General features: G+C 70.4%; 60 protein-coding genes and 1 pseudogene (1 of these 61 running past the window's edge). 18 read left to right on the top strand and 43 right to left on the bottom strand.

The features are described 5' to 3' along the window. Positions 1–399: the 5' portion of a helix-turn-helix domain-containing protein gene (locus ABZU69_RS29840; RefSeq protein WP_354967638.1), read on the bottom strand. Its footprint begins 30 nt before the window's first position; the window shows 399 of its 429 coding nt (coding positions 1–399); its start codon is at positions 397–399; its stop codon lies beyond the left edge, outside the window. A 115-nt stretch (positions 400–514) separates the two neighbouring features. On the opposite strand from ABZU69_RS29840, the gene ABZU69_RS29835 reads away from it, so the two are divergent. Next, complete coding sequence (locus ABZU69_RS29835; protein WP_354967637.1) at positions 515–1234, top strand: DsbA family oxidoreductase; 720 nt, start codon at positions 515–517, stop codon at positions 1232–1234. Positions 1235–1342: 108 nt separating this feature from the next. Then, entirely contained in the window at positions 1343–1948 is a 606-nt protein-coding gene (locus tag ABZU69_RS29830; protein WP_074309497.1) for an isochorismatase family protein, read from the top strand. Positions 1949–2022: 74 nt separating this feature from the next. Here ABZU69_RS29830 and ABZU69_RS29825 read toward each other — a convergent pair whose 3' ends face one another. The 3 genes from ABZU69_RS29825 to ABZU69_RS29815 all read right to left on the bottom strand — a co-directional run bounded on the left by ABZU69_RS29825 (position 2023) and on the right by ABZU69_RS29815 (position 3611). Beyond that, positions 2023–2664 carry a TMEM175 family protein gene (locus ABZU69_RS29825; RefSeq protein ID WP_354967636.1) on the bottom strand — a complete coding sequence of 214 codons (642 nt, stop codon included), beginning with the start codon at positions 2662–2664 and terminating at the stop codon, positions 2023–2025. 57 nt (positions 2665–2721) lie between these two features. Beyond that, positions 2722–3117, bottom strand: coding sequence for a VOC family protein (locus tag ABZU69_RS29820; protein ID WP_354967635.1), 396 nt, complete (start codon positions 3115–3117; stop codon positions 2722–2724). Between the two features lie 110 nt (positions 3118–3227). Then, positions 3228–3611, bottom strand: coding sequence for a VOC family protein (locus ABZU69_RS29815; protein ID WP_354967634.1), 384 nt, complete (start codon positions 3609–3611; stop codon positions 3228–3230). Between the two features lie 138 nt (positions 3612–3749). Between ABZU69_RS29815 and ABZU69_RS29810 the strand changes: the two genes are divergently transcribed. Together ABZU69_RS29810 and ABZU69_RS29805 are read left to right on the top strand one after the other, a co-directional pair. Continuing rightward, on the top strand, positions 3750–4376 hold the full coding sequence (locus tag ABZU69_RS29810; RefSeq protein WP_354967633.1) for a hypothetical protein: 627 nt from the start codon (positions 3750–3752) through the stop codon (positions 4374–4376). Positions 4377–4439: 63 nt separating this feature from the next. Beyond that, entirely contained in the window at positions 4440–4865 is a 426-nt protein-coding gene (locus tag ABZU69_RS29805) for a hypothetical protein (protein WP_354967632.1), read from the top strand. Between the two features lie 72 nt (positions 4866–4937). Here the strand turns inward: ABZU69_RS29805 and ABZU69_RS29800 are convergent, their stop codons facing one another. The 3 genes from ABZU69_RS29800 to ABZU69_RS29790 form a co-directional block, all read right to left on the bottom strand. Then, on the bottom strand, positions 4938–6092 hold the full coding sequence (locus ABZU69_RS29800; protein ID WP_354967631.1) for a helix-turn-helix transcriptional regulator: 1155 nt from the start codon (positions 6090–6092) through the stop codon (positions 4938–4940). After that, the gene (locus ABZU69_RS29795) at positions 6079–6249 is read right to left on the bottom strand and encodes a hypothetical protein (protein WP_354967630.1); all 171 of its coding nucleotides are present in this window, start codon (positions 6247–6249) and stop codon (positions 6079–6081) included. Before ABZU69_RS29795 ends, ABZU69_RS29800 begins: the two co-directional genes overlap by 14 nt. A 130-nt stretch (positions 6250–6379) precedes the next feature. Beyond that, positions 6380–7570, bottom strand: coding sequence for a helix-turn-helix domain-containing protein (locus ABZU69_RS29790; RefSeq protein WP_354967707.1), 1191 nt, complete (start codon positions 7568–7570; stop codon positions 6380–6382). Between the two features lie 353 nt (positions 7571–7923). On the opposite strand from ABZU69_RS29790, the gene ABZU69_RS29785 reads away from it, so the two are divergent. Together ABZU69_RS29785 and ABZU69_RS29780 are read left to right on the top strand one after the other, a co-directional pair. Then, positions 7924–8817, top strand: coding sequence for an aminoglycoside phosphotransferase family protein (locus ABZU69_RS29785; protein WP_354967629.1), 894 nt, complete (start codon positions 7924–7926; stop codon positions 8815–8817). 106 nt (positions 8818–8923) lie between these two features. Then, positions 8924–9178, top strand: a complete 255-nt coding sequence (locus ABZU69_RS29780; RefSeq protein WP_354967628.1) for a hypothetical protein — start codon at positions 8924–8926, stop codon at positions 9176–9178. A gap of 75 nt (positions 9179–9253) precedes the next feature. On the opposite strand, the gene treZ is transcribed toward ABZU69_RS29780, so the two are convergent. The 3 genes from treZ to glgX are packed head-to-tail and all read right to left on the bottom strand — an operon-like array spanning position 9254 to position 15421. Beyond that, a complete protein-coding gene (gene treZ / locus ABZU69_RS29775; RefSeq protein WP_354967627.1) occupies positions 9254–10978 on the bottom strand; it encodes a malto-oligosyltrehalose trehalohydrolase in 1725 nt (574 codons plus the stop codon). Next, a complete protein-coding gene (gene treY / locus ABZU69_RS29770) occupies positions 10978–13302 on the bottom strand; it encodes a malto-oligosyltrehalose synthase (protein ID WP_354967626.1) in 2325 nt (774 codons plus the stop codon). The genes treZ and treY overlap by 1 nt, the downstream gene beginning before the upstream one ends. Position 13303: 1 nt before the next feature. Next, positions 13304–15421, bottom strand: a complete 2118-nt coding sequence (gene glgX, locus ABZU69_RS29765; protein WP_354967625.1) for a glycogen debranching protein GlgX — start codon at positions 15419–15421, stop codon at positions 13304–13306. 327 nt (positions 15422–15748) lie between these two features. On the opposite strand from glgX, the gene ABZU69_RS29760 reads away from it, so the two are divergent. Further along, complete coding sequence (locus ABZU69_RS29760; RefSeq protein ID WP_354967624.1) at positions 15749–17152, top strand: glycosyltransferase family 4 protein; 1404 nt, start codon at positions 15749–15751, stop codon at positions 17150–17152. Positions 17153–17333: 181 nt separating this feature from the next. Here the strand turns inward: ABZU69_RS29760 and ABZU69_RS29755 are convergent, their stop codons facing one another. The 7 genes from ABZU69_RS29755 to ABZU69_RS29725 form a co-directional block, all read right to left on the bottom strand. Then, on the bottom strand, positions 17334–18617 hold the full coding sequence (locus tag ABZU69_RS29755; protein ID WP_354967623.1) for a citrate synthase: 1284 nt from the start codon (positions 18615–18617) through the stop codon (positions 17334–17336). A 164-nt stretch (positions 18618–18781) separates the two neighbouring features. Then, positions 18782–20782, bottom strand: a complete 2001-nt coding sequence (locus tag ABZU69_RS29750) for a sulfatase-like hydrolase/transferase (RefSeq protein WP_354967706.1) — start codon at positions 20780–20782, stop codon at positions 18782–18784. 43 nt (positions 20783–20825) lie between these two features. After that, positions 20826–22256, bottom strand: a complete 1431-nt coding sequence (locus ABZU69_RS29745; RefSeq protein ID WP_354967705.1) for a class I SAM-dependent methyltransferase — start codon at positions 22254–22256, stop codon at positions 20826–20828. 17 nt (positions 22257–22273) lie between these two features. Then, positions 22274–22423: a hypothetical protein gene (locus ABZU69_RS29740; protein ID WP_007459587.1), complete on the bottom strand. Its 150-nt coding sequence runs from the start codon at positions 22421–22423 to the stop codon at positions 22274–22276. 154 nt (positions 22424–22577) lie between these two features. Continuing rightward, positions 22578–24023, bottom strand: a complete 1446-nt coding sequence (locus tag ABZU69_RS29735; protein ID WP_354967704.1) for a HAMP domain-containing sensor histidine kinase — start codon at positions 24021–24023, stop codon at positions 22578–22580. A 49-nt stretch (positions 24024–24072) separates the two neighbouring features. Further along, a complete protein-coding gene (locus ABZU69_RS29730) occupies positions 24073–24819 on the bottom strand; it encodes a response regulator transcription factor (RefSeq protein WP_354967622.1) in 747 nt (248 codons plus the stop codon). 113 nt (positions 24820–24932) lie between these two features. Further along, complete coding sequence (locus tag ABZU69_RS29725; protein ID WP_354967621.1) at positions 24933–25223, bottom strand: hypothetical protein; 291 nt, start codon at positions 25221–25223, stop codon at positions 24933–24935. Between the two features lie 139 nt (positions 25224–25362). Here ABZU69_RS29725 and ABZU69_RS29720 point away from each other — a divergent pair, with 139 nt between their 5' ends. The 3 genes from ABZU69_RS29720 (at position 25363) to ABZU69_RS29710 (ending at position 27949) form a co-directional block, all read left to right on the top strand. Next, on the top strand, positions 25363–26313 hold the full coding sequence (locus ABZU69_RS29720; protein ID WP_354967620.1) for a serine/threonine-protein kinase: 951 nt from the start codon (positions 25363–25365) through the stop codon (positions 26311–26313). Positions 26314–26376: 63 nt separating this feature from the next. After that, positions 26377–26802 carry an OsmC family protein gene (locus ABZU69_RS29715; protein WP_121657400.1) on the top strand — a complete coding sequence of 142 codons (426 nt, stop codon included), beginning with the start codon at positions 26377–26379 and terminating at the stop codon, positions 26800–26802. A gap of 298 nt (positions 26803–27100) precedes the next feature. Next, entirely contained in the window at positions 27101–27949 is an 849-nt protein-coding gene (locus ABZU69_RS29710) for a hypothetical protein (RefSeq protein ID WP_354967619.1), read from the top strand. A gap of 49 nt (positions 27950–27998) precedes the next feature. On the opposite strand, the gene ABZU69_RS29705 is transcribed toward ABZU69_RS29710, so the two are convergent. The 7 genes from ABZU69_RS29705 to ABZU69_RS29675 all read right to left on the bottom strand — a co-directional run bounded on the left by ABZU69_RS29705 (position 27999) and on the right by ABZU69_RS29675 (position 31473). Next, positions 27999–28541, bottom strand: coding sequence for an ATPase (locus ABZU69_RS29705; protein WP_354967618.1), 543 nt, complete (start codon positions 28539–28541; stop codon positions 27999–28001). A 128-nt stretch (positions 28542–28669) separates the two neighbouring features. Next, on the bottom strand, positions 28670–29116 hold the full coding sequence (locus ABZU69_RS29700) for a response regulator (protein ID WP_354967617.1): 447 nt from the start codon (positions 29114–29116) through the stop codon (positions 28670–28672). Between the two features lie 68 nt (positions 29117–29184). Further along, complete coding sequence (locus ABZU69_RS29695; RefSeq protein WP_354967616.1) at positions 29185–29532, bottom strand: STAS domain-containing protein; 348 nt, start codon at positions 29530–29532, stop codon at positions 29185–29187. 247 nt (positions 29533–29779) lie between these two features. Beyond that, positions 29780–30175 carry a hypothetical protein gene (locus ABZU69_RS29690; RefSeq protein WP_354967615.1) on the bottom strand — a complete coding sequence of 132 codons (396 nt, stop codon included), beginning with the start codon at positions 30173–30175 and terminating at the stop codon, positions 29780–29782. Positions 30176–30256: 81 nt separating this feature from the next. Next, the gene (locus tag ABZU69_RS29685) at positions 30257–30520 is read right to left on the bottom strand and encodes a cobalamin B12-binding domain-containing protein (protein WP_354967614.1); all 264 of its coding nucleotides are present in this window, start codon (positions 30518–30520) and stop codon (positions 30257–30259) included. Then, complete coding sequence (locus tag ABZU69_RS29680; protein ID WP_354967613.1) at positions 30448–31107, bottom strand: PP2C family protein-serine/threonine phosphatase; 660 nt, start codon at positions 31105–31107, stop codon at positions 30448–30450. Before ABZU69_RS29680 ends, ABZU69_RS29685 begins: the two co-directional genes overlap by 73 nt. 51 nt (positions 31108–31158) lie before the next feature. Beyond that, positions 31159–31473, bottom strand: coding sequence for a hypothetical protein (locus ABZU69_RS29675; RefSeq protein WP_354967612.1), 315 nt, complete (start codon positions 31471–31473; stop codon positions 31159–31161). A gap of 200 nt (positions 31474–31673) precedes the next feature. On the opposite strand from ABZU69_RS29675, the gene ABZU69_RS29670 reads away from it, so the two are divergent. From ABZU69_RS29670 to ABZU69_RS29660, 3 genes are all read left to right on the top strand, one after another. After that, positions 31674–32651 carry a DUF2267 domain-containing protein gene (locus tag ABZU69_RS29670; protein ID WP_354967611.1) on the top strand — a complete coding sequence of 326 codons (978 nt, stop codon included), beginning with the start codon at positions 31674–31676 and terminating at the stop codon, positions 32649–32651. Positions 32652–32754: 103 nt separating this feature from the next. Beyond that, the gene (locus ABZU69_RS29665; protein WP_354967610.1) at positions 32755–33549 is read left to right on the top strand and encodes a fused MFS/spermidine synthase; all 795 of its coding nucleotides are present in this window, start codon (positions 32755–32757) and stop codon (positions 33547–33549) included. 66 nt (positions 33550–33615) lie between these two features. Continuing rightward, positions 33616–34719, top strand: a complete 1104-nt coding sequence (locus ABZU69_RS29660) for an AI-2E family transporter (RefSeq protein ID WP_354967609.1) — start codon at positions 33616–33618, stop codon at positions 34717–34719. Here ABZU69_RS29660 and ABZU69_RS29655 read toward each other — a convergent pair. Then, positions 34690–35991 carry an NAD(P)/FAD-dependent oxidoreductase gene (locus ABZU69_RS29655; protein WP_354967608.1) on the bottom strand — a complete coding sequence of 434 codons (1302 nt, stop codon included), beginning with the start codon at positions 35989–35991 and terminating at the stop codon, positions 34690–34692. The two genes, ABZU69_RS29660 and ABZU69_RS29655, sit on opposite strands and share 30 nt — an antisense overlap. 93 nt (positions 35992–36084) lie before the next feature. Continuing rightward, positions 36085–36297, bottom strand: a pseudogene (locus ABZU69_RS29650) (hypothetical protein); the annotation flags it as partial. Between the two features lie 132 nt (positions 36298–36429). On the opposite strand from ABZU69_RS29650, the gene ABZU69_RS29645 reads away from it, so the two are divergent. Next, positions 36430–37878 carry a M20/M25/M40 family metallo-hydrolase gene (locus ABZU69_RS29645; protein WP_354967607.1) on the top strand — a complete coding sequence of 483 codons (1449 nt, stop codon included), beginning with the start codon at positions 36430–36432 and terminating at the stop codon, positions 37876–37878. A 69-nt stretch (positions 37879–37947) separates the two neighbouring features. On the opposite strand, the gene ABZU69_RS29640 is transcribed toward ABZU69_RS29645, so the two are convergent. Both ABZU69_RS29640 and ABZU69_RS29635 read right to left on the bottom strand, forming a co-directional pair. Then, complete coding sequence (locus ABZU69_RS29640; protein WP_354967606.1) at positions 37948–38475, bottom strand: GNAT family protein; 528 nt, start codon at positions 38473–38475, stop codon at positions 37948–37950. Between the two features lie 46 nt (positions 38476–38521). After that, positions 38522–39517, bottom strand: coding sequence for a LacI family DNA-binding transcriptional regulator (locus tag ABZU69_RS29635; protein ID WP_354967605.1), 996 nt, complete (start codon positions 39515–39517; stop codon positions 38522–38524). A 122-nt stretch (positions 39518–39639) separates the two neighbouring features. Between ABZU69_RS29635 and ABZU69_RS29630 the strand changes: the two genes are divergently transcribed. Next, positions 39640–40218, top strand: coding sequence for a CGNR zinc finger domain-containing protein (locus ABZU69_RS29630; protein ID WP_354967604.1), 579 nt, complete (start codon positions 39640–39642; stop codon positions 40216–40218). 66 nt (positions 40219–40284) lie between these two features. On the opposite strand, the gene ABZU69_RS29625 is transcribed toward ABZU69_RS29630, so the two are convergent. The 8 genes from ABZU69_RS29625 to ABZU69_RS29590 form a co-directional block, all read right to left on the bottom strand. Next, positions 40285–40716: a hypothetical protein gene (locus ABZU69_RS29625; protein ID WP_354967603.1), complete on the bottom strand. Its 432-nt coding sequence runs from the start codon at positions 40714–40716 to the stop codon at positions 40285–40287. A gap of 40 nt (positions 40717–40756) precedes the next feature. After that, entirely contained in the window at positions 40757–41050 is a 294-nt protein-coding gene (locus tag ABZU69_RS29620; protein ID WP_354967602.1) for a DUF6510 family protein, read from the bottom strand. A 36-nt stretch (positions 41051–41086) separates the two neighbouring features. Beyond that, positions 41087–41866, bottom strand: coding sequence for a ferredoxin reductase (locus tag ABZU69_RS29615; RefSeq protein ID WP_354967601.1), 780 nt, complete (start codon positions 41864–41866; stop codon positions 41087–41089). Further along, on the bottom strand, positions 41859–42458 hold the full coding sequence (locus ABZU69_RS29610; RefSeq protein ID WP_354967600.1) for a sulfite oxidase-like oxidoreductase: 600 nt from the start codon (positions 42456–42458) through the stop codon (positions 41859–41861). Before ABZU69_RS29610 ends, ABZU69_RS29615 begins: the two co-directional genes overlap by 8 nt. 76 nt (positions 42459–42534) lie before the next feature. Beyond that, entirely contained in the window at positions 42535–43557 is a 1023-nt protein-coding gene (locus ABZU69_RS29605) for a TerC/Alx family metal homeostasis membrane protein (protein WP_354967599.1), read from the bottom strand. Between the two features lie 217 nt (positions 43558–43774). After that, a complete protein-coding gene (locus ABZU69_RS29600; protein WP_354967598.1) occupies positions 43775–44185 on the bottom strand; it encodes a DUF2267 domain-containing protein in 411 nt (136 codons plus the stop codon). A 126-nt stretch (positions 44186–44311) separates the two neighbouring features. Then, the gene (locus ABZU69_RS29595; RefSeq protein WP_354967703.1) at positions 44312–45556 is read right to left on the bottom strand and encodes an IS701 family transposase; all 1245 of its coding nucleotides are present in this window, start codon (positions 45554–45556) and stop codon (positions 44312–44314) included. An 809-nt stretch (positions 45557–46365) separates the two neighbouring features. After that, positions 46366–46596, bottom strand: a complete 231-nt coding sequence (locus ABZU69_RS29590) for a hypothetical protein (protein WP_354967597.1) — start codon at positions 46594–46596, stop codon at positions 46366–46368. A gap of 366 nt (positions 46597–46962) precedes the next feature. Between ABZU69_RS29590 and ABZU69_RS29585 the strand changes: the two genes are divergently transcribed. Beyond that, complete coding sequence (locus tag ABZU69_RS29585; protein ID WP_354967596.1) at positions 46963–47193, top strand: GntR family transcriptional regulator; 231 nt, start codon at positions 46963–46965, stop codon at positions 47191–47193. 103 nt (positions 47194–47296) lie between these two features. On the opposite strand, the gene ABZU69_RS29580 is transcribed toward ABZU69_RS29585, so the two are convergent. Genes ABZU69_RS29580 through ABZU69_RS29565 form a run of 4 tightly spaced genes read right to left on the bottom strand, consistent with a single transcriptional unit; the run spans position 47297 to position 49192 of the window. Further along, positions 47297–47809, bottom strand: coding sequence for a hypothetical protein (locus ABZU69_RS29580; protein ID WP_354967595.1), 513 nt, complete (start codon positions 47807–47809; stop codon positions 47297–47299). 31 nt (positions 47810–47840) lie between these two features. Further along, the gene (locus ABZU69_RS29575) at positions 47841–48302 is read right to left on the bottom strand and encodes a hypothetical protein (RefSeq protein WP_354967594.1); all 462 of its coding nucleotides are present in this window, start codon (positions 48300–48302) and stop codon (positions 47841–47843) included. Positions 48303–48332: 30 nt separating this feature from the next. Continuing rightward, positions 48333–48827, bottom strand: coding sequence for a hypothetical protein (locus tag ABZU69_RS29570; protein ID WP_354967593.1), 495 nt, complete (start codon positions 48825–48827; stop codon positions 48333–48335). Between the two features lie 32 nt (positions 48828–48859). Further along, positions 48860–49192 carry a hypothetical protein gene (locus ABZU69_RS29565; RefSeq protein WP_354967592.1) on the bottom strand — a complete coding sequence of 111 codons (333 nt, stop codon included), beginning with the start codon at positions 49190–49192 and terminating at the stop codon, positions 48860–48862. Between the two features lie 662 nt (positions 49193–49854). On the opposite strand from ABZU69_RS29565, the gene ABZU69_RS29560 reads away from it, so the two are divergent. Both ABZU69_RS29560 and ABZU69_RS29555 read left to right on the top strand, forming a co-directional pair. After that, entirely contained in the window at positions 49855–50124 is a 270-nt protein-coding gene (locus ABZU69_RS29560; RefSeq protein ID WP_354967591.1) for a DUF2795 domain-containing protein, read from the top strand. Positions 50125–50169: 45 nt separating this feature from the next. Continuing rightward, a complete protein-coding gene (locus tag ABZU69_RS29555; RefSeq protein WP_354967590.1) occupies positions 50170–50838 on the top strand; it encodes a DUF1345 domain-containing protein in 669 nt (222 codons plus the stop codon). Between the two features lie 261 nt (positions 50839–51099). On the opposite strand, the gene ABZU69_RS29550 is transcribed toward ABZU69_RS29555, so the two are convergent. From ABZU69_RS29550 to ABZU69_RS29540, 3 genes are all read right to left on the bottom strand, one after another. After that, entirely contained in the window at positions 51100–51762 is a 663-nt protein-coding gene (locus ABZU69_RS29550) for a hypothetical protein (RefSeq protein ID WP_354967589.1), read from the bottom strand. Between the two features lie 79 nt (positions 51763–51841). Continuing rightward, the gene (locus tag ABZU69_RS29545) at positions 51842–52813 is read right to left on the bottom strand and encodes a pirin family protein (RefSeq protein ID WP_354967588.1); all 972 of its coding nucleotides are present in this window, start codon (positions 52811–52813) and stop codon (positions 51842–51844) included. A gap of 66 nt (positions 52814–52879) precedes the next feature. Next, entirely contained in the window at positions 52880–53830 is a 951-nt protein-coding gene (locus ABZU69_RS29540) for a hypothetical protein (protein ID WP_354967587.1), read from the bottom strand. Positions 53831–54245: the final 415 nt, after the last annotated feature.

Genomic DNA, 54245 nt, shown 5'->3' with positions numbered 1-54245 from the left:
GTGGCGGCGGATTTCGACGTGGTGGTCGGCGGACCAGGCGGCCAGGGCCAGGACGGTGGAGAGCAGCGACGTGCCCAGTTCGGTGAGGGCGTACTCGACGCGGGGCGGGACTTCCGGGTAGGAGGTCCGGGTGACGAGGCCGGTGCGCTGCAGGTGCTTCAGGGTCAGCGTGAGCATGCGCTGAGAGATGCCGGGGATCGCGTCGCCCAGGTTCGAGTAGCGGATGGGGCCGTCTGCGAGCGTACCGATGATCAACACGCTCCACTTGTCGCCGACGAGGTCCAGGACCTCGCGGATGAAGTCGGCGTCCTGGTCGTTCCAGTGCGCACAGGGCCCTGGCGCGGCCCGGACGTTCGCCCGGACGTTGGTTCGCCTCCGTCGCAGATCCTCGCCACTCATACCCGCCACCCCTCCGTCAGCCGGTTGCCACGCACATGAATGTACCTTTTGTGGCTCTCCGATTCTAATGCATCATGGGGCTACGAACAGGAAGTGAGAAACGAGGAGGAGTGCCATGAAGATCGAGTTCTGGTCGGACATCGTCTGCCCGTACTGCGGGCTGATGGATCACCGGCTCCACCAGGCCCTGGAGCGGTTCGAGCACGCCGACCAGGTGCAGGTGATCCACCGGTCGTTCCAGCTACACCCCGACCTGCCCCGTGAGGGTGTCAGTCAACGGGAGTTGATCAAGATCGCCGGGGCCCCCGCGACGACCGTGGACCGGGTCCTGCGGCCAATCGAGCGGGCCGCCAAGGCGGAGGGCCTGACGCCCTACCACGCGGTCGACCGCACGCTCGGCCCGACGGACTTCGCCCACGAACTGCTCGCCTACGCGACCGACCAGGGCCGCGGCAACGAGATCTGGTCGGCCATGTTCCGGGCGCACTTCGGGCAGGCCCGCAAGCTGTGGACGACCGAGGAGGTCCTCGACTTCGCCGCCGAGGTGGGCCTGGACCGCGCCGGGGCCGCCGAGGCCCTGCGCAGCCGCCGCTACCGGGCCCGGTTGGCGGCCGATCAGCGCGAGGCACAGCGCCTCGGGGCTCGCGGCGCGCCGTTCCTCGTGTTCGACGGCCGCTTCGCGGTGCCCGGGGCGATCGGCCTCGACGACCTGCTCGCGGTCATGGCCAAGGCGTGGGACGAGAGTCATCCCACTCCGCAGCCGCTGCCGGTTATCGCCGACGCCGAGGGCATCTGCGCCCCGGACGGGTGCGCGGTACCCGACCGCACCATGTGAGCCGCTCGCCCCAGGCGACGGATTTCCCGCTATCAACCCGAGCCGACCGCTCGGGGCAGCAGACACGGACCCACGAGGGCCCGAGACACCGAATTGGAGTTAACAGCCATGTCAGATCTGCAGGCGCAGGACAGTGCTCTGATCCTGATCGACCACCAGGTCATCTCGATGGGGTTCATCAAGACCCAGTCGCCCGACGTCGCCAAGTTGAACAGCATCACCCTGGTGAAGGCGGCGAAGGTCCTCGACATCCCCAACGTCTGGACCAGCAGCACCGAGGACGACAACCAGGACTGGTGGATGCCCGGACTGGAGGAGATCAACCCGGAGGCCTATGCGAACCGGATCAAGCGCACTGGGATCATCGACTCCTGGGACGACCCGAACTTCGTACGGGCCGTCGAGGCCACCGGCCGACGGACCCTGATCATGGCCGGCACCACCAACGACGGCTGCCTGATCTACACCGCGCTCAGCGCCAAGCGGGCCGGATACGACGTCTACGCGGTGCTCGACGCCGGAGGATCGGTGTTCCAGATCTCCGAGGAGGTGGCGCGACTGCGCATGACGCAGGCCGGCGTCACCCTGACCACCACCGCCGCAGTCCTCGGCGAACTCGCCAAGGACTGGGCCACGCCGCACGGCCAGCAGATTCGTCAGATCCTGGCCGACAACTTCAAGACCGTACTCGGTGGATTCGGGTTGGCGAAGTAGGCGCGGCGCCCCAGCGGGCCCGACGGCAGGCTGTGCGCAGCTCACGCCGGGCCCGCTTCAAGGGCGGCGAGCGATCAGTCGCTGGCCTTGTGGTCCTCGCCGTACTCGCCGCGGATGGGTAGGTAGTAGGCGGGTAGGAAGCCGGCGATGATGGCGACGCCCGCGATCGGCACGAACGTGCCGACGAGGATGCCGGAGCCGATCCAGATCAGGGCGAGCGCGAATCGGCGGCCGATGGCCCGGACGCCGAAGGGGCCGAGGCTGGGGTCCAGCAGTTTGGCGCGACGGAGATAGGCCCAAATGATGTTGAACAGGGCTGCCGCCGTCCACAGTGTGGCGCCGTAGACGACGACCGCCGTACGCAGGCCCTGCTCCGCACGTAATGAGCCGGCGAGCAGCGACGTGGAGAACGGCAGGAACGCGATAACCATCAAGAGCAACGTGTTGAGGAACAACACCCCATGGTCGGCGTGCCGGACCCGGTCGAACATGACGTGATGGTTGACCCACACCTGCCCGATGAGCAGGAAGCTCAGCGCGTACGCCAGGTATGACGACCACAACGCCCCGAGGCCCCGCAGGAGATGCCCGAAATCCTCCGGCGGTTGGATCTCCAGCACGAGAAGCGTCACGGCGATGGCGAAGACAGCGTCGCTGAAAGCTACCAGTCGGCCCGGTTGACGCGCGAGCCTCGGGCCATCGCTCCTGGAAAGCATGCCCCAAGTATGCTATTTGTCCGCTTCTGCCGCGCTCGTCCGCGGCCCGCGCGCGGCCTAGTTCTGCGGTGCCAAGGTGCGCAGGACGCAGAACTCGTTGCCCTCGGGGTCTGCCATGACCACCCAGTTCCGGCCCGCGCCCTGGCCCACATCCGTCCTGGTGGCGCCGAGGCTGAGCAATCTGGTCACCTCGTCGTCGGTGCTGCCGTCGATCGGACTGACGTCAAGGTGCAGCCTGTTCTTCACGGTTTTACCCTCGGGCACCTGGATGAACACCAGGGTGGGCGCCATCTGGCGGGCCCGGACATCCTCGACGGTCGGCACCCAGGAGCCGATCTCGACCTTGCCCTCGCCCCGGTCGATCACCTGGAAGTCCAGGACCTCGCACCAGAAGGCCGCGAGCCTCTCCGGATCGTGGCAGTCAACGGCCAACTCGGTGAACCTGCTTGTCACGACTCTCCCTCACAGCGCGGACGGCGCTCAGAGTATGCCGCCCGCCCGACAGATCCAAGATCGTCCTGGCCGCGAAATGATCACCGCTCCCGTTGTCTGAAGTCAGCCCCTCATGCTTGGTCAAGACACAGGCAGAAGGGGTGCCCGGCGGGGTCGAACATCACCCGGACGTTCTGCTGCGGCTGGATCTCCGCCACGGTGGCTCCCAGGGCGACCGCCTCGGCGACGGCCGAGTCCAGGTCGCCGACCTGGAAGTCGAAGTGCATCATGGGGCGCTGTTCCCCGTCGATCGGAGGCCAGACCGGCGTCCGGTAGCCATCCGCCTGCTGGAACACGAAGAAGGGTCCTTGCGGGGAGGCGGCGACGATCGCTGTTCCAGGCTCCTCGTGTCCGATATGCCACCCGAGAAGCTCGGCGTAGAACCTGGCCAGACCGCTGGGGTCCGGCGCCTCGATCGTCGTTCCCCACCACATGCCGCTGGTTCGTGACCTCATGCCCGTAGCCTGCCCTATGATCACGACCTCGTGGTGCCGAGAGCGCGCCAGGTCAGGCGGCGGTCTGCTCTCCAGCCGAAGACCAACCCCCGGCCCGCGCTTGCGCGGACCGCGCCGACGCCACGAGAATCCTGGGCCGTGTCGGAAGATCACCAGCCGGAGAGCGGCGAGGACGAGACGGTCATCGAGAGCTACGTCGCCGGGTGCCCCATCGACCCGGGGTTGGCCGGTCAGATCGTCGGGTTGGCAGACCTACCGTGGAACGATCGGGACCTTACCGACAGGGCGATGCGCGGTCTCGGGTGGTCTGACGACGAGGTACCGACCGACGAAGCTCGCTTCGTCACCGCGGCCGGTCACGCCGTCTACGGCGACTTCTGCCTCTACCTGCCGTTCGCCCATTCCTACGACGTCGGCGGCGAGTTGTGGCCGGACGACTTCTGGGGCTCGCTGCCCGGCTGGTCGAGCCAGCCGGCCGGCCGCGAGGAGTTCAAGGCGCACGTCGACGCTGCCATCGACCGGTTCGCCGAACAGCTCGGCCCACCGGAGTGCGACGTCCGGACCGAAGGCCGGCACCTCTCCATCGGTCGGTACTCGCGGCGGTACGCGGCCTGGCGACGTGACGGCAACATCCTCGTGATCGGCGTGGCCCTGGACGGCTACTCATACGCCCAGGACGAGGAGGCCGTCGTCTACATCGGTGAGTTCGCCAAGGACAGGCCGTTCCCGAACGCCGCGGACTTCCTCAACCTCCTGCACGCCTAGACCCGCTGCCGCGCCAACCGAATATTCCGTGGTGTCGAACAGCTGCCCTGGGATGCTGTCCGGGTGACCGTCATCCGCTCGGTGGTCCTCGTGGGCCTGTTCTCGGCGAAGGACCGCGATTACCAGGATCGCCTCGACGCGCTGGAGGCGCAGGTAACGGCACTGGGAGGCCAGGTGCTGGACCGGTTCGTCCAGCGCAGGGGCGTCTCCGACGGTGGGGTACGACTGATGACCGCGCCATTGTCGCGTCGGTTCCTCATCGGCCCGGGAAAGCTGGACGAGATCGCCACGACCTGTTCGAGCAGAAACGTCGACGCGGTCGTCTTCATCAACGGCCTGAGCGGCTACCAGCGCAGATGGCTGTCGACGCGCCTCGGGCGCCCGGTGCTGACCCAGGCCGACCTCGACCCGTCAGCGCATCACCTGACCAGCCCCACCCGATCTCAGCGTCGCGTTGGCCGTGGCCAGAGACCCAGACGCCAACGGTAGTGCGACATCACCTCGCGTCTCAAACACGCTATACGTGGAGTCGCCGAGCGGGCCGGGCCCGTGTGCGAATGGTCAGCGGGTCAGGCCGACGAGCGTCGCCAGGCGCGCCACGCCGGCCGGCGCCGGGCAACCCCGGGCGACTTCGGCGATCACGGTACGCGCCAGAGGCCGACACCGGACCTCGGCCGGCGCAACGCTGTCCGCGTCCACGAGGGCGCGTGCGGCGCCGCGCAGGTCACCGATCTGGAGGTACGCCCGCGCGGCGTCCACCAGATACGCGCCCCGATACTCGGCCGGCAACCGCCGCCACGCCTCCCGTCGGATCACCGTCACGTGCCGCCGCACCGCCTCGGCAGCGTCACCCCGCTCCACGGCCACCATCACCCGCGCCAGGTCGACAACGATCGGCCCGAAGCTGGTGCGGTGCGTGTCGTCGTACCCCCGAAGCTGGGCAGCGATCCCGGCGGCCCGGTCGGTCAGCTCCTCGGCGCGGCGGCTGTCGCCGCAGCCGGCGGCGGCCAGAGCGGCCTGGAGCAGCAGAGTCCCACCCACAGCCCACTCCCCCGCCGGCCGCTGCGGCGTCGGTGGGATGCGGTTCGCGGCGGTGAGGGTCGCGGTGAGGGCCAGGCGGTCCCGGCCCGACGCGCGCAGCGCCTGCCCGACCGACACGGCCGCCGTCGCGGCGAGGACCCGATCGTCGCCCGCCACGGCCATCGCCCGGTCGGCGGCCAGCCACCCGAGGTCGGCCTCGCCGAGCTTCACCAGCACGGATGAGGTGATCCGGTACGCCTGCACCAGCAGCTCCGCCGCCTGCGCGCCCTGGGCGGCGTCGAGCAGACCCGGCAGCACCCGCACCAACTGCGCGTAGTGCGCGTGCTGGTAGGTCATCCAGGCGTACCCGACGTGCCTTCTCAGCTCATCCGTTGTCTGGGCTGGGGCTTGTGGAGTGTCGTAGCGGGCGAGAGCGGCCCGGATGTCGTCCACCCCGTCCGGCGTGCCGGCCGGCGTGCTCCGCGGCTGGCCGAGCAGCACCTCTGGCTCGACCCGCAGCACGTGGGCCAGTTCCTGGATCACCGAGTACCGGTCCAGGGTGCGGACGCCCCGCTCGACCTTGTCCACCCAGCTCTTCGACCTGCGGAGCCGGTCGGCCAGCATCTGCTGCGTCATCTGCCGCCGCACCCGCCAACACGCCACACGCCGGCCGATCGGTAGGTCATCGCTGGTCACGCCGCCACCGCCGGTCCGGGACCGCGCGGGTCGTGTCCTCCACCGGTACGCGATCCGCCTCGGCCTGGGCCAGGAGGCGTTGCTTGGCGGCCTCCCGCTCGGCCGCCTCCGACTGTTTGCCCTTGTTCTCCGGAGCGCTGTCGTCCTGACCGCTCATCCCCGCCTCCTCAGGTCGAGGCCCAGCGGTGATGCTCGGGGACCGACCACCCGCGTACCAGGCCAACGGGACGCAGCGACGTCCCAAAGCGGACACTAGGGCCGATCAGTGATGCCGAAATTACTGCCAGTTATGCAACCAGGTTGACGCCGATACGCCCAGCGAGCAGCCGCAGGTCGTCGGGAATGGCGCGGCGCTTGGCACGCTGTGCCAGCGTCACGACGGCATCGCGGGCGAGAGTGTTGATGGCGAACGGGATCGGTGCGGCCCGCTCAGCCTGCACAAACGCGGCAAGCGCCTCGGTGTCCCGGCGACCGCCGTCCGCGAGAGCTCTCCCGAGATCAAGCCAGTAGGACTGCTGGCGGATGGACGCCGCGAGGACCTGCGGCCGGACCTTCCGGGATAGTTCGATCACTCGGCCGGACTCGCCCTGCTCCGCAGCGATAGACATCTCCCAGAGCCCGACATTGGTCGGACCGAAACCGCAGCCGTTGAACCCGGCCCCGTCTGACGGGTCGCCGAGGGTCACCGCCTCACGTGCCGCCTCGGCAAGATGATCGCGAGCGACATCCGGACGACCACTTACCGACGAGGTCAGCGCGGCAGAAAGGTGGAGCTGTCCGAGCATCTGTCGCACCCGCTCGTCAGCCGCGTCGGCCTGAAGCTCGCGGAGCGAGCGATCGGCAGCACGGGCGGCAAGCGCGGCCGACTCGATCGGCAGGCTCTGCGCGTAGGCGAACCGGGAGGCGCCGATCCAGGCCGGGTCGTCGGTGTCCTCGGCGACCAGTGCGGCGAGCCGAGCGGCATTGAGCGCCAGGTGTCGGTATCCGAGGTGCCGGAGGCAAGCGGAGGCTTGGTATGCGACCTGGGCGAGCGCGGCCCCACCCACCGCGGCGGCTTCGAGCAGCAGACCGGGGAGCAGGCGAGCCATTGCCGGGTAGTTGCAGGAGGTCCGGAGTTGGTCGCTGCGGGCGATCTCGGCGGCCAGACGGTCCTCGGTGTAGGTCGACGGGCGGCGTTCACCGTCCTCGATTTCGATCAGGGCCGACCAGATCGCCGGTACGCACTCGGCGGCGGTCTCGCGGGCCGGATCGCCGGACTCCGTGCCTTGGCCAAGCAGGTCGGCCACGGTGACCTGGAGTGCGGCAGCGAGAGCGACCAGAGTGGAGCGGCGGTCGATGGTCTTCCGGCCCGACTCAACCTGCGACACGTAGGACTGGGTGACACCAGCGAGCCCAGCGAGGACGGCCTGAGTCATGCCGCCACGGCGCATCCGCCAGTACCGGATCCTGGCACCGATGGTGTCCGGCTTCGTCACCATACCTTCGCCCACTCCCAGGTAGAGGACCGGGATAGCGGCCACGCCCAACTATCCCCGCACGGTTGGACGGTACACCGACAGAGCGTCCAAGCGATGACGCTGAGTGCCCGAGAAGCGTCGCCCCGCGCAGTCGCACTTGGCAAACCGCAGCGTCGGAGCTGGCTACGGTCGCCTGTGACCTGGACGAGCCGGACTGAGGGCCTCGATGTGGCGCTTGCACGGCTTCCGGATCTGTCGATGAGCGTGCGTCGGTAAGGTCAAACGAAACGCCGAAGCGTACGACGTGGAGGGCGAAGCCATTGCCGTGGGCGCTCAGGAGCGCGGGTGAGGGAGTTCGAGGTGTAACCGCTCTGATGTCGAGCGATTTCATGACGATGGTGCTCAATGAGTTCGGGGTAGTCGGCCAGGTGTCTGCGGCGCGGCTCGAGTCCCGGTCTGGCGCTGGGGTCCGTGCCGTGCGCACGACCGACGGGCAGACCGCATACCTTAAGGTCACTCCCGCCCTGCTGGGGCCGCAGGCACTGGCAGCAGCTCGGCGGGAACTCTTCTTCTACCAGGACGTCGCGCCAGTCGCCTCGGTGCGCACACCGAGGCTTCTCGATTGCGTGGATGCCGAGGACGGTGTAGCCGTGCTACTTGAGGCGGCAGGCGAGCCCAAGGAGCCCACGTCATGGACTGCAGGCATGTGGGCAAGCCTGGGTCGGGAGCTGGCCACCCTACACAGCATGCCGCTACCAAAGGGCGGGGGCTGGAACCGCCCCGATGCGCTGCGCGAGGCCCTGGCCGACCCGGACCTGGAAGAGATCCACGCCTTCTGGGCCCCCGTGCTTCCGCAGCTTGCCGACCTCGTCTCCCGGCGCGTCGAACTTGAAGATCACATTGGGGCACTACCGCCGGTCTTCATCCACGGCGACTGCCACACAGACAACATCGTGCACTCTGCCGGCTCACTGGTGTTCTGTGACTGGCAGGCGGCCGGCATCGGTCGGGCTGTATCCGACCTGGCCTTCCTCAGCGTCCGTGTCACACCCGCCGGCGTGACCGTCCCCCGGGCTCTGATCGACGCCTACCTGGATCATCGGCCGTCCGAGCGCCACACGCTGCAGCGTGCGCTGCTGGCGGAAGAGCTCGCCATCCTCGTCTTCCTGTGGCCGCCCTTCGCCGCGTTCAACAGCCCGTCGGGGATCACCCACGTCCGCCGCAGAGCGCGCGAACTCACGGGGCAGTGGTTCGAGACACTAGCCTGACAAAACGTCCGCTGGGACCCGCACGGGCATCCGGATCTGCCGCCGTTCGTGCGCTTGGCTTGCTGGTCGACTGTCACCGTCGCGCTGATTGCGTTGGATCGCCGCCGTGGACATTCCCGGCAGCGGCTTCCCGGAGGAGGGCTGGCCGGGGCGCCGGCTGCAGGTTGGCCCGGAAGTCGTCCTGCGGCCGGCCCGGCCGCTCACTCGGTGCGTGATGATCGACATGGCACAGGATCGGGCGGGCGAGCGGAACGATCTGCTCAAGACCCTCGCTGAGTACCATGAACTGGCCTTCGGGGTTTTCGCCACGGTCGAGCGGTCAGGCCGGGTCGCCGCTGGCCATGTGCGCTCCTGGGCGTAGGTCGAAAGAAGCGCCGCGATATCCGCAACTGCCGCGATATGCGTGCGTCCTCCTTCAAGCGATTCGACATCAACGTCACAACGCCACGATCGCCGCCGTCTCCGCCGGCAACTGGATTCGGTCCCGCATCACCGTGACCCCCTCCCCCGTGGCCAGCAGCACCCGCCGCGCCACCTCCGGCAGGCTCACCCCTTGCCCCCGCCCAGCCAGGTTCGCCACCACCAGCGTCTCCCCCCGCCGCATCAGCAGGAACTGATCCCCGTGCTGAACGGATACCGCGTGCAGCCGAGGATCCGACAGGTCCGGAAGAGACCGACGCAGCGCGATAAGCCGCTGGTAGAACGAGAACATCTCCCGATGCTCAGGCTTGTCCAGCTCCGCCCAGTCCAACCGCGACCGCACGAACGTCTCCGGATCCTGCGGATCCGGCACGTCCCCCTCCGGCCACCCGTGCGCCGCGAACTCCCGCCGCCGCCCGTCCACCACAGCAGACGCCAACTCCGGCTCTGGATGCGACGTGAAGAACTGCCACGGCGTAGACGCCGCCCACTCCTCCCCCATGAACAGCATCGGCGTAAAGGGCGCGGTCAGCAGCAAGACAGCGCCGACCCGCAGCAGCGAAGGCGACAGCGAAGCCGAGATCCGATCACCGGTAGCCCGGTTGCCGATCTGGTCATGGTTCTGCAAATAGGCAACCAGCCGATGACCAGGGACGCGCGAGTCCAGAGGCCGCCCATGGTGGCGGTTACGGAAGCTGGACCAGGTGCCGGCGTGGAAGAACCCACCCGTGAGCACGTCCGTCAGCGTCTCCAGGGAGCCGAAGTCCCCGTAGTAGCCCTGCCGCTCCCCCGTCAGCAACGTGTGCAGCGCGTGGTGCGCGTCGTCGTTCCACTGGGCGTGCAGCCCAAAGCCGCCCGCCTCCCGAGGGGTGATGAGCCGTGGGTCGTTGAGGTCGGATTCGGCAATCAGTGACAGCGGGCGGCCCAGGTGCGTCGACAAGGACTCGACCTCGATGGCCAGCTCTTCGAGCAGCGGCACCGCTCGGGTGTCGGGCAGGGCGTGCACGGCGTCCAGGCGCAGCCCGTCGACGTGGTAGTCGCGTAGCCACATGAGCACGCTGTCGATGATGTAGCGGCGTACCTCGTCGGAGTGCGGGCCGTCCAGGTTGACCGAGCGGCCCCAACTGTTGCTCTGCTCGGCGAGGTACGGTCCGAACCGCGGCGCGTAGGCCCCGGAGGGCCCGAAATGGTTGTAGACGACGTCGAGGATCACCCCCAGCCCCTTGGCGTGAGCAGCGTCGACGAGGCGTTTCAGGCCGTCCGGGCCGCCGTAGGGCTGGTGTGGGGCGTACCAGCAGACGCCGTCGTACCCCCAGTTGTGTTCGCCGTTGAAGGCGTTGACCGGGAGCAGTTCGATCAGGTCGACACCGAGTGAGACGAGGTGGTCGAGGCGGTCGATGGCCGCGTCGAAGGTGCCCTCGGGGGTGAAGGTGCCGATGTGCAGCTCGTAGAGGATGCTGCCGGGCAGTTGCCGGCCCGTCCACGCGTCGTCGGTCCACTCGAAGGCGGCGTGGTCGTAGCGTCGGCTGGGCCCGTGCACACCCGCAGGTTGCCACGGCGACCGGGGGTCGGGCAGTGGGGTTTCGTCGTCGTTCAGCAGAAAGGAGTAGTCGAGCCCGGCGTCGGGCACCTCGACCCGCCACCAGCCGTCGGCGGCGGCGCGCATCTCGTGGTCCGCGTCGCCCGGCAGGCGCAGCCGGACCCGGGTGGCGTCCGGCGCCCACACGGTGAATTCGGTCATCACGCAGCCTCCACGGAAGCGGTGGGAGGAGCCAGCAGTGCGACGGGATAGTCGGCCAGCAGGTCGGCCACGGAGGTCTCTCCGCCACTGTAGACCCGGCCGGTGAACAGGTCCTTCACCTCGTTAACGGGAAGCGACAGGACTGTGTCACACCAGCCACCGACACGGGCCAGGCCCAGCGGCAGGCGGGTGGCCACCCCGATCGCGCCGCCCCGGTCGAAGGCCACCGCGAACCGCCCCTCCGGCCCGTGCGCCGGCACCGACCGGTAGCCGGTGAACAGCTCCGGGTGCGCCCGGCGCAGCCGCAGGGCCCGCGAGACCACCAGCAGCTTCGCGGCGCCGCTGTCGTCCACCGGCGGACGCCAGCCGCCGTCCAGACGCGCCAGCAGCTCCCGGCGTACGGAGAAGTCGACCGGGCGGCGGTTGTCGGGGTCGACGAGGGAGTTGTCCCACAGCTCGGTGCCCTGGTACGTGTCCGGAACACCGGGCATGGCGAGCTGCACCAGCTTCTGGCCCAGTGAGTTGGACCAGCCGGCCGGGGTGATCGCCGTCGCGAGCTCGGTCAGCTCGTCGTGCAGGCTCGGGTCGTCGTACATCAAATCGACCACGGCGTGCAGCGCCTGCTCGAAGACCGGGTCGGGGTCCGCCCAACTGGTCGAGGTCGACGCCTCCCGCGCGGCCTTCTCGACGTACGTGTGCAGCCGCTCCCGTTCGATCGGCCAGGCGCCGACGGCGGTCTGCCAGAGCAGGTGGGCGAAGGCCGGGTCGGGCAGCGGTGCGTACTCCATCCAGCTCTTGACCTGCTCGGCCCATTGGCCCGGCAGCTCGCTGAGCACGGCCAGGCGGGCGCGGACGTCCTCGCCGCGTTTGGTGTCGTGGGTGGAGACGGTGGTCATGCTCGCCGGCCAACGGACCTGCCGGGCGGCGGCGAAGCGGTGGAACTCCGCCGGCGGTACCCCGAAGTGGGCGGGGCTGTCGCCGACCTCGTTGAGCGCCACGAACCGGGTCCAGCGGTAGTAGGCGGTGTCCTCCACGCCCTTGGCCATCACCGCGCCGGTGAACTGGGGGAAACGCTGGGCCAGCTCGTCGTCGGGGTCGCGCAGCCGGCGGGTGACCCCGTCCAGGGCTGTGGTCAGATCCGGGCGGCGCCGGCCCGCCTCGGAGCGGGCGGCGGCGAGGTGCTGGTCGCCGTGCGGCGGGTAGCCCCGATACACGGCGAACGCGGCGGCCAGCTCGGCGAGCGCCGCGCGGGCCTGCTCGGTTGGCACCTCGGGGGCGAGGGCGGCCAGCCGGGTCAGCTCGGCGGCGAGCAATCGGGTGGCGGCGGCCAGCTTGGTGGCGTGGGTCAGGTCCTCCCACGAGGTGTGCTGCCCGGTCAGCCGGGTGTCCAGCACGGTGAAGTCACCCTCGGCGTCGGTGTCGACGAAGAGCCCGCCGACCGCGGCGAGAGCGTCGTAGCCGGTGGTGCCGTCCACCGGCCAGTCCGGCAGTTCCTCGCCGTACTCCAGGATCTTCTCCACCACGAGCCAGGCCTCCGGCGCGGCCTCCCGCAGCCGGGCCAGGTAGCCGCCGGGGTCGCGCAGGCCGTCCGGGTGGTCGACCCGGATGCCGTCGACCTCCCCGGCGGCGGCCCAGCGCAGGATCAGCTCGTGGGTGGCGGCGAACACCGCCGGGTCCTCCACCCGCAGCCCCGCCAGGTCCGAAACGGCGAAGAACCGGCGGTACGTCAGCTCGGCGTCACCGCGCCGCCAGGAGGCCAGCTCGTAGTGCTGCCGTTCGTGCACCTCGCGGGCGCTGCCGTCGCCGGTGCTGTCGGCGATGGGGAACCGGTGCTCGTGGTAGCGCAGCTCCCCGTCGACCACCTTGAGGTCGTCCAGGGCGTCCGGCGCGTCGGCCAGCACCGGCAGCAGCAGCCGGCCCCGGTCCCAGTCGATGTCGAACCAGTCGGCGTACGTCGAGGCGCGCCCCCGGCGCAGCACGTCCCACCAGGCGGGGTTGGCTGGCGGCACGGCCACCCCGGCGTGGTTGGGCACGATGTCGACGACCAGGCCGAGCTTGGCGTCGCGCAGCGCGCGCAGGAGCCGCTGCCGAGCGGCTTCACCGCCCAGCTCCGGGTTGACCGCGCGGTGGTCGACCACGTCGTAGCCGTGCGCCGAGCCGGGGGTGGCGGTCAGCAGCGGCGCGCTGTAGAGGTGGCTGACGCCGAGATCGGCCAGGTAGTCGACGATCTCGGCGGTGGCGTCCAGGTCGAAGCCGGGGCGGACCTGCACGCGGTAGGTGGTGCGGACGTCGTTGGGTTTGTCGGTGTGAGGGGGCACCGCCATCTCAGATCATCCTTTCCAACACCACCAGAGAACGGTCCGGCACCCGGACGGTGCCACCCGCGCTGATCACCGTGACGTCGTCTGGTTCGGGTTCGGCGGTGCTGATCACCCGTTCCCACTTCTGGCCGTACTCGCTGCCGGGCAGGGTGAAGTCAAGCGGCGCGTCGTGGGCGTTGAAGCACAGCAGGAACGAGGCGTCGTGGTGGCGCTGGCCGTACTGGCCGCGCTCGCGGATGCCCTCGCCGTTGACGAAGAGCGCCACCGAGCGGCCGAAGTCGTTGCCCCAGTCGTCGCCGGTCATCTCCCGCCCGTCCGGGGTGTACCAGGCCAGGTCCGGCAGCGGCTCGTCGACCTCGCGCCCGCCGACCGGCAGGCCGGTGAAGAACCGGCGGCGGCGGAACACCTGGTGCCGGGCCCGGAACGCGGTCAGCGTCCGGACGAACTCCAGCAGCTGGGAGTCGGTGTTGTCCCAGTCGACCCAGGCCAGCTCGCTGTCCTGGCAGTAGGCGTTGTTGTTGCCGTGCTGGGTGCGGCCCAGCTCGTCGCCGTGGCCGATCATCGGCACACCCTGGGAGAGCATCAGCGTGGCCAGGAAGTTGCGCCGCTGTTTGGCCCGCAGGGCGAGCACCGCCTCGTCGTCGGTGTCGCCCTCGACCCCGCAGTTCCAGGACCGGTTGTGGCTCTCGCCGTCCCGGTTGTCCTCGCCGTTGGCCTCGTTGTGCTTGTCGTTGTACGACACCAGGTCGTTGAGCGTGAACCCGTCGTGGACGGTGACGAAGTTGATGCTGTGGAAGGGGCGGCGGCCGTCGTCCTGGTAGAGGTCGGCGGAGCCGGAGATCCGGGACGCGAACTCGGCCAGGGTGGCCGGCTCACCACGCCAGAAGTCCCGCACGGTGTCGCGGTACTTGCCGTTCCACTCGGTCCACACCGGCGGGAAGTTGCCCACCTGGTAGCCGCCGGGGCCGACGTCCCACGGCTCGGCGATCAGCTTGACCTGGCTGACCACCGGGTCCTGCTGGACCACCTCGAAGAAGGTGGAGAGCCGGTCCACCTCGTAGAACTCGCGGGCCAGGGTGGCGGCCAGGTCGAAGCGGAAGCCGTCGACGTGCATCTCCTGCACCCAGTAACGCAGCGAATCCATGATCAGCTGAAGTGAGTGGGGGCTGCGCACGTTGAGGCTGTTGCCGGTGCCCGTGTAGTCGACGAAGTAGCGGCGGTCCTCCTCGCTGAGCCGGTAGTAGCTGGGGGCGTCCACGCCCTTGAAGCTCAGCGTCGGCCCGAGGTGGTTGCCCTCGGCGGTGTGGTTGTAGACCACGTCGAGGATGACCTCGATGCCGGCCGCGTGCAGCGCCTTGACCATGCCCCGGAACTCCTGCACCTGCTGCCCCAGGCGGCCCAGCGCGGAGTAGCCGTGGTGCGGGGCGAAGAAGGCGATGGTGTTGTAGCCCCAGTAGTTGCGCAGCCCCAGGTCGACCAGCCGGTGGTCGTGGATGAACTGGTGCACGGGCATCAGCTCGATGGCGGTCACACCGAGCCGGGTCAGGTGCTCGATCATCGGCGGGGAGGCGATGCCGGCGTACGTGCCGCGCAGCTCCTCGGGGATGTCCGGGTGGCGCATGGTCAGCCCCCGTACGTGTGCCTCGTAGATCACCGAGTGGTGGTACGGGGTGCGCGGTGGCTTGTCGTTGCCCCAGTCGAAGTACGGGTTGACCACCACCGACTTGGGCATGAACGGCGCCGAGTCGGTCTCGTTCATCCGCTCCGGCTCGGCCATGTCGTAGTCGTAGACCGCCGGGTCCCACGTCACGTCGCCGTCGATCGCCTTGGCGTACGGGTCGAGCAGCAGCTTGTGCGGGTTGCAGCGCAGCCCGTTCGCCGGGTCGTACGGCCCGTGGACCCGGTAGCCGTAGCGCTGCCCCGGCTCGATCCCCGGCAGGTACGCGTGCCAGACGTAGGCGTCCACCTCGCGCAGCTCGACCCGCCGCTCGGCGCCGGTGTCCCACTCGTCGAAGAGGCACAGCTCCACCCGCTCGGCCAGCTCCGAGAAGATGGCGAAGTTGGTGCCCATCCCGTCGTAGGTGGCGCCCAGGGGGTACCGCTCGCCCGGCCAGACCTGCATGTCGCTCCTTCAGACCTTGGTCATGTGCGCACCGCGCCACGAGCGCACCGGCGTGGGCCCAGCGCGCACGTCGGTATTGCCCCCCGCCCCGCGGCGCCAATCCATCCTTTCAGGGGACGCCCGGAATGCACCTGTCTGATGCGCGCCAGGCCTTCAGGTGTCTTCCGTCACCTTGTCCCTTCTGAGGATGCGCGACGGCGCTCGATGCCCTTTGCTTGTTCGGGGACGCTCCCGCGCGTACCCCACTCGGCCTTCGGCCACCCCGCCACCTCCCGCTTCGCCGCCACCGACGCCGGCGCGTACCACCATGCATGGACGGAGATTGATGTGACGACCCTGCGGGTCGACGAGCAGCTCGCTGCCACCAAGGACCGGGCCCACCGGCCCACCCTGACCTCCCGGCCCCAGGTCCCGGCGCAGCCCGGCCCGGGGGTCCCCCCGCAGACCCGCCGCATCCTGATGCTCTCCTGGGAGTACCCGCCGGTGCTCGTCGGCGGCCTCGGCCGACACGTCCACGCCCTCTCCGTCGCCCTCGCCACCGCCGGCCACGACGTCACCGTCGTCACCCGCCACACCGACGGCGCACCCCTGGAGGAATACGCCGACGGCGTCCGCATCCTGCGCGCCCCCGAAGACCCCGTCACCTTCCCCCTGGCCACCGAATCCCTCCTCGCCTGGACCATGGCCTTCAACCACACCCTCACCCGCACCGCCCTACGCGCCACCGAAGCCGGCACCTACGACGTCATCCACGCCCACGACTGGCTCGTCGCCCACACCGCGATCACCCTCGCCGAGCACCTGGACCTGCCCCTGGTCACCACCATCCACGCCACCGAGGCCGGCCGGCACCAGGGCTGGCTGCCCGAGGAGATGAACCGCACCATCCACGGCGTCGAGCACTGGCTCAGCAACGAGTCCGCCCGGGTGATCGTCTGCTCGGGGTACATGCGCGACGAGGTGACCACGCTGTTCGGCGTGCCGAACGGCCGGGTCGACGTGGTGGCCAACGGCGTGGAGCCGCACCGCTGGCAAGTGCCGTCGGCCGCGGTGAGCGCCGCTCGGGCCCGGTTCGCCGGGGACGGCCCGCTGGTCACCTTCGCCGGCCGGCTGGTCTACGAGAAGGGCGTGCAGCACCTGATCGCCGGGTTGCCACGGCTGCGCGAGCGGCACCCCGGACTGCGCGTGGTGATCGCCGGCGACGGCCCGTACCGCGCGGAGCTGGAAGCCGAGGTGCACCGCCGCGGCCTGGGCGGCATGGTCGCCATGCCGGGCTTCCTGGGCGGCACCGACCTGCCGGCGTTGATGGCCGCCTCCGACTGCTTCGCGGTGCCGAGCATCTACGAGCCGTTCGGGATGGTGGCCCTGGAGGGCGCCGCGGCCGGAGCCCCACTCGCGGTGGCCGCCACCGGTGGTCTCGCGGAGATCGTCGAGCCGGGGGTGACCGGGATGACCTTCGCACCGCACGACCCGGACGGGCTGACCGACGCCGTGCACGCGCTGCTGTCGGACCGGGACCGCGCCCGCGCGCTGGCCCGCCGCGCCCGGCAGATGGTGCACGACCAGTACGGCTGGTCCGCGATCGCCCAACGCACCGCCGCCAGCTACGCCGCGGCCATCGCGACCGACGCCGCGTTCACCGCCCAGCGCGCCGAACAGCGCATGTCCCAGGGCCGCGCCCTCCCCGCGCTCCCCCACGGCAACCTGCTGGCCGCCGCCGGCCTCCGCTGAGGTGCAAGGAAGGGCACCTTATTAACGCCTGCGGTAGAGGAAGGGCCCCCTATTAACAAGCGCGCTACTGATCGCACGACAAGGGCCGCCGACCATGAGTCGGCGGCCCTTGTCCTGTCGGAGTGTCAAGAAGGGGCCCTTCCTCTACACGAGGCGTTAATAAGGTGCCCTTCCTTGCACGTCAGCGGTTGGCGAAGGGGACGTAGTCCCGCTCGGCCGAGCCGACGTAGACCTGCCGCGGGCGGCCGATCTTGGTCTCCGGGTCGTTGATCATCTCGCGCCACTGGGCGATCCAGCCGGGGAGCCGGCCGAGCGCGAACAGCACCGTGAACATCTTCGTGGGGAAGCCCATGGCCTTGTAGATCAGGCCGGTGTAGAAGTCCACGTTCGGGTAGAGCCGGCGGGAGACGAAGAAGTCGTCGGCGAGCGCGATCTCCTCCAGCTCCATGGCGATGTCCAGCAGCGGGTCCGGCTTGGCCATCCGGCCCAGCACGTCCTGCGCCGCCTTCTTGACGATCGCCGCCCGCGGGTCGTAGTTCTTGTAGACCCGGTGGCCGAAGCCCATCAGCTTGACGCCGTCCTCCTTGTTCTTGACCTTGCGGACAAAGGAGCGGACGTCGTCGTCGCCGGCGTGGATCTGCTGGAGCATCTCCAGCACCGCCTGGTTGGCGCCACCGTGCAGCGGACCGAACAGCGCGTTGACACCGGCGGACACCGAGGCGAACAGGTTGGCGTTGCTGGAGCCGACCAGCCGGACGGTCGAGGTGGAGCAGTTCTGCTCGTGGTCGGCGTGCAGGACGAAGAGCATGTCCAGCACCTTCGACATCACCGGGTCGACCTCGTACGGCTCCGCCGGCACGCCGAACGTCATCCGCAGCAGGTTGTCCACGTACCCCAGCGAGTTGTCCGGGTACAGCAGCGGCTGCCCGATGGACTTCTTGTAGGCGTACGAGGCGATGGTCGGCACCTTCGCCATTAGCCGGACCGTCGAGATCTCCACGTGCTCGGAGTCGAACGGGTCCAGGCTGTCCTGGTAGAAGGTGGACAGGGCGCTGACCGCCGACGAGAGCACGGCCATCGGGTGGGCGTCCCGGGGGAAACCGTCGAAGAAGCGGCGCATCTCCTCGTGCAGCAGCGAGTGCCGCCGGATCCACTCGGTGAACTCGGTCAGCTGCTGCTCGGTCGGCAGCTCACCGTAGATGAGCAGGTACGAGACCTCCAGGAAGGAGGACTTCTCGGCCAGCTGCTCGATCGGGTATCCCCGGTAACGCAGGATCCCCGCGTCGCCGTCGATGTAGGTGATCGCGGATGAGGCAGCCGCGGTGTTCACGAAACCGGGATCGTACGTGGTCATCCCGGTTTCCTTCAGCAGCTTGCTCACCCCGATACCGGCGGGGCCCTCGACCGCAGGATGCACCGGCATCGACAGCTGCCCACCGGGGTGATCGAGCTTGACTTCCGTCATGTGGTTCCTCGCTTCGCCGGCAGATCTACGTTGAATTGCCTTCGCTTCTACCGTAATTGCGGCTCGGTCGACACCGCCCGCCGTGGTTCTGCGGTGAGGTATGCGTCACCCGATTCCCGACCGGACCGCCGGGAAACCCCGCGCGAAACCACAGCGAGCCCAGCTCAGGACAGCGCGAGGCGTCGGAGCGTACCGTCCGCCGCCACCTGGTAGACGTCGAGCTGGTTGGTGCCGGCCCGGAACAGTTGGTCGTCGGTGAGCAGCGCGGCGAATCGGCGTCCGCCGGGATCCGCCGGCACCACCGGGACCACCGCCCCGATCCGGCCGTTCACCGCCACCGCCAGCAGCGTGCCGTCCGGTATCCGGTCCGGCACGTCGCCCCAGACCAGCGCCGGCAGGGTGCCGGTGTCCGGATCCATCGCCCGGAACGCGGCCAGGTCGGCCACCCTGGCGCTGCCCCCCGTCGGGCCGGCGCGGACATCGGTGCCCACCAGGGGATGCGGCGGTGGCAGCGGCGGTGGGGCGGGCACCCCGCCGGGGAAGGTGACCGGTTCGCCGGGGCGGTCGTAGAAGTGCTTCGTGCCGTCGGTGCGCGGGGCCTGCCGGGCGGAACGGCCGTCGACCCGCCAGGGCAGCCGGATGGCCGCCTCGTCGGCCACGGTCGGCAGCAGGTCGACGTGTTCCCAGTTGCGGTCGTCCACGCGGCCGGCCCGCTGCCCGGGCTCCTTGAGGAACATCGGCACCCACGCCACCTCGCCGGCGGCCGCCTTGATGGCGTCCATCCCCCGGCCCTGGGCGCCCGGGCGGAAGCTCACCCCGTGATCGGCGGTGACCACGACGAGGGCCTGGTCGTAGAGGCCGCTGGCGCGCAGCGTGCGCAGCGTCTCGCCGATCAGCCGGTCGGTGTAGCCCAGTTGGGCGAGGTGCCGCTGTCGGGCCAGGTCGACCCAGCCGGCGCCGTCGTTGGGCAGGTCCTCGGGGGCGTCGTAGCGCGCCCCGGACGGCAGGAACGCCCACGGCGAGTGCGGCATCAGCAGGTGCAGGAAGTGCAGGGCAGGTCGGGGTGCCGGTTTCAGCCCGGCCAGGAAGCTGGTGAACCGGGCCGGCTGGTTGTCGTCCAGGCTGTCCCAGCGGAACTTCGGGTCGGCCGGCACCGGCTCGGCGGCGTCCAGGCCGGCCTCGGCGCGGGTCTGCTCCCGGTACGAGTCCTCCGGGTCGACCCGGGCCTCGGTCGGCCCGGCGACCTGGCCGAGCAGCTTGCCGGTCTCCCGCACCAGCACGCCGAGCCCCTGTTCCGGCGCGACCGGCTGCTCGCAGCGGCTGGGCGGGCAGAGCCGGGTGATGCTCTCCTCGGCGCGGATGTCGTACAGGCCGCCGAAGGCGGTGAAGATGTTGTCCGGGTACTGCGAGTAGTGCGGTGCGACCGACCGCGCCGGGTAGCGGCCGGTGAGCATCGCCGGCAGCGCGTTGGGGGTCCAGCCGCTGACCCCGGTGGCGTTGCGGTACCAGGTCGAGCCGCCGGCCAGCTCGGCGAAGTGCGGGTACCGGGCCGCGTCGATCCGCCCGTCGGCGCCGAGCAGACTCACCAGCGGCAGTTCGTCGAGGATCAGCATGACCACCGGCGGGTGGCCGCCCGTACCCTGCGCGGTGCCGGCCGCGCCGCCGTCGCCGCGGGGCAGCACCACCACGGAGGTGGGTGAGCCGAGCAGGAAGAGCGCCACGAAGGCCACCGGCCCGACTGCGGCCAGCCGCAGCACCCGGCTCGGCGCCCGCCAGCGCCGATGCGCGGCCGCGCCGGCCGCGCCGGCCAGGCCGGCGACGAGCAGCAGGGGTACGCCCCGAAGCGGCGTCACGTGCCGGCCCACCTGCACGGCCAGGGCGGCCAGCAGCAGCCCGACGAGGCCGGTGTGGGTGAGCGCGCGGGTCGTTCGGCCGGCGAGGCGGCTCAGCGCACCGAGCAGCGCCACCGGCACGGTGGGCACCACCGCCACCAGGGCGACCAGCAGCAGAATCTGCCCCGGGTCGGCTCGGTGGAAGAGGAAGAAGTCGGGACTGCGGCCGAGCACGTCCAGCAGCGGCTGGGTGACCACCAGCCCGACCAGCGCCACCACCTCCAGCAGGCGGCACAGTTCACCGCGCCAGCCCCGGTCCCACCGCCCGGTCACCGGCTTCTCGGCCGGCGGGCCCGGCGGGGATGCCGACGCTGGTTCAGCCACCCATCACCGCCCGGTAGAGCGTGCGGGTGCCCGAAGGCAGCTCGAGACGATCGGTGATCTGGCCCCGGGCCGCGAGCAGGCGCTCGAAGGTGTCACGCCGGTAGTCCGGAAAGAGGCCCTCGGGCTTGTTGGCGAGCAGCCGGCGGGCCATCGGGTCCTCCGGATGCACGAACTCCACCACCACCGCACCGCCCGGCGCCGTCAGCCCCGCGAGCCAGTCGATCACCTCCGGCAGCGGCACGTTGCGCCCGATCGCCAGGTGGTGCACCACGGCCAGGGCGAGCACCGCGTCCGCCGACGCCCGCTCGGCGAAGCCGGCGCGCTCGACGCCCCGCCAGCCGCCACCGGGCGACGGGTCGGCCAGATCCACCACCAGCGGCAGGATCCGGCGGTGCCCCTCGGCCCGCAGCGCCCGGTACAGCTCGTCGACCACGGCCGGGTCCTGCTCGACGGCGACCACGTAGTCGGCGTGCTCGGCTGCCAGCCGGGCGTACCGGCCGTCGTTGGCGCCCAGGTCGAGTACCAGGCGCGGCCGGGCGCCGGCAGTCAGCGCGGCGGACACGAACCGCTCCTTGGCCGCCCGGTCCTGAGCGGAGTAGCCGCAGGTGCGCTGGTAGTCCGACCAGTGGCTGCCCGCCGGGCGACGGTCCAGCTTGCGGACGAGTTTCTCCATGCCACGCACGGTGGCCAGCAGCAGTTCCCGGGAGAAACCGGCGGCCCGCAGCTGGGCCCGTACGTCGGTGGTGCTGGCGGCGGCGTTGCGCTGCTGCATCGCGCCGTGCAGGTGCACGTGGGTCAGGACGCCGGGGCGCAGCCGGCGGGCCCCGCCGAAGAGCGGGCGGAGCTGCTCGGCCTCGATGCCGTCGACCCGGGCGCGCAGCCAGGACTGGAAGTCCACCCCCAGGTGGGCGGTGAGCAGCAACGGGTAGAGCACGGTCTGGCAGAACTGCCGGTAGCCGGCCCACGGCTCGCCGTCGCGTACCGGCTCGAAGGAGCCGATGTCGATGAAGACCGCCTCGGCGCCACGCCACTGGAGGTTGTAGGCCGAGCCGTCCTTGGTGGTGAACCCGTCGGTGAGCGCGCCGCGCAGGATCTCCAGGTGCAGCAGCGCGGCGTCGCGCAGCATGCTGAAGGACCACTCGTACGGGTGGGAGACGAACGGGATGCGTTCGTGGCGCAGCACCGCCGCCCACGGCTTCCCGGCGGACGCGGGCACCAGCGCCGGTGGCGCGTCCTCGGTAGCGCAGACCTTGCCCGCGGCAACCAGCGCCGGAAAGAAGGCGGTGGCTCGCAGCGCCCGCCAGTGCTCGGCTGCCTGCGCGTCCAGCCCGCGCAGCACCTCGTCGCCGACATGGAAGACCCGGTTGGCCGGATCGCGGAAGGAGGCCGGCTCGGGCCGGGCCGCCGCGGGTGAGAACGCCATCGCCGGGACGTGCCGACTCACCGCTGGTCGGTGGGCTGTCGGCGGAACCGGTCGACCAGGCGTCGCCAGTAGAGCTTGGCAGCGACCGCGGCCCCGGCCACCCCGCCCACGACCGCCTGCACGATCAGGCTGCCGGATCCCGCGTCCAGGTAGGCCAGATGGATCACCGATCGCTCCTTCACTCGCCGTCTCGACACCGGCGTCCCGGGCGTACAGCGGTGAGGCTTTTGACCCAGAAAGCCGGACTTGTTCCTCACCGTACGCCGATCGTCCACGCCGTAGCGGACAGATTGGCTCACTGCACCGGGACGGAGCTGGGGACTATGCGTCAGCTGTGGGATTCGGCAGCCGCACGGTGAACACGGTCCGGCCCGGCCGGCTGTGCACCGCGACCGCGCCGTGGTGCGCCTCCACCACCGCCGCCACGATCGCGAGGCCGAGGCCGGTGCTGCCGTGCGCCCGGGACCGGGAGCTGTCGCCGCGGGCGAACCGCTCGAACAGCTCCGGTTGCAGCTCCGCCGGCACCCCCGGCCCGTCGTCAGCGACGGTGAGCACGGCCGCGTCCCCGTCGACGGCCAGCGTGGTCGTCACCACCGTGCCGGGCGGGGTGTGCACCCGGGCGTTGGCCAGCAGGTTCGCCGCCACCTGGTGCAGCCGGGCGGCGTCGCCGGGGACCCGGATCACCACCTCGGGCAGGTCGAGCTGCCAACGGTGTTCCGGGCCGGCCACGTGCGCGTCGCTGACCGCGTCCACCACGAGGGCGGACAGGTCGACCTGGTCGACCGCGAGCGGGCGGCCGGTGTCCAGCCGGGCCAGCAGCAGCAGGTCGTCGACGAGGCTGGTCATCCGGGTGCTCTCCGACTCCACCCGGCGCAGGGCGTGCGCCACGTCGGCGGGGACCTCGCCACGGCCGCGCCGGGCCACCTCGGCGTACCCGCGGATCGCGGCGAGGGGGGTGCGCAGCTCGTGGCTGGCGTCGGCGACGAACTGGCGTACCCGTGTCTCGCTGGCCTGCCGGGCGGCGAGCGCGTCGGCGACGTGGCCGAGCATCCGGTTCAGCGCGGCGCCGACCTGGCCGACCTCGGTACGCGGGTCGGTGTCCCCCGCCGGCACCCGGACGGCGAGCGCCACCTCGCCGCGGTCCAACGGCAGCTCGGTGACCCGGGTGGCGGTGGCGGCCACCCGGTTCAGCGGTCGCAGCGTGGCCCGGACGATCAGCGCGCCGGCAGTGCCGGCGATGAGCAGCCCGACGGTGGCCACGCCGGCCTGCGCGGCGATCATCCACCAGACGGTCTCCCGCACGCCGGCCAGCGGCAGCGCGACGACCCGCACCCGGCCGTCGCGGAACTGCCGGGCGACGGCGCGGTACTCGCCGCGGTCGCCGAGGTCGACCGTGCGCGGCTCGGCGCCGACCGGCAGGGCGGCCAGGGCGGCGACCTCGTCGGCCGGAACGGGTTTCTCGTCGGGGAAGGGGTCCGCGCTGGACGGGCTGTGGGTCAGCGTGGACGCGGCCGTAACCCGGTCACCGGTGATGTCGGCTACCACGGTGCCGGCCGGTAGTCCGGGCGGGATGGCCGGCCCGCTGCCCGGGAAGGCCGGCCGACCCGCGCCCCGCATCACCGTGGAGGGGGCCAGTTGGGCGTCGAGCCGGTCGATCAGGAAGTGCCGCAGCGCCACCGTGGTGAGCCCGCCGATGGCGACGCTGACCAGCGCGAGCAGCGCGACCAGGGCGAGCACCAACCGGGTACGCAACGACCGGCCGGCCAGCCACCGGCGGGCGGCGCGCACCGGCCGGCGGCCCGGTCGGTCGCCCGGGTCACTCGGCCGGCTTGAGGACATAGCCCGCGCCGCGCAACGTATGGATCATCGGTGCCCGGCCGGCGTCGATCTTTTTGCGCAGGTACGAGATGTACAGCTCGACGACGTTGGCCTGGCCGCCGAAGTCGTAGTTCCACACCCGGTCGAGGATCTGCGCCTTGCTGAGCACCCGGCGCGGGTTGCGCATCAGGAAGCGCAGCAGCTCGAACTCGGTCGCGGTCAGGGTGATGAGCTGGCCGTCCCGCCGGACCTCGTGGCTGTCCTCGTCGAGGCTGAGATCGCCGACGGTCAGCACCGCGTCCTCCCGGGTGGCGATCGCGAAGCCGGAGCGGCGCAGCAGGGCGCGTAGCCGGGCGATCACCTCCTCCAGGCTGAACGGCTTGGTGACGTAGTCGTCGCCGCCGACGGTCAGCCCGGCGATGCGCTCCTCGACCGCGTCCCGGGCGGTCAGGAAGAGCACCGGCACGGTGGGCGACTGCTCGCGCAACCGGCGCAGCACCTGGAAGCCGTCCAGGTCGGGCAGCATCACGTCGAGCACCACGGCGTCCGGCTGGAACTGCCGCGCGGTGCTCAACGCCGCCGTGCCGTTGCCGGCGCTGCGCACCTGCCAGCCCTCGTAGCGCAGCGCCATCGACAGCAGGTCGGTCAGCGTCGGCTCGTCGTCGACCACCAGCACCCGGACCGGCTCGCCGTCGGGGCGGCGCAGCTCGATCCGGCTGGGCGCGGTCTGCCCGTCCATGACCATGTCCCCCATCGTGGGCGCGCCAGCTGTGGCACGCCTCTGCGGCACCTGTGTGCCGGCTGTGCGGACGGGTCGGCGGCGCGTCGGTGTCACCGCCGGTCAGCTCCGCCCCGGGGTCACTCGGACACCCCGAACGGGTCGGTGCGTACGAACCGCATGCTCCAACCGCCCAGGCCGTCGGGCCGGTCGCGCTCGTAGAGGTGGTCGGGGCCGGCCTGCACCGGCCCGGTGCCGTCCGGGTGCCGCATGATCCAACGCTGCGGCGGGGCGCCGTCCGGCCCGGCCGGCACCTCCCGCACCAGGCCGTCAGCAGGCCCGCCGACGAAGCGTACGGTGACCTCGCCCATCGCGGCGTCCCCTCGGGTGACCGTGCCGGCACGTTCGGTGACACCGGCCCTGGCTCGCAAGCTACCGCACCCACCGCCCGCATCGCAGCGGGTGGGCGGGCCCGGCGCCTCGCGATTTGGCCGACGGTTTGCCCAGCTCGGAGCCCGGGTACCGCGAACGAAGCAACCGCCGCCGGCGGGACGAGGCGAGGAGCGGTCGATGCGCACGCTGGACAGGCGATACCGGCTCGAACAGCGCATCGGCGTCGGCGGCATGTCCGAGGTGTGGCGAGCCCACGACCGGGTGCTGGACCGGCCGGTCGCGGTGAAGCTGATCTCGCCCGGCGCGGACGGCCAGCACGGCCCGGTGGAGCGCATCCAGGCCGAGGCCCGCTCCGCGGCCCGCCTGGTGCACCCGAACGTGGCGAGCGTGCACGATTTCGGCACCTCCTCCTCCGCGCTGCCCGGTCGCCAGGTGCCGTACATCGTGATGGAGCTGGCCGAGGGGGAGACACTCGCCGCGCACCTGCGGGCCGGTCCGCTGGACTGGCGGATCTCGGTCCGGGTCTGCGCGGAGGTCGGCGCGGCGCTGGCCGCCGCGCACGCGAACGGCATCGTGCACCGCGACGTCAAGCCGGCCAACATCATGCTCACCCCCTCGGGGGTGAAGGTGCTCGACTTCGGCATCGCCAGCCCGGCCGGGGCGTCGGACCCGACGCCGGAAGGGATCATCGTCGGCACTCCGGCGTACCTGGCGCCCGAGCAGTTCGACGGCGCGCCGGCCACCCCGGCGGCCGACATGTACGCCCTCGGCGTGCTGCTCTACTACTGCCTCACCGGCCGGCTGCCGTACGCGGCGGACAGCACCGTCGAGCTGCTGGGCGCACGCCGCCGGCGGCCGGCGGAACCGCTGCCCGAGATCGACGGGCTCCCGCCGGAGGTGGCCGAGCTGTGCCGCTCCTGCCTGGCCGAGGACCCGGCGCGGCGTCCGACCAGCCTGGTCGCCGCGCTGCTGCTGGCCGAGGCGGTGGACGCCCGGGTGTACGTGCCGATGCTGGCGCCCACGGCACGCCGATCGGCTGCGACGTCGCCGTGGACCGAGCAGGCCGCGATGGAGGCCACCGAGGCGGTGCGGGTGGCCGACGGGCCGGACCGGTCCGGCGGGCGCTGACCGCTCGGCGTTTCGCCGCGCAAGGGTCGGGAACTCGGGCCGGTGAGCGACGGGAGGAACGCGATGCCGGATCCGAGTTCCTGGCTGCATGAGGCCACCGCGACCGCCGAGGGCGGTCACGTACGCACCGACGATGGCGGACTCTCCTCCGCGCTGGCCTCGCCGCTGGCGGCGCACTGCACCGGGTTGCGGCCGGAGCAGTTGTTGGCCGCCGCCTTCGCGTCCTGCCTGCACCACGCGGCGGTGGAGGCTGCCGGGGAGATCACCGACGAGGCGCACACCGTTCAGGTGCGGGCTGAGGCGAAGCTGGGGCGCGACGACGACGGCCGGTACCGGGCCGACGTGCACGCCTCGATCTCCTCCGCCGGTCTGAGCCGGCAGCAACTGGCCGACCTGGTCGAGTACGCCGACCGGCTCTGGCCGTTCTCCAGCGGCGACAACAGCCGGCACCGGTTGACCGTCACCCCGGCGGAGAACGGCCGGCACTGATCCGGTCGCCACCTGGGTCGTGCGTCCACCGAACGGCCATGCCGGGGTCTCGGGTGTTCGGTGGACCGGGCATCGGCCGTAGGAGTGAGTCGTGAAGAGCCGCCGAAACGGATGCTGATGACGTCGACGGCGACCGGCTTTGACCGGCGAATCGGGAATACCCGGCTAGCCCGAACGGCGAGGTTGATCGTCTTTGCGGGGTTGTTGCCCCTTATTGTCCCCAAGATCGGGACAAATTGTGGCGCATGCCACCGTACGGGCCGGTGGAATCGGGAAAGCAGTTCTTTAGCCTCGGCGAGTGCATCGCGACGACCCCTCCGAGCAGAAGCTGACCGACGCGCGCCCGACGACCCTTTCGAGCGACGCCGCATCAACCGAACGGACGATCGGCCGTCACCGGGCCTCCGAGCCACCCCGCCGCGCCCTGCTGGGCTCGACCCCGCTCCGGGTGGCCCTGGCCACCGGTGTCACCTGCTGCCTGAGCCTGGTCGCGGTCACCACCGCCCGAGGCGGCGAGGACAACACCCGCCCGGTGGAGTCGCTGGCCGAGGCGGTTGCCGACCGCGCCGCCATCGCCGACGAGCGCGCCTCCCGATCGCTGGACCGCGAGGCCGCCCCCGCGCGGATCATCCCCAGCCCGACCCCGAAGCCCACCCCCACCCGCACCGCCGCGCGCAAGGCGGTCAAGAAGCCGGTCAAGCCGCGCCGACCCCGACCGGTCGCCGGACTCGACCAGGCCCAGATGGACAACGCCAAGATCATCGTTGACGTCGGGCTGGAGATGAAGATGCCGCGCCGCGCGCTGGTGGTGGCGCTGGCCACCGCCATGCAGGAGAGCAACCTCTACAACCTGGCCAGCGACGTGCTGCCGGAGTCGGCGCAGTACCCGAACCAGGGCAGCGGCTTCGACCACGACTCGGTCGGCCTGTTCCAGCAGCGGCCCAGCAGCGGCTGGGGCACGGTGGCCGAGCTGATGCGCCCGTCGTACGCCGCCCGGGCCTTCTACGAGGCGCTCAACGAGATCCCGGGCTGGCAGGACATGAGCGTCACCGCCGCCGCCCAGGCCGTGCAGATCTCCGCCTTCCCCGACGCGTACGCCCAGCACGAGGAGCGGGCGACGACCGTCGCGGCGGCCCTGACCGCCTGAGGGCGCGCACGGCGGTCGCCAGGCGACCGATCCACCCCCTCGGTGCGCGTCAGCGGTTGTGGGCGCCGTCCCGCCCGGCCGGCGGCTCCATGCCCACGTCCCGGCCGCCAGCGGCCACCCGCGTCGCCGGTACGCCCGTGCCCGCCGCCGCGGTCGGGGTGTCGGTGGGTACCTGCTCGGCGGTCACCCCGCCGAGGATCTCGTCCACCCGCGCCTCGCGTCGCCGGCGGGCGTCCAGCGCCGCCTCGAAGTCGCGCCGGGCCTGCATGGCCTCCGCGTACGCCCGCTCGCGTACCTGCCGGGCCTCCTCGCGGGCCTCGTCCAGCTCGATCCGTGCCTGGGCCAGGATCTCGGCCGCCTCCCGCCGCACCGCGTCACCAGCACGCCGGGTGCTCGCGGCGTCGCCCAGATCCAGCCGCTGGAGCAGCCCGCTGAGCCAGGTCGCCTCCTCGCGGATCTCGTCCCAGACCCGAGCGGTCCCGGCGGCGCCCTCCGCCCGCGCCGCGAGCCGGGACAACCGGATCGCCAGCTCATCCAGGCAGGAATCCACCTGCCGCTGGTCGTAACCGGTCTCAACGACGGAGAACCTCATACTGTCGCCCCCAGGCAGCTGCTGTTTCTTCCCACCTGGATCCTCGGTCGCGACGGGAGCGGCCGAGGGTGTTCGGGAAAATTGTTCAGCATCCGAGCGCGCGGGGTGCGCGGTCCGCGCCGGAGAGGTCAGCCGCGCTTCGGCAGCACGACCACCCGGCCGAAGAACTCGTCGATGCGGCGCACCACGTCGTTGAAGTCGTCCAAGTCGATCGGCTTGGTGACGTACGCATTGGCCTGCAGCGTGTAGCTGCCCACGATGTCGGTGTCCGCGTTCGAGGTGGTCAGCACCACGATGGGGATGGTCCGCAGGTCCTCGTCCTGCTTCACCGCGCCGAGCACCTGCCGCCCGTCCATCCGTGGCATGTTCAGGTCCAGCAGGATGACGTCCGGCCGGCGGGCCTCCAGGTGCCGCCCCTCGGCGCGGAGGAACTCCATCGCCTCCTCGCCGTCGCTCACCACGTCGATGACCTTGTCCACGTCGGAGTCCGCCAACGCTTCCTCGATCATCAGCACGTCGCCCGGGTCGTCATCCACCACCAGGATGCGTACCGGCTGCGGGCTGTCTGCGCCCATCACTACCTGCCTCGGCTCAGCGGGGACGGGACCAGACGGTCACCGTGTCGGCGGGGAAATCTAGCCCATCAGAGGGCGCTGTGGGACGCCGGGTCGACGGCGTCCGGTTGGTAGTGCAACACGTCGGCGAGGCCGGTGACCCGCAACACCCGCTCGACCCGCCCGCTGGCGCCGGTGAGCCGCAACCAGCCGCCCTCGGCGGCGGCCCGGTTGTCCCCCCGAACGAAAACGGCCATTCCGGTGGAGTCGCAGAAGGTGAGGTCGGTGAGGTCGAGCAGGAAGCGGCTCTCGCCCGCGTCGGCGAGCCGCTCGATCGCGGTGGCCAGCTCGGGCGCGGTGCTCAGATCAAGCTCACCGGCGAGCCGCAGGCAGTAGCCGTCGCCGTCGCGCCCGGCGTGCGTGACGCTGAACGTCACCGTGCTCCCCCTTCGCTCCACCGCTGATGGGTGGGACGTTTGCAGTGCGGCAAGTATAAGCAGGGGCACCCCGCCGAGCGAGTGACGCGGTGATCGAGTGCTCGCTGGCGCGTTCGGTCCCGGTGGACGTCGCCACGGCCGCCCTCCGGGCGGCCGGTGTCGTGAGCGATATACCTGTGAGGCATAACTACGACTCTGAGGTATATCGCTCGTTGGCGACCCGATGCCCGGCACTCCCCGGCGGCGATCAGCCGGCGGCACTGCCCCCGGCGGCGGGCAGCGCGGCCCGGCCCAGGGTCAGCGCGCGCACCGCTCGGGGAAAGTCGCGTAGCGCGGCGGCGTAGTGCTCCAGGGGCAGGTCCACCGCGGCAGCCGGCACCCCACGGCTGGTCAGGATCCCCACCAGCCACCCGACGAACTCGGTGAACAGCGAGGCGTCGTCGACGTAGAGCGCGGCGGCCAGGAAGTCGACGATGTGGCCCAGATCGCTCACGGTCGAGTCGAGCTGGGCGGGCGTGTACGCCCGGGTCGCCGGCACCCGCTCGCGCAGGTCGGCCAGCGCGCTGTCGATCAGCTCACCCCGGCGCCGGACCAGACTGGCGTACTCGTCGTCGGCCAGGTGCGACAGCTGCGCCGGTGGCACCCGACGCAGCGCCCGCTCGTCCGCGATCAGCTCGGCCGCCGCCGGCGCGTCCGCCGCCCAGGGGGCACCCAGCCGACGGGCCTACCGGCCGTCCGCACCGAACCCGCGCCCGCCGACCACCACCGGCACGTCCGAACGGCGGCACGCCTCGATCATGCGGTGGGCGTGCGGCAGCCGTACCGGCTGCGCGCAGGCCAGCGCCACCGCGTGCGCGTCGTGCTGGTGCAGGTACGACACCAGGTGCGCCGCCGGGACGCTCGCGCCCAGAAAGGTCACCTGCCACCCGCGCAGCCGCAGCACCTCGGCCACCAGCCGGGGCGGCAGCGCGTGCCACTCGCCGTCCATGCAGGCCACGACGATCCGCCCACCGGTCGGACGTGGGTTGGCGTGCGCGGCGACCGACGCCACCACCCGCTCGCTGATGTGGGTGGCGGCGTGCTCCTGGGCGTGACCTGCTCGACCCGCTCGGCCACGGCGGGCGCCGGCATCCGCTGGCAGCCGGTCACCGCCGTGACGAGCCGCTCCGGGCCGAACTGCTCGTCCCCACGGCGGCCACCACGGGCCTCGGTCACCCCGTCGCTGTAGAGCAGGCAGGTCTCGCCCGGGGCCAGTCGGACGGTCACCTCGCCGACGCGTGGGTCGGGCACCACGCCGATGAGCATGCCGCGCAGTGGCACGGTCTCCACCTCGCCGGAGGCCCGCAGCACCAGCGGCGGCAGGTGCCCACCGCCGGCCATGGTGAGGGTCAGGCCACCCTCGCGCTCCGGCCGGGCGACGCCGAGCACGATGGTGGCGAAGCGGCCCTGGCCGTGCGCCTGGGTCGTCTCCAGGAGCGCGTCGTTGAGCAGCCGCAGCAGCCGACCCGGGTGCGACTCCACCCGGTGCAGGGCCTGCAGGCACTGGCGCAGCGGTGCGCTCCGGCCGCGCCCCAAAGGGGGGTGGCCCCCGACCCTGGGACCTGGGGTCGGGGGCCGGAGGAATGTCTAGGGTGCGGTCATCGGCTGGAGCCGGGGCCCGCTCTCGCGTAGTTCGGCGGTCGGCGCGCCGTCGGCGTCCTCGGGTGCCCCGGAATCGGGCGTCTGGTACAGGTAGCGGACAAAATCCGCACCGGACTCGTTGTCGTCCGCGCCCGGCCACTGACCGATGCAGTCCATGCCGACCACTTCACGGCCGGTCCCGTCGGCCTCCTCCAGCAGCGCCCACAGGCTCACCGGGTAGGACCGCGTGGCGTCTGGCGTGAGCTGCCAGCGGGCGTACCAACCGGGTCGGGCGGGGACGATCTCGACGATCCGTTTCATGACGACCTTCCTTCCGCGTACCTCGGAAGAACTCCGGTCCTGAACTGATCCTGTGGGCGGGACGGGTGAGCGTCCATCACCCACCCCGGATGAAGCCCACCGACGCTCGCCCGGCCCGCCCCGGCGGCGTCCGTTTCGGTGCCCGGCACGGCGGGAAGGCGACGGACGCAGGCACGATCCCCAGCGGAAGGGGTGTCACCATGCGCAAGCAGATGGAGGGCGACAACCAACGGCGCCGGGCGCTGGCCCGGCAGGCCCGCGAACAGGGTCGCCAGCCCAGTGAGTTCGGCGCCAGCCTGAGCGCCTCCAAGCAGATCACCAGCCTCGATCAGGGCAAGCGGGCCGGGCCGGCGTCGGCCGGGCACCGCAAACAGGACAGCACGCGCGGTGGACCGGCCCCGCCGCCGGTCGGCACGGCGGACAATCCGCGGCCGCAGCCGTCCCCGCCGGCCGGCGCCGCAGGGGCGAGCAGCGTGGGCTACCAGGAGCTGGTCGAGGACGTCCGGCGCCGGGCCGGCGTCGACTTCAAGACGGCCAAGGTGGGCACCGAGGCGACCGTGCTGGTCCTCGCCTTCGCGCTCGAGGCGGCGGAGCGGCAGCGGCTGCTCACCGCGGTACCGACCTCACTGCACGACGTGCTGCCCGTCGACGGCGTCGAGCGGCACCGCGACCTGCCCGGCTTCCTGGCCGAGGTGGGCCGGATCAGCGGCCGCAGCCCGGAGCAGGCCCGCTACCACGCGGAGGCGACGCTCGCCGCGCTCGCCGAGCAGGACGGCGACCTGGTCGAGTCGCTGCACGTACCCGACGGCCTGCGGGACCTGCTGAACCCGCCGGAGGCCGGCGGTGGCCTCGTCGGCGCCTCCACCACCACACCCACCCTGGACGCGGCCGAGCTGCGGACGGCGCTGGACGACCTGCCGTACTGGGCCGGCGACAGTGACGCGCTGTACCGGGTGGTCGCGCTGCCGTCGGACAACCTGGACCGGGTGCTGGACCGGCTCGACCAGCTACGCGCGGAGACCGGGCGCGCCCCGAGCATCGGGCGCCCCGGCGACACGGCCGCCGTGCTGACCGTGCGGACCAACCAGGCAGACGGGGTGACCGCGCTCGACGTGGACCTCGCCCACCGGATCGACGACGCGATCGACGAGGTGGGCGCCGGGATGGCCGGCGGCTGACCGGGCACATCGGCGCACACGGGCCGGCGGACGCGGGGCACACCCCGCACCGCCGGCCCCCGCCGTGCCGTCCCGCTCCGGCGGCTCGGCTAGCGTGCCGGACATGAACCGCGCCGCCGACCGGCTGGAACTGGTCGCCGATCCGGTCCGCCGGAGCGGACGGATGCTGCTCTCCGGCGGCGTCGAGCAGTCGTACGTGGACGTCGACGATCCCCGGCACCTGCACTTCGAGTACGTCCGGCGGATCGCCTCAGCGGTGGAGCTGGCGGCCCCACCGGGCGACCCGCTGAGCGTGCTGCACCTCGGCGGCGGCGCGTTGACGCTGCCCCGTTGGCTGGCCGCCACCCGGCCCGGCTCCCCGCAGCGCGTCATCGAGCGGGACCCGTCGGTGGTCGAGCTGGTCGCACGGGAACTCCCGCCGCTGCCGCCCGAGGTGGACGTGCGGATCTCCGACGCCCGGGAGGCCGTCGCCGCCAGCCCGGCCGGCCGTTACGACCTGGTGGTCGCCGACATCTACCGGGCGGCCCGGATGCCACGACACGTACGCACCGTGGAGTTCGCGGCCGAGGTGGCACGCACCCTGCGCCCGGACGGGCTGTACCTGGTCAACGTCACGGACCTGCCGCCACTGGTCGGCACCCGTGTGCAGGTGGCGACGCTGCGGGCGGTCTTCGGCGACGTGTGCGTGCTCGGCGACCGGCGGATGCTGCGCGGCCGGCGCTACGGCAACCTGGTGCTCGCCGCGACACCCCGGCCCGGCGGGCTGCCGGTCGGCCGGCTGGCGGTGGCCGCCCTGCGTGACCCGGTGCCCGGCGGTCTGCTGCACGCTGCCGCGCTGGACGGTTTCGTCGCCGGCGCCCGACCGGTCACGGACGCCGACAACCCCGCACAGAAATGATCACCTGACGCCCGGCGGCCGGCCGCACACCACCGGGTGATCCGCGCGGGCGCCGGGTTTCCCGAGGTGACCCTGGGGAAGCCGCGCCGGATGAGCAACGCCGACACGCGGGTGACCGCACGCCGGGCTCTGATCGTGATCGGTCTGGTGCTGGCGACCGCGTTCGCGCTGGCCTTCGTGTACGCGACCCGCCGGGTGCTGGTCTGGACCGTGGTGGCCGCCTTCTTCGCCGTCGCGCTCAAGCCCCTGGTGGACCGGCTCCAACACCGGTTCGTGCGGCGGCGGGCGTTGGCCACGCTGCTGGTGTTCCTCGCCGCGTTCGTGGTGCTGGCGATCCTGGCCGCGGTCATCCTGACACCGCTGATCAACGAGCTGGGCCGGTTCGCCGAGCGGGCGCCGGAGCTGCTGCGCGACGCGCGCGCCGGCCGGGGCCCACTGGGGCACCTGGTGGAGCGCACCGGCGCCCGGCGGTACGTGTCCGAACACTCCGAGCAGCTACGCACCTTCGGCACCCGGCTGCGCGAGCCGGCGGTCGGCGTGCTGCGCGGCGTCGTGGAGACGGTCGCCGGGCTGGTCACGGTCATCGTGCTGGCGTACCTCATGGTGCTGGAGGCGCCGCGGATCACCAGCCGCGTGCTCGCGGCGGCCGGGGACGGCCAGCGCGAGCGGTTGCGCCGGGTGGGCCGCGAGGTGTCCCGGACCGTCACCGGCTACCTCACCGGCAACCTGGTGATCAGCGTGATCTGCGGTGCGTTGACCTTCGTGGTGCTCGCTCTCACCGGGGTGCCGTTCGCCGCCGTGATCGCCCTGCTGGTGGCGGTGGCGGACCTGATCCCACTGGTCGGCGCGACGTTGGGTGCGATCATCGCGGCCGGGGCCGGTTTCCTGCACTCCCCCACCGCCGGCGTGGTGGTGCTGGTCTTCTTCGTGGTCTACCAGCAGGTGGAGAACCACCTGCTCCAGCCGCTCATCCTGGCCCGCGCGGTCCGGCTGAACCCGCTGACCGTGCTGCTCAGCGTGCTCCTCGCGGCGGAGCTGGCCGGCCTGCTCGGCGCCCTGCTGGCCATCCCCGCCGCCGGCATCGTCCAGACCCTGCTGCGCGAGTACGGCCCGGCCCGGCTGCGCCCCGACCCGCCAGCGTCAGCGGGACCGGGCCGCGACCTCGGGTGAGGTGCTCTCCAGCGGTACCGCGTTCGCCGGGACCAGCCCGAGCTGGACCGCCTGCCGGGACAGCGTGGCGTCCAACGCCCAGTCGGCGCTGACCCTCGTCCGGTTCCCCGGCATCGCCATCAGGTGGTACGCGCGGGTGACCGCCTTCGCGGGCAGCCCGGCCAGCGGCACGTGCAACGGGTTCGCCGCCGCGGCCTTGCCGCCCAGGTCGACCACCCAGCCCAGGTCGTGGTGCTTGTACGGCTTGCGCTGGCCGTACCCGTACGACGCGGCGATGTTGTGCGCCACGCGCTTGCCCTGCCGCTGGGCGTGCTGGGCGGTCATCGTGCAGACCTGGCCGGGGCGGGTCAGGTCGGGCACCGCCGCGGCGTCGCCGCAGGCGTACACCTCGGGGTAACCGGGGACGGTGAGGAACTCGTCGACCACCAGACGGCCCTTCTCGGTCCGCAGGCCCAGCTCGCTGACGAACGGGTCGGGGCGCACCCCCACACACCACACCAGCGTGCAGGTCGGCACGTACTCGCCGTCGGTGAGCTTCACCCCGTCGGCGGTCGCCTCGGCCACCGACGTGCCCATCCGCACGTCCACCCCGCGCCGGTCGAGCACCTTGTGCGCGGTCTGCGACATCCGTTTGTCCAGCTCCGGCAGCACCCGGGGGGCGATGTCGAGCAGCATCCAACGGGGACGGACGGTGAGCCGGGGCCGCTGAGCCTGCAACGCGTCGGTGAACAGCTGCCCGTGCGCGGCGACCTCGGTGCCGGTGTAGCCCGCGCCGACCACCACGAAGGTGGACCGGGCGCGCTGCTCGGCCGGGTCCTCGGCCTGTTCGGCCAACTCGATCTGGCGGATCACGTGGTCGTGCAGGTAGACCGCCTCGGGCAGGCCACGGAAGCCGTGCGCGTACTCCGTCACCCCGGGGATGGGCAGCAGCTTGTTGACGCTGCCCACGGCCAGCACGAGCCGGTCGTACGCCAGCCGGTTCTGGTCCCCCTCCGGCTGGGTGAAGCCGACCCAGCGGTTCTGCAGGTCCACGTGGTCCGCCTCGCCGATCACGACCCGCACGCCCTTGAGCGTCCCGGTCAGCGGCACGGCGATCCGCTTGGGCTCGACCACCCCGGCGGCCACCTCGGGCAGCAACGGCAGGTAGAGGAAGTAGTCGGTGGAGTTCAGCAGCACGATCTCGGCCCGGTCCCGGGCGAGGCGGCTCAACGTCTTCGCCGCGTGGTAACCGGCGAACCCGGCCCCCACGATCACCACACGAGGTTTCGTCATTGCGGCCCGTTTCCCGTCGAAGCCCGGGACAAACGTCGAAGAAGCCGTACGTCGGGCGCGGCGGTCGGTCGGCGACGTCGGCGGCGGGACGGCTCAGCTCCGCTGGAGCCGGAGGTGACCGCTGCCGCCCACCGCCTCCAACCCCCACTCGTGGCCGAACGCCCGCACCCGATCGGCCGTGATCCGGCCCAGTTCGGGCGGGATGTCCGGGTCCAGCACCAGCCGCCCCTGCACCGGGTTGAGCCCCAGCATCGCGCGGATCAGGGCCAGCGGGGCGCCGGCTGCCCACGCCTGCGGGCTGCACGCCGCACGGCAGCCATGCCACCCACCGTAGGAACGGTCGACACCAGGTGTCATCACCCGGTCCGGGTGAAAGCAATGGAACATCCACGCCCGGCGATGTGGACAGACACCTCCATCGATGGGGAGGATGCCGGAATGGGATCTGACGACACCGGCGAGAAGCCCACGAGGTCCACCCGCCGCACCTTCCTGTCCGCCTCCGCCGCCGCCACCGCGGCGACCGCCGCCACCGTGGCGGTGCCCGCGCTCGCCGCGTCGGCCACCGCCGACGCCCCACCGTCCGGTCCGGGCCGCCCGCTACGCCCGCAACGGCCCGACCGCGAGCTACGCGAGCTGCTGCGCCAGGTCGATCCGCGCCGCATCGAGGCGATCGTCCGCCGGCTGGCCGCGTTCGGCACCCGGCACACCCTCGCCAACCAGGACGACCCGCAGCGGGGCATCGGCGCCGCCCGGGACTGGATCTTCGCCCGCCTCCAGGAGTACGCGGCGGCCTCCGGCGGCCGGATGACCGTGGAACTCCAGTCGTACATCCAGCAACCGGCGTCGCGGATCCCCACCGCGACCCGGATCACCAACGTGGTCGCCACCCTGCGCGGGACGACCTCGCCGAACCGGACGTACGTGGTGACCGGCCACTACGACTCCCGGGTCACCGACGTGATGGACGCGGTCAGCGACGCGCCCGGCGCCGACGACGACGCCTCCGGCGTGGCCGTGGTCATGGAGCTGGCCCGGTTGATGGCCAGCCGGCCCACCGCCGCCACCGTCGTCTTCGCCGCGGTCGCCGCCGAGGAGCAGGGGCTGTACGGCTCGACGTACCTGGCCCAGCAGCTCAAGGCGGCCGGTGCGGACGTGCATGGCATGTTCAGCAACGACATCGTGGGCAGCAGCACGGCCGACGACGGCACCCGCGACCCGTACGCGGTGCGGCTGTTCGCCGAGGGCGTGCCGACGGCGGAGACCCCCGCGGAGGCGACCACCCGGCAGTCCGTCGGCGGCGAGAACGACTCGCCGTCCCGGCAGCTCGCCCGGTTCGTTCGGGACGTGGCGGAGAACGACACCACCAGGATGCGGGTACGGGTCATCTACCGGCGGGACCGCTACCTGCGCGGCAGCGACCACATCTCGTTCCTGCGCGAGGGCTGGCCGGCGGCGCGGTTCACCGAGCCGAACGAGGACTTCGCCCACCAGCACCAGGACGTCCGGGTGCAGGACGGGCAGCAGTTCGGTGACCTGCCGGAGTTCTGCGACTTCGGGTACATCGCCCGGGTGGCCCGGGTCAACGGCGCGGCGCTGTGGTCGCTGGCCCAGGGGCCCGGCACGCCCAAGGGCGCCATCATCGTGACCACCGACCTGACCAACAACACCACTCTGCGCTGGCAGCGCGGAACCGAGCCGGACCTGGCCGGCTACGAGGTGCTGTGGCGTGAGACCACGGCCGCCGAGTGGCAGCGGGTCATCCCGGTCGGTGATGTCACCGAGGTCAGCATCGACCTTTCGAAGGACAACGTCTTCTTCGGCATCCGTGCCGTGGGCCGTGACGGCCTGCGCAGCCCGGTCGCGTTCCCCCGGCCGGGCAGCTGAGCAGGCGCCCCAGTGACCGCAGCCTGACCTCGGCCGCCGGGCCCGCCGCGGAGCGGGTCCGGCGGCCGTTCAGGTCGCCGCCGGTGCCGTGATCGCCCAGCGCTCGTGGTCGCGCCACGCGCCGTCGATGAACAGGTAGTCCGGGGAGAAGCCCTCCAACCGGAAACCCAGCTTGCGGGCCACCCGCCGGGACGGCTCGTTGCCGGGCTGGATGTTCGCCTCCAGCCGGTGCAACCCTTGCGCGCCGAACGCGTGGTCGATGACCAGGGCGAGGCCCGCCGAGGCGTGCCCGGTGCCGCTGTACGGCTGGAACGCCGCGTACCCGAGGTAGCCGCCGCGCAGCGCGCCCAGCACGATCCCGCTGATGTTCACGTAGCCGGCGATCTGGCCGCTGGCCCGATCGCAGATCAGGTAGCCGGAGCTGTCCCGGCGGCGGATCCGGCGCAGGTACCGGTCGTACTCCTCCGGGCTGTCCGGCGCGACCAGCCACGGGTGGTGCAGCTCCCGGCTGCGGCGCGCGGCGGCGAGAAACTCGTCCGAGTCGGCGGGCCGGGGTCGGCGGATCGCGGCGGGACCGCCGGTACGCAGGTATCTCACGGCGGACCACTCTGACCGACCCACCCCGGCGCTGTCCAACCGGCGGTCAGCGCACGGCCGGCCCGGTGCTTTCCCGGGGCAGCACGCTGTGCGGCACGGTGACCCTGGCGATCGCCGCGCCCGGCTGGTCGATCCGGGCGGTGAGCCGGGCCACGGCCTCCCCGGCCAGGAAGCCGGTGTCGACGGCGACGGTGCTCAAGGTGGGCCGGGAGTAGCGCCCCTCCTCGATGTCGCCGATGCCGATCACCGCGACGTCGACCGGGACGCGCAGCCCGGCGTCGAAGGCCGCGCGCATCGCGCCGATCGCGAGGGGGTCGGAGTAGCAGAAGATGGCGTCCGGACGGTCCGGCTGGGCGAGCAGGGCGCGGGCGGCACGGTAGCCGTCGGCCCGACGGTGCCGCGACGCGGGCAGCCGCTGACCGGGGACGGCCGCCAGCCCGGCCCGACGCAGCGCGCGGTGATATCCGTCAGCTGACTCCCTCGGGTACGCGCCGATCGCGGCGATCCGCCGGCGGCCGGCGCGCAGCAGGTGCGTGGTCGCGTCCTCGGCAGCCTGGGCGACGTCGACGCTGACCCGGTCGCAGCGCCCGTCCCGAACCTCGCCGCCGACCAGCACGACGGAACGCCCGGCGACGGTCAGCGCCTCGACCAGTTCGGTCGGCGCGACGGGCGCGCTGACCAGCACGCCGTCCACCGGCAGCGGGCGGGCAGCGCCCAACGACGGCGCCGGGCGCTCGTCGTCGGGCCCCACCTGCTCGATGACGACCCGGTAACCCCGACCTGCCGCCGCGCGCACGACCTCGCGTGCGAGGTCGTGCGGGTAGGGCACGTCGGCACCGGGCAGGACCAGGGCGAGCACGCCGGTGCGGCCGGTGCGCAGCGTCCGGGCGAACACGTTCGGCCGGTAGCCCAGATGGGCGACGGCGGTCTCGACCCGGCGGCGCACCTCGGGGCTCACGTGGGGATAGCCGTTGACGACGTTGGAGACGGTCTTCACCGACACGTCAGCGAGCTGCGCCACGTCCTTGAGCGTGGAAGCCACGACCCGCCCTCCCCCCGACGAAGGTCACACCACCAAAGCCGTTTCGCTGGTGCAGTTCCGACCCTCGCAGGCGATTTCACACCTGTCAAGACGATACGGTGGTGTTAATGAAAGGGGAGTCAATGGACAACGACGCTGCGGTGCCGGCCACTGTGCGGCTCGTCCGGGACTTCGTGAACACCTTCGAGCGGCAGATCGACGACGAGATGCTGACCAGCCCCGACCGGCTCCGCGACTGGTTCGTCGAACGGGACCTGATGGCAATGGACGTGCACCTCGGGCCGGCGGACCTCGACGTGGCCGTGACGGTTCGGGAGGGCCTACGCGCCGTGCTGCTCGGCCACGCCGGTCACCACGCCGACCCCACCGCGCTCGACCGGCTCAACCAGGCCCTGGCCGGGGTGCCCGTCACGCTGCGCTTCGCCGACGACGGTCACCACCTTGTCGCCGCCGACAGCGCCCCGCTGAACCGGGCGCTGGCCGGGCTGGTCGACGCGATCCGCGTGTGCGGCGAGGATGGCAGCTGGCCGAGGCTCAAGGTCTGCGCCCGCGACACCTGCCGCTGGGCGTACTACGACGCCTCCCGGAACCAGGCCCGCCGCTGGTGCTCGATGGCCGGCTGCGGCAACTACATCAAGATGAAGCGGGCGTACGCCGTCCGCACCGGCCGGCCCACCCGGGGCAACGGTTTCGGGCCGTGAGTGTTGCGTAGGTTGAAGCAGAGCAAAGGGCGCGAGCAGACCGCCGGCTCCTCCGCTGGCGAGGAGTCAGCCGAGGTCCGGGGCAGCCTTCTCACCGGGCCGGACGAACCACGGCGCCAGCCACGGGGTGAGCGCGACAAGTGCGATGGCGAGGGCGGTGATGACCGCTTGGCCGATCCGGCCCGGGGTGACACCCGCCGCCGGACCCAGCACATAGTTCGCGTACCAGTTCGCGGTCGCGTCCGTCACCAGCACGACGCATCCCAACGCCAGTCCCCGCACCCGACGAGCCGCCAGCAGAAGTGCCGCCAAGGAATCCCACAGAGTCAGGGACACGAAGTAGAACGTGAGCCAGCCAGGCAGGATGAGCTGCGGCCTCAACGCGGGCACGAACAACTGAAGCAGGTGGACCACCGTGCCGTAGGCGAACACCAGCACGGCGACCGACACGGCGAGTCGAACAACGCGCGGCACGTCACGCCATCGAGCAGCGCACATGCGGCCAGTCTGCCTCAGCCGGGCAACGCCGCCCGCTTCCTCACAGCGGGCCGGGCTGGGTCTGCTCCAGTGGCATCGGGACCTGGAGGAACGTGGTGCCGCGCATGTCCAACCAGGCCCGGTCCGGTGCCCGAACCAGCCGCAGCATCACCGACTCACAGGACGGGCAGCGCGCGACCAGACCCGGGGCGTGCGAGAAGACGTGCAGGCTGGCCATCGATCCGGTCATTCCGCAGTTTTCGCAGCGGCCCATCGCCGTGCTCAGGTCGACGGCGAACAGCTCGCGCAGCGGGCCGTCGAGCATGTTGCCGTCCAGGTACGACATCTCGGTCATCGGGTCTCCTCGACGTTGCGTGGGCGGGTGGGCTGGTCAGCCGGTGGGGCCGAAGCGTTCGGTCTTCACCCGCCGCGACGCGTGGCCCAACCCCACCAGCAGGTCGGCAACGGTCTCCACGAACCCGGTCGGGCCGCAGACGTAGGTGAGTGGTTCCAGATCCGGCGGCCAGCCGTGGGTGTTGACGTCGGCCAGCCCGATCCGGTGCGGCTCACCACGCCACCCCTCGGGCGCCTCGCGGGTGTACACGTACGCCACGTCCAGCCCGAAGTCGTCGCGGACCCGGCGGCGCAGCTCGTCGCCGTAGATCACGTCGCCGGGCGTACGCACCGAGTAGAGCAGCCGGAACGGCACCTTGCTGCCGGTCGCCCGGCGAGCCCGGATCATCGCCATCAGGGGCACGATGCCGGAGCCACCGCCGAGCAGCTGCACCGGCGCCGTCTCCTCCGGCCGCCAGATGAACCAGCCACCGAGCGGGCCGCGGACCTCCACCGGGTCACCCGCGCCGTAGACGTCGATCAGGTACGGCGACACCTCGCCGTCCGGCACCCGCTGCACGGTCACCTCGATGCGCGGCCCGCCCGGACCGTCCACGACGGGCCCGGCCACCGAGTACGACCGGGCCGCCTGGTAGCCGTCCGGCGCGGTCAGCCGCAGGTCGACATGCTGCCCGGGCAGGTGCCCCGGCCAGTCCGGCACCTCCAGCACCAGGGTGTGCGCGCTCGGCGTCTCCACCCGGCGCTCCAGCAGCCGGCCGACCTGCCAACGGATCGGGGCTCGCGCCGGCGTGCCGGTCGCGACCGCGCGCTCAGTCACCCTGGTACCGCTGCTCACGCCACGGGTCGCCGTAGTCGTGGTATCCGGCCGTCTCCCAGAACCCCGGCTCGTCCATCGTCTTGAGCCGGATGCCGCGCACCCACTTCGCGGACTTCCAGAAGTACAGGTGCGGCACGAGCAGCCGAGCCGGCCCGCCGTGCTCCGGGGGCAGCGGCGCGCCGTCGAAGGTGTGCGCCACCCAGGCCCGGCCGCCGCGCAGGTCGTCCAGCGGGAGGTTGGTGGTGTACCCGCCGTACGAGTGCGCGAGCGCGAAGTGCGCGCCGGTGTCCACGCCGTCGAGCAGAGTGTCCAGCGAGACGCCCTGCCAGGTGGTGCCGAGCTTGGACCAGTGGGTGACGCAGTGGATGTCCACCATCGGCGTCTCCTGCGGCAGTGCCATCAGCTCCTGCCACGACCACCGGTGCTCGGTGCCATTTTCGGCGGCGATGACGAACTCCCAGGTGTCCAGCGACACCCGGGGCGTCGGGCCGGCCGAGAGCACCGGGAAATCCTCGGTCAGGTACTGACCGGGTGGCAGGGCGGGCTCCTGTGTTCGGGGCCGACCCTGAAAGCCCGGTGACACGATTCCCATTGCACAGTCGTACCACCCGCGCCGGCCGGGGCGGGAGCTTTCCCGCGTACCTCCTCGTCGCCCCGGCGCGGCGCGGTCAGCGCCGCTCCGCGACCACCTCACGCTCCTCGGGCTGGTCGCCCCGAGTGGCGCGCAAGCTGGTCAGCGTGACCACCACCAGCACCCCGATGATCACCACGAGCGAGGCCAGGGTGGGGATCTGCGGCACGCTGTCCCAGATGCCGTGCGCCCAGTGCAGGCCCAGCTTCAGGCCGATGAACGCCAGGATGATGGCCAGGCCGTAGCTGAGGTGCACCAGCCGGCTCAGCGCCGCGTGCAGGACGAAGTAGAGCGCACGCAGACCGAGCAGGGCGAACGCGTTGGTGGCGAAGACCAGGTACGGGTCCTCGGTGATGCCGTAGACCGCCGGCACCGAGTCGACCGCGAAGACCACGTCGGTGGCCAGCACCGCAACGACCACCAGGGCGAACGGGGTGAGCGCCCGCTTCGCTCCCTGCCGGACGGTCATCCGGGTGCCGTGGTACTCGTTGACCACCGGCATGAACCTGCGCAGCAGCCGCACCGAGCGCATCCTGCTGATGTCGACTTCCTGCTGGTGCCCGGAGAGGGCGTCCCGGAGCAGCTTCACCGCGGTGGCGATGAGGATGATCGCGAAGAGCAGGAAGGCGAAGTCGAGGGTCTGCAACGCCGCCGCACCGAGTGCGATGAAGACCGCCCGCAGCACCAGCGCGCCGGCGATGCCGTACAGCAGCACCCGCTGGGCGAGCACCGCCGGCACCGCGAACGCGGCCAGCAGCAGCATGAAGACGAAGAGGTTGTCGACCGAGAGGGACTTCTCCACCAGGTAACCGGTGAGGTACTGCACGCCCAACTCAGAGCCGTAGCGGGCCCAGACCCAGCCGCCGAACGCCAACGGCAGCGCGATGTAGAACGCCGACCAGCCGATCGCCTCCCGCATCGACACCTCGTGCGGGCGGCGCGTCACCAGGAAGTCCAGTACCAGCAGCAGCAGTACGCCGCCGATGGTCACCACCCACAGCGTGGGCGTGCCCACCGACGACAACTCACCGGCAGCGGACAGGTACGACACTTCGGTCATGGGGCCTCCTCGAACACCGTGTCATGTTCGAGGTCTCCTTCACCCACCAAAGATGGGCAACCACCCGAGGCACGCCGGGCGCGCCGTACTGACCGGAATGGTTCGTGGGAAGTACTCCCCTCGCAGGACAAGGTTAGGTCAGGCTCAATCTCGCCGCCAGGCGGGATGTCGATGGTTGCCCTGATCAACCGCTGTGTGCGAGCGGGGACATGCGCGGTCAGGCGCGACGCAACGTCGCCCCCGGGGCCATCGCAGGCTCGACGAGCTGCCGGTAGTCGCGCGGCAGCTGCGTGACCACGTCGTCGAACTCCCCGCCGGTGATCGCCTCGCGCAGCGTGGTGAAAACCGCGCGGACGGCGTCTCGGGCGAGGGGCTCCTCCACGTCGGCGCGTAGCGCTACCCGGGCGACGAACTCGGCCGCTCCGAACCGGTCCGCCTGCTCGGTGCGCGGGCTCGGCTTGAGCACCAGTTGCAGCGGTTTGGGCAGCTGGGCGGCCAGATCCAGCACCTCGCCGCCGGTCAGCCGCTCGGCGAACGTCTCCAGCACGGCCCGGGTCAACTCGACCGACCGCTCGGACGGCGCCCGGGTGCGCTGCGAAACCTGGTCGATGAAGGTGTCGTAGTTCATCACGTACTCCCTCGCTCCATCTAGGGCCTAAAAAGAATGATGGAGTAGAAATGGCAGAGCAGAGAGATGCCCAGAAAGACGGACAGAAAACCTGCCTGGAAGTAGTACTCCAGCCGGGGATCGTGATCACGGCTCGATGAGGTCTTGGCGGGCGTAGTGGCTTTTCATGGCTCGGGCTTGGTGGCGGCGTCGGCGGATGGACCAGAGCAGCGGGTCGGATCGGCGGCGGGCGGGTTCGATGATCAGGACGTTGAACAAGTGGCGTAGCTCGTTGACGGTCAGCGGGATCAGCCCGGCGGGGTTGTGGCGGTGGCGGTGGTCTGCGGTGGCCGCGGCGAGGAAGGCATGGGCGAGGATCGTGAGGGTGGTCCAGCGGTGCCAGGACGTCCAGCGGCGGTGTTGGTGCTGGTCCAGGCCGAGCCCGGTCTTCGCGGCTTGGAACGATTCTTCGATCTTCCAGCGGCGCCCGGCGACCGTGACGAGCATGTGCAGCGCGGCGGGTTGCGGTGACCAGCAGCGGTAGAAGGCCAGCTCGCCGGTGCTGCGGTTGCGGCGGATGAGTAGCCAGTGGTGCCCGCCGTGGCTGTCGGTGGCGCGGGGCAGGGCGACCAAGGACCAGTCGTAGTAGCGGTACCCCTTCGCGCCTCGGCCGGCGGACATACGCTGCCAGGCGGCGGCGGGAAGCCCTGCGGCTAGCGCGTCGACGCGGTAGACGCCGAGGCCGGTGCTCACCTGATGTGAGCGGGCCACGGCCACAACGTAACCCAGGCGCAGTGCGCGGAGCCGGGCGGCCAGGCGCGGATCGTTGCCGTATGCCTCGTCGCCGGCCACCCAACGACACGGCAGCCCGCCGGTGACCGCCGCTTCGATCATCCGGGCTGCCAGCTGTGGCTTGGTCGCGAAGCGCACCTGCTCGGGGACACCAGCCTCGGCGCGGCGCTGCGGGTCGTCGCACCAGGATTTCGGCAGGTAGAGGGCCGTGTCCAGCATCGCGTGGGCTGTCTCGGTTGCGTAGACCAGGTGCACCGCGAGCTGGCAGTTCTCAATCTTGCCGGCCGTGCCGGAGTACTGCCGCTGGACGCCGACGGTGTGTCGGCCCTTCTTCAGATCACCGGTCTCATCGATGACCAGCACCGCCTCGGCATCGCCGAGCTGCTCACCGACAAACTTACGAACGTCGGCACGCACCGCGGCGTCGTCCCACTTCACCCTGTTCAGCAGATCCTGCATCCCGTCCGGGCCGGCATCGCCGGCGTGCTCGGCGATACTCCAGCAATTCTTGGCCGGTAGCGGCGCCAGCAACCCGCGCACGAAGTCCCGCATCCGGCGCCGGGGCTCTGGCCTGCAGAAACGCTGACCAACGGTCATCATCAGATCGTCGAACAACATCCGCCATCGTTGGGCGTCTACCCTGTATCCGGCAGCCACCGCCGCGTCATGGTTGGTCCACACAACCGTCCATGATCGACGGTGGCTGCCCTCGCATCCGCTCCGGTCCGAACCGCCTGCTCAGCCAAGGTCAACAACCCCGGCTGGAGTACTAGGTTCCCGTGACCAGCAGGGTGGACCTCTGTTCACTCAGCTTGTAGGCGAGGATGGTGGAGAGGCTATTTACAACCTCCCTGCTGTTGAGTCTCGTAACGGCGCATGGGATCAGGACGTTTCCGTAATTGCTGGTGACTGGAACAAGGCTCTGCTAGGTATCCGTCAGGACATCACTGCAACCGTTCACACCGACGCTGTTATCTCAGACGCAAATGGTGTTGTGCAGTTCAATGCAATGCAGCAGGATAGCAAGATCATGAGAGTAGTGATGCGTGTCGGGTTTGCTATCGCTAACCCAGTGACCGCACTTAACTCGACTAGCGCACGTAGCCCGTTTGCGCTTGTAATTGCAGATGGTGCAGCAGCTAGCTAAGGCTTTGCCTTTTAAGCATCACCCATAAAAGAAACCCCCTCTTCCGAGGACTTCCAAGGATTATCTCCAAGGACTTCTTCAGAAGAGGGGGCTTTTTTTGTCTGCCGTTCAGTCTTCCCAGAAGACGTAATGCGAAAGCAGATAGGTTCCCAGTTGCCCAATCGCCCATGGGAAGAACACAGCCGCTCCGATAATTACCGGAGCTAGTACAGCTCTCAGAGTTTCAAGCTCCATCAGCTAACCTCCGGAATTCCATAAGGTGTTATTCCCAGATAGCGACTGCTCTACCTAGGTTGGCTGAAAGCCTTTCAAGCCATACGTCCAGGTTCTCTTCCGTCGTTTTGATGATTTCTGAACCGTCAACCTTTACCAGCAGGACGAATTCAGGAGCGAAGAACGCGTAGCCGATTGCTACGCCTGAGGAGTGAAGAACCAGAGCAGTCGGACCAGTGCCTACTAGGACAGTGTCCAGCGATTCGAGATCAATACTCACCTGTAATTCCTCCCGTTCCTCGTTGCGTAGGAAGCGCGCATCTCTGCGCCGAGCGTAGGGAGCACCTTCCGGTTAATGATCATCGTGGTGTCGTTGTTGACGTAGCCCGGGGCGTACGCGCCCCTCCTGGTGCCGTAGCTGCTCTGCTCTACCCCTGACCCCTCCTGGTGCCGTTCAGCCTTCCTGGTGCCCGTCAGGGCTTCCCAGAGCTGACGCAGCCTGCTGGGTGCCTGTGGTCGCCTGTGCTGCATGTGATCTTCCCTCCCTGGTGAAGCTGAAGCTGCCAGCCTACCTAGCCTGTAAAGCCTGTCTAGAGAATCAGGGGTACGCGTACACCATCTGCAAGCCCGATGTTTGGCTGATCTCATGCCATACGAACAGGCTCTCTGGCTACAGATCAGGGATGATCTCCGGAGAAAGATCAAAGCGGGTATCTACCCGCCAGGATCTAAGTTGCCCTCTGTTCGTCTGCTGGCAGAGCAGTGGGACACATCCCATATGACCATTCGTCGTGCCGTGGATTCGATGATCCAGAATGACGAGCTTATCGGCAGGGTTGGTAGAGGGATCTTCGTAGCAGGCAAGACAGACGCCTAGAGGTTTCTCATCTAGGGGAGGATGCCTTAACAGGGTGTTCCTGCTAACAACTCCTAGAGACGAGAAAAGCGGGCCTCCGATTGGAGGCCCGTTCTCTTGCTTGCTACGCGGTGCGTCGGATCGCTGCTTCATTCAGTTCATGGAACATGCTCACAACTAGAATGCTCTTAATGCGATCCCGAAGAATTTCGTCTTCGCTTTCAGCTATAGCCTCTGTTGCCCAGAGTTTTGTGAATGGATGAGAAAGCAGGAATGCCTTAACCTGAGCCAGTTCTCTTGGCTTTGCTACGAACTCCCAAGTCGGGAGTTCCCCTGCTCGCAAAAGAGGAAGCCGCAAGAAAGCCTCAGGAGTGAGCGTCAATAGCGGCGCATCACCGCTGCCATCTGCGGCATCGTTTACATATCGATCAAGCCAGGAAGACAACTGCCGCAGCGTCTCTACTTCGTAGGCTTTCCGGCCCTGCTCTTTAGCGACCCTGTAAGACTCAGCGCTTACCTCGTACCCTCTAACGCTGACCTTGTACGCCTTAACGGCAAAGAGGATTGCAACGACACCTGCAAGAGATGCCAGGACATCGAAGATGAATCCAGCGTACGTCATCCAGAGAGGTTCCACGGTTTGCAATTTAACCAGCTAGTGTCAAGCCTCAGCCAGTCCTCGCTTTTATGGCCTTGAGTAGATCGTCGTAAAGAGCGGTCGCGACGACTGCGCCGAGGTGCTTTGCACCGTAGCCTTCTTCGTTTTGATAGCCCTTAAGCTTGTCGCCCAATTCCTGAACCTTGAGCAGAAACTCTTCGACTTCTGCGGGCCGGTCATGCTCGGCCAGGAAGTACCATACGGGCAGCTCGTCTTTCCTAAAGATCATAACCCGAGTAAAGACGTTCGCCGAGGGAGAGTAGGTGTGTTCCTCGTTCCGAAATTCGCCCGCTGCGACAGCTCGTTCGATCTCGGACGACAATTCACGCAGGATTCCCAGCTCAAAGGTGTGTCTGCCCTGCTGCCTCGCAACCTTGTACGCAGCAGCCGCCACAAATAGACCAACAAGCCCTCCTGCGGTTGCAAGGGTGCTGAAGGTCAGGCTGAGGTAATCGAACCAGTCACGTTCCACGAAGTACAGTCAAGCAGGGCGAGTCAAGGGCTATTCCCAGCGCCGCCTCATGGCTTCGTGTAGCTCTAAATATAGAACCGTGAACAGGATGCCCCGAACTCCACGGTTGTCCTCAAGGTCAGTGCTCCTCAGTTTCTCCTGGACCCGGGGATGGCTGAGCAGGTAGTCCTGCTGTTCTTCACCAGCTATTACCATGAGGAAGCGCAACCAAACTTCCATCTCTTCCGATGGTAGGAGCCAAACGCGGGAGGCTGCTGCGGCCTTGATAGGTGGCAACCGAACAGTCTTCTCTCCCGCAACCATGTCGAGAGCCTCATCAAGTAGCGACGTAAGCTCCCGCAAGATTTCGAGTTCAAAGGTCTTCCGCCCCTGCTCTTTAGCGACACGATATGACTCGGCGCTCACCTCGTAAGCCTTGATGCCGACCCGATACGCCTTCACCGCCAGGAACAGACCTACCAGGCCTGCACTGGTGGCAAGCGTGTTGAACACGAGGCTTGCCCAGTCGAACCAGTCACGTTTCATGTGGACTATCCAAGCAAAGCCAGTCAAGAGCGCTATTCGGCCCGCTTCCTCATCGCGTCATGCAATTCTTCATACAGGCTCAGGGTGATCCGAGTGCGCAGGTCTTCAGTCTCATCGTTAGACACCCTGCGATCCTGCTTCTCTTGCACTAAGGGATGGGCGCGAATCTTGTCGAGATCTGGATTTGTCTGGATGAGCAGTCGCCACAAAGGCAACTCGTCTGCCGGCAGTGCCACCAGTGTCGAAAATATGTTGGCGTTAATTCGTGGCAAAGCAGGAAAGCTCTTGTTGAAGTCCAACTCATTCACCACCCGGTTTAGCTGGTGGCTCAGCTCCAGAAAGAGCGTTAGCTGGAAGCTCTTCACACCCTGCCCCTTTGCCACATTATAGGCGTTTACCCCAATTCTATACGCCTGATAGGCCAAGAATATCCCCACCAAGCCGACGAAGGCGCTGAGGAATAGCCCCGTGAGATCAAACCAATCATGGCTCTGGTCGATCAGGACTGTAGTCGGACTAGGAGTTACGGCCTGAGTTGGAGTTGAGGTTGACGCCGGGAGAAGAGAAGGATTAAGAGTTGAAGTCAAAGACGGCGTTGGGGTTGGGGTTGGGGTTGCGGTAAACAAGACTCCAGTAACGGCACTAAGCACAGCTCATCTAATCACATGGATGCAATTTGGTTCAGCCCTGCGACTAGGCAATTTCTTCGGCAGTCATGGACACAAAGAAGAGGCTCCCCTCTGATGGAAAGCCTCGTGATCTTGCCCCGTCATGATCTTATATATGCCCTGTTCAGAGGGCTTTGGTAAGATTTTTGTGTCGTAGTAGGTGTGGCGAGGGTTCCTGGTCGATGAAGGTGTCGTAGTTCATCATGTACTCCCTCGGGCTAGCGTCGGCGCCTGCGGGTACCCGCGGCAGCCGGGGGGAAACGGCAGCCGATTCGACCACCCGCCCGGGCGTGACCGGACGGCGAGCGGGTAACCGCCGCCCGTCGTGACCACATCGATGTCGTGAGGGAGCCCCTGCCATGGCGAGCTACGCCGACGTCCTGCAGTACCTGTCGAGCCTCGACTACCCGGCCGAGAAGAACGACGTGGTCCGCGAGGCCGAGCGGGAGGGCGCCCCGCCGGACGTGCTGAAGGCCCTGCGCGCCCTGCCTCCGGTGGACTACGCCAACGGCACCGAGGTGGCCCGGTCGGCCGGCATCGACGCGGCCCCCGAGGTGGGTCCTTCGCAGCGGGCCGCGCAGGCCCGGGACAAGCACAGCCGTGTCTCGCAGCACCTGCGTGGCATCTGACCCGAGGGCGGTGGCGGCCCGAGTCCCGACGCGCGGCCGGCACTGATGATCGGCACGGGTCCGCTGTCCCGGGTCCCGAGCGGGCACACCCCCGCCGCGGTCCAGCTCGCCCTGGTGGGGGTGGTGGGCATCATCGTCGGCGGCGTCGTCGCCGTGGTGTGGTCGCCGCCACTCGCTCCGCTGGTCGGCTGGGACGCGGCCGCGCTGAGCTGGCTGGGGCTGGTCTGGCGCAAGCTCTGGCCGCTCGACGACGCGCAGACCTCGCGGGTCGCCTCGTACGAGGACCCCAACCGGGCCGTCCGTGACCTGGTGCTGCTGATCGCCTGCCTGGCCAGCTTGCTGGCGGTGGGGTTGGTGCTTGCCAGCGCCCACTCCGCGCCGCCCGGGCTCCGCCGGGAGATGTCCGGCGGGCTGGGCGTGCTCAGTGTGGCGCTCTCCTGGCTGGTGGTGCACACCGTGTTCGGCGCCCGGTACGCCCGGATCTACTACACCGGCCCGGACGGCGGGGTGAACTTCAATCAGCCCGAGCCGCCCCGCTACTCCGACTTCGCCTACATGGCCTTCACCATCGGGATGACGTTCCAGATCTCCGACACGAACCTGACCAGCAACGAGATGCGTCGCACGGTGCTGCGGCACTCGATGGTGTCGTACCTGTTCGGCGCGTTCATCATCGCCGTCACGGTGAACCTGCTGGCCGGTCTGGTCCGCTGAGACGCCCGACGGGGCCCCGGAAGTAGCCACGGGGGCGTGGGCTGGCGCGCCGGGACAGGCGGGCGCCCCGTGGCCACGAACCGCGACCGGGGGCGCCACGCAAACCTGCCCAGGCGGTGAACCGCACCCGAACCGGATGCGATCACCAGGCGGTGGATGGTCGCCCGAACCGAGCGGCCAGCACTGCCGGGTACAACCATACGACAGAACGTCATCCGTACGGTCAGAATTTGGCGAACTGTGGGCCAGGGCACGTCATGGTCAGCGGGTCAACTCCGCGTACCGGTGCTCCAGGTCGACCCGGGCCAGCGCCCCCACCAGCCAGGCCAGCCGCTCCGACTCCCCGCTGGTCAACCCCGCCAGGTCGTCCGCGGACCGGCCCAGCCCGAGGCGGCGGGCCGCGGCCAACGCCCGCCGGTCGGCCACCGGCGCGACCTCCCGCCACAGCGCCTGCGCCTCGCGCAGGAACAGGTCGACCACCTGGTCGTCCACGCCGGGCAGCTCGGCGAGGAGCTTGCGCTCCCGGGCCGGGTCGTGGTGCGCCAACGCGCGCAACCGGCGCAGGTCACCCCGGTACCGCTCGACGACCGTGCGAGCCAGGTCGCCCAGCACGTCGGCCAACGCGTCCACGTCGCCGCGCTGACCGCTGTCGCGCAGCACACGCACCCGGTCCTGGTGCAGCGAGCGGGCCAACCGGGCGGCACTGTCCCACCCCTCGTCGCGCAGCGCCCGCGCGCCGTCCAACGCGCGACGGAAGTCACCACGACGGGCCAGCAGCACCGCGAGGTAGAGCACCTGGAACAGGCTCGCCGGGTTGTTGGTGACCCGGAAGCCGTACTGCTCGGCGAAGCCCCGTCCGCTGCCGGCGAGCCGGCGGGCCAGGCGCTTCCGGTCCTCCACCGGAGTGATCAATGTGGTCGCCATGCCGGCGACTACCCATGCGGACGTCGGTCACACGCCGACCGTGAGGGTGCGCCGTGGCCCCGCCGCGCGGGGTGTGGCCTCAGCCGTGCAGGCCACCGGTGCGGTCGCGGGCCTTGAGCCGGGTGGTGGGCAGAGCGGGCGCCGGCAGCGGCGGCGCCGGATCGTCGGCGACGACGCCGAAACGTCGCCCGGCCATCCAGTCCTCCCGAGCCGCGACGACCTCCTCGTGGGAGCGGCCGACGAAGTTCCACCACATCACCAGCGGCTCATCGAACGGCGTCCCGCCCAGCAGCAGCAACCGGGCCCCGGCCCCACCGCGCACGGTCAGCTCGCGGCGGTTCGAGCCCAGGTAGAGCAGCGCACCGGGTTCGAACCCGACACCGGCCGCCTCGGCGGACCCCGACATCGCCAGCAGCGCGTACTCGAAATCGGGCCGCAGCGGCAGCGTGGTCGGCGCGGTGCCGCCCAGCTCCAGCTGCACACCGACCAGCGGGGTGTGCACCACCGCCGGGGACCGCTCCCCGGCGAACTCGCCGACCAGCAGGGTGACGTCCAGATCGTCGTCGCGCCAGCGCGGCAGGTCGGCGTGGTGCGCGAAGCCCGCCGCTCGGGCCCGCGCCGGGTCCGGCAGCGCCACCCAGAGCTGCACGCCGTGCATCACCGGCGGATGGGTGGCCGGCGACCGCTCGGAGTGGGCGATGCCGTGCCCGGAGGTCATCACGTTCAGCTGACCGGGCCGGATCGGCTGGACGTTGCCCAGGCTGTCCCGGTGCATGATCTCGCCGTCGAGCAGCCAGGTCACCGTCTGCAGGCCGGTGTGCGGGTGCGGCGGCACCTCCATGCCGGGCCGCTGCTCCACGTCGTCCGGGCCGAAATGGTCCACGAAGCACCACGCGCCGACCATCCGGCGGGGGCGCTGCGGCAGCAGTCGGCGAACAGTGGTGTAACGGCCCAGCGGCACGTCGTGGCCAGGCAGCAGCACGCTGCCGGGATCGACGTCGGCCACGCCGGGCGGTCGGGTCTCCGCCAGCATCGATTCAGTACGCTCCACCGCCCGACTGTACGCTCGCCCCCGCCCGCCGCCGCAGCGCTTCCACCGCACGGGCGACGGTCGGATTCACCGGGTGCTGGCGCCCACCGTCACGCTGCTGACTCCCGCCACCAGGTCGAGATGGAGCCGGTCCGCCGACCGGTCCCATCCCGGCGTACCCACCAGTGCCCCGGCAGCCACCCCGGCCCAGCGCTGGTCGCGCAGCACCACCGAGGCGGCGCCGGCTCCCGCGCGGATCCGTACCGGCGGCTCGCCCGGCACCCGGACGTCGAGTTGGCTGGCCCCGCCGGTCAACCGCACCGTCATGGTGCCGCTGACCGCTGGCAGGAGCAGTTCGGTACGGGCCGACCCGCCGGCGAGCTCCAGCCCCAGCAGCCGTGCCCGGGTCAAATCCAGCACCTGGCTGCTCACACCACCGACCAACTGGAGACGCCAGCTGACCCGCTCATTGAGCAACACCCGCACGGCCCTCGCCCCGGACGCACCGCTGGTCACCACGCCGAGCCGGACGGTCTCGCCCAGCACCGCCGGCCGGGCCGTCACGCCCGACCCGGCCGGGCTGCTGATCCGGTAGAGGTCGTCACCCAGGTCCACCACCCGCAGCTCGAACGAGGACAGCCCGTCCGCCAGCACGAAGGTGGCCCGCTGCCGCCCCGCCAACGGCGCGGTCACCGTCTGCCCGTCGCCCGCCGCGCCCTCCCTACCCGGCCCCCCGCCGGCCCGGTCGGGGTCGACCGCGCCCGTCCGAGGGCCGCCGTCCGATCCCGATCCGGCATCATCAGGTCGACCAGCACCGGGTTGGATGCTGCCGGGGCGGGCGTGGTCCGGCGGGGTGCCGTCGGAGCGGGTGCCGCCCGGGCGGGTGCCGTCGGAGCGGGTGCCGTCGGGGCGGGTGCCGTCGGGACGGCCGTCGGGTGCGCTGGAGTAGGACATGCCGAGGCGGTGCGGATCAGCAATGATCACGGCCACCGCGGCGGCGCCGAGGATCAGCACGACGGCCGCGGCGGCGAGCAGCATCCGAGTCCCGACAGGCCAGCCTCGATGGGGGGCGGCGTCACCCCTCGGCTCCGGCTCTGGCTCCGGCTCCGGCTGGTGATCCGTGCCGTTACCCACTGCGGCCATGTTCTCGTCCCTCCGCCGGTCCCCGCCGGTGAGTACGTACCCGCCCACCGTTCGGATCACTCAGCGCCGACCGCACCGCTGCCGTGCGTCGCCAATCTTGGACAGTTTTCGTTCGCCGGTGACGGGAACTGTCCAAGATTCGGTCGTGGGTATGCCGCTGGCCGGCACCCCGGGGTGGGGTGCCGGCCAGCGGTCGATGTCGTGCGGTGGTGCGATGGGTCAGCTGTTCCAGTGCTGGGCGACCAGGTCGGTGGCCTGCTGCTCCCACTGGGCGTAGGCATCCGGGTAGGCCGAGACCTGCACGGTCTGC

It is taken from the genome of Micromonospora sp. NPDC005206 (genome assembly GCF_040608175.1).
Taxonomy (GTDB): domain Bacteria; phylum Actinomycetota; class Actinomycetes; order Mycobacteriales; family Micromonosporaceae; genus Micromonospora.
This window is presented reverse-complemented; position numbering and strand designations above follow the sequence as displayed.

What these genes read in the sequence shown, in the direction of transcription:
- ABZU69_RS29835 (WP_354967637.1), top strand. Translation starts at nt 515, where the DNA reads ATGAAGATCGAGTTCTGGTCGGACATCGTCTGCCCGTACTGCGGGCTG.
- ABZU69_RS29830 (WP_074309497.1), top strand. Translation starts at nt 1,343, where the DNA reads ATGTCAGATCTGCAGGCGCAGGACAGTGCTCTGATCCTGATCGACCAC.
- ABZU69_RS29825 (WP_354967636.1), bottom strand. Translation starts at nt 2,664, where the DNA reads ATGCTTTCCAGGAGCGATGGCCCGAGGCTCGCGCGTCAACCGGGCCGA.
- ABZU69_RS29815 (WP_354967634.1), bottom strand. Translation starts at nt 3,611, where the DNA reads ATGAGGTCACGAACCAGCGGCATGTGGTGGGGAACGACGATCGAGGCG.
- ABZU69_RS29795 (WP_354967630.1), bottom strand. Translation starts at nt 6,249, where the DNA reads ATGAGCGGTCAGGACGACAGCGCTCCGGAGAACAAGGGCAAACAGTCG.
- ABZU69_RS29790 (WP_354967707.1), bottom strand. Translation starts at nt 7,570, where the DNA reads ATGGTGACGAAGCCGGACACCATCGGTGCCAGGATCCGGTACTGGCGG.
- ABZU69_RS29785 (WP_354967629.1), top strand. Translation starts at nt 7,924, where the DNA reads ATGTCGAGCGATTTCATGACGATGGTGCTCAATGAGTTCGGGGTAGTC.
- treZ (WP_354967627.1), bottom strand. Translation starts at nt 10,978, where the DNA reads ATGACCGAATTCACCGTGTGGGCGCCGGACGCCACCCGGGTCCGGCTG.
- treY (WP_354967626.1), bottom strand. Translation starts at nt 13,302, where the DNA reads ATGGCGGTGCCCCCTCACACCGACAAACCCAACGACGTCCGCACCACC.
- glgX (WP_354967625.1), bottom strand. Translation starts at nt 15,421, where the DNA reads ATGCAGGTCTGGCCGGGCGAGCGGTACCCCCTGGGCGCCACCTACGAC.
- ABZU69_RS29755 (WP_354967623.1), bottom strand. Translation starts at nt 18,617, where the DNA reads ATGACGGAAGTCAAGCTCGATCACCCCGGTGGGCAGCTGTCGATGCCG.
- ABZU69_RS29745 (WP_354967705.1), bottom strand. Translation starts at nt 22,256, where the DNA reads ATGGCGTTCTCACCCGCGGCGGCCCGGCCCGAGCCGGCCTCCTTCCGC.
- ABZU69_RS29730 (WP_354967622.1), bottom strand. Translation starts at nt 24,819, where the DNA reads ATGGTCATGGACGGGCAGACCGCGCCCAGCCGGATCGAGCTGCGCCGC.
- ABZU69_RS29720 (WP_354967620.1), top strand. Translation starts at nt 25,363, where the DNA reads ATGCGCACGCTGGACAGGCGATACCGGCTCGAACAGCGCATCGGCGTC.
- ABZU69_RS29715 (WP_121657400.1), top strand. Translation starts at nt 26,377, where the DNA reads ATGCCGGATCCGAGTTCCTGGCTGCATGAGGCCACCGCGACCGCCGAG.
- ABZU69_RS29705 (WP_354967618.1), bottom strand. Translation starts at nt 28,541, where the DNA reads ATGAGGTTCTCCGTCGTTGAGACCGGTTACGACCAGCGGCAGGTGGAT.
- ABZU69_RS29700 (WP_354967617.1), bottom strand. Translation starts at nt 29,116, where the DNA reads ATGGGCGCAGACAGCCCGCAGCCGGTACGCATCCTGGTGGTGGATGAC.
- ABZU69_RS29685 (WP_354967614.1), bottom strand. Translation starts at nt 30,520, where the DNA reads ATGGACGGCGAGTGGCACGCGCTGCCGCCCCGGCTGGTGGCCGAGGTG.
- ABZU69_RS29675 (WP_354967612.1), bottom strand. Translation starts at nt 31,473, where the DNA reads ATGAAACGGATCGTCGAGATCGTCCCCGCCCGACCCGGTTGGTACGCC.
- ABZU69_RS29670 (WP_354967611.1), top strand. Translation starts at nt 31,674, where the DNA reads ATGCGCAAGCAGATGGAGGGCGACAACCAACGGCGCCGGGCGCTGGCC.
- ABZU69_RS29665 (WP_354967610.1), top strand. Translation starts at nt 32,755, where the DNA reads ATGAACCGCGCCGCCGACCGGCTGGAACTGGTCGCCGATCCGGTCCGC.
- ABZU69_RS29655 (WP_354967608.1), bottom strand. Translation starts at nt 35,991, where the DNA reads ATGACGAAACCTCGTGTGGTGATCGTGGGGGCCGGGTTCGCCGGTTAC.
- ABZU69_RS29645 (WP_354967607.1), top strand. Translation starts at nt 36,430, where the DNA reads ATGGGATCTGACGACACCGGCGAGAAGCCCACGAGGTCCACCCGCCGC.
- ABZU69_RS29630 (WP_354967604.1), top strand. Translation starts at nt 39,640, where the DNA reads ATGGACAACGACGCTGCGGTGCCGGCCACTGTGCGGCTCGTCCGGGAC.
- ABZU69_RS29625 (WP_354967603.1), bottom strand. Translation starts at nt 40,716, where the DNA reads ATGTGCGCTGCTCGATGGCGTGACGTGCCGCGCGTTGTTCGACTCGCC.
- ABZU69_RS29620 (WP_354967602.1), bottom strand. Translation starts at nt 41,050, where the DNA reads ATGACCGAGATGTCGTACCTGGACGGCAACATGCTCGACGGCCCGCTG.
- ABZU69_RS29610 (WP_354967600.1), bottom strand. Translation starts at nt 42,458, where the DNA reads ATGGGAATCGTGTCACCGGGCTTTCAGGGTCGGCCCCGAACACAGGAG.
- ABZU69_RS29605 (WP_354967599.1), bottom strand. Translation starts at nt 43,557, where the DNA reads ATGACCGAAGTGTCGTACCTGTCCGCTGCCGGTGAGTTGTCGTCGGTG.
- ABZU69_RS29600 (WP_354967598.1), bottom strand. Translation starts at nt 44,185, where the DNA reads ATGAACTACGACACCTTCATCGACCAGGTTTCGCAGCGCACCCGGGCG.
- ABZU69_RS29595 (WP_354967703.1), bottom strand. Translation starts at nt 45,556, where the DNA reads ATGATGACCGTTGGTCAGCGTTTCTGCAGGCCAGAGCCCCGGCGCCGG.
- ABZU69_RS29585 (WP_354967596.1), top strand. Translation starts at nt 46,963, where the DNA reads ATGCCATACGAACAGGCTCTCTGGCTACAGATCAGGGATGATCTCCGG.
- ABZU69_RS29570 (WP_354967593.1), bottom strand. Translation starts at nt 48,827, where the DNA reads ATGAAACGTGACTGGTTCGACTGGGCAAGCCTCGTGTTCAACACGCTT.
- ABZU69_RS29560 (WP_354967591.1), top strand. Translation starts at nt 49,855, where the DNA reads ATGGCGAGCTACGCCGACGTCCTGCAGTACCTGTCGAGCCTCGACTAC.
- ABZU69_RS29555 (WP_354967590.1), top strand. Translation starts at nt 50,170, where the DNA reads ATGATCGGCACGGGTCCGCTGTCCCGGGTCCCGAGCGGGCACACCCCC.
- ABZU69_RS29550 (WP_354967589.1), bottom strand. Translation starts at nt 51,762, where the DNA reads ATGGCGACCACATTGATCACTCCGGTGGAGGACCGGAAGCGCCTGGCC.
- ABZU69_RS29540 (WP_354967587.1), bottom strand. Translation starts at nt 53,830, where the DNA reads ATGCTGCTCGCCGCCGCGGCCGTCGTGCTGATCCTCGGCGCCGCCGCG.